The organism is Novosphingobium sp. NFX11, assembly GCF_057376415.1.
In genome coordinates, this window is sequence record NZ_CP080384.1 from 3,150,001 (window position 1) to 3,205,077 (window position 55,077).

56 protein-coding genes, 1 tRNA gene and 4 pseudogenes (2 of these 61 cut by a window edge) are annotated in these 55,077 nt (G+C 65.5%); 38 read left to right on the top strand and 23 right to left on the bottom strand.

All coding sequences use genetic code 11. From position 1 onward, the window contains the following. The 9 genes from cyoA to KZO24_RS16235 all read left to right on the top strand — a co-directional run. Positions 1–1,159 carry the 3' portion of a ubiquinol oxidase subunit II gene (gene cyoA / locus KZO24_RS16195; RefSeq protein WP_271183641.1) on the top strand. 173 nt of this gene lie to the left of the window's left edge, so 1,159 of the gene's 1,332 nt are visible here — the last part of the coding sequence; the start codon falls outside the window, past its left edge; it ends in the stop codon at positions 1,157–1,159. A gap of 5 nt (positions 1,160–1,164) precedes the next feature. Continuing rightward, positions 1,165–3,177, top strand: a complete 2,013-nt coding sequence (gene cyoB / locus KZO24_RS16200; RefSeq protein WP_271183640.1) for a cytochrome o ubiquinol oxidase subunit I — start codon at positions 1,165–1,167, stop codon at positions 3,175–3,177. A 3-nt stretch (positions 3,178–3,180) separates the two neighbouring features. Next, entirely contained in the window at positions 3,181–3,822 is a 642-nt protein-coding gene (gene cyoC, locus KZO24_RS16205) for a cytochrome o ubiquinol oxidase subunit III (protein WP_271183639.1), read from the top strand. After that, entirely contained in the window at positions 3,822–4,214 is a 393-nt protein-coding gene (gene cyoD, locus KZO24_RS16210) for a cytochrome o ubiquinol oxidase subunit IV (protein ID WP_008831373.1), read from the top strand. Before cyoC ends, cyoD begins: the two co-directional genes overlap by 1 nt. Positions 4,215–4,290: 76 nt before the next feature. Then, entirely contained in the window at positions 4,291–4,932 is a 642-nt protein-coding gene (locus KZO24_RS16215) for an SURF1 family protein (RefSeq protein ID WP_285020202.1), read from the top strand. After that, positions 4,917–6,278, top strand: coding sequence for an ATP-binding protein (locus KZO24_RS16220; RefSeq protein WP_486486587.1), 1,362 nt, complete (start codon positions 4,917–4,919; stop codon positions 6,276–6,278). The genes KZO24_RS16215 and KZO24_RS16220 overlap by 16 nt, the downstream gene beginning before the upstream one ends. Then, the gene (locus KZO24_RS16225; RefSeq protein WP_069708543.1) at positions 6,275–6,829 is read left to right on the top strand and encodes a response regulator transcription factor; all 555 of its coding nucleotides are present in this window, start codon (positions 6,275–6,277) and stop codon (positions 6,827–6,829) included. The genes KZO24_RS16220 and KZO24_RS16225 overlap by 4 nt, the downstream gene beginning before the upstream one ends. A gap of 141 nt (positions 6,830–6,970) precedes the next feature. Beyond that, a complete protein-coding gene (locus tag KZO24_RS16230; RefSeq protein WP_008831369.1) occupies positions 6,971–7,672 on the top strand; it encodes a Crp/Fnr family transcriptional regulator in 702 nt (233 codons plus the stop codon). A 61-nt stretch (positions 7,673–7,733) separates the two neighbouring features. Further along, on the top strand, positions 7,734–8,180 hold the full coding sequence (locus KZO24_RS16235) for a GtrA family protein (RefSeq protein ID WP_271183636.1): 447 nt from the start codon (positions 7,734–7,736) through the stop codon (positions 8,178–8,180). Positions 8,181–8,819: 639 nt separating this feature from the next. Here the strand turns inward: KZO24_RS16235 and KZO24_RS16240 are convergent. Further along, complete coding sequence (locus KZO24_RS16240; protein WP_271183635.1) at positions 8,820–9,518, bottom strand: OmpW/AlkL family protein; 699 nt, start codon at positions 9,516–9,518, stop codon at positions 8,820–8,822. A 422-nt stretch (positions 9,519–9,940) separates the two neighbouring features. On the opposite strand from KZO24_RS16240, the gene ccoN reads away from it, so the two are divergent. The 10 genes from ccoN (at position 9,941) to hemN (ending at position 19,427) form a co-directional block, all read left to right on the top strand. Continuing rightward, positions 9,941–11,584: a cytochrome-c oxidase, cbb3-type subunit I gene (gene ccoN / locus KZO24_RS16245; protein WP_271183634.1), complete on the top strand. Its 1,644-nt coding sequence runs from the start codon at positions 9,941–9,943 to the stop codon at positions 11,582–11,584. Positions 11,585–11,605: 21 nt separating this feature from the next. After that, a complete protein-coding gene (gene ccoO / locus KZO24_RS16250) occupies positions 11,606–12,355 on the top strand; it encodes a cytochrome-c oxidase, cbb3-type subunit II (RefSeq protein ID WP_271183633.1) in 750 nt (249 codons plus the stop codon). Then, the gene (locus KZO24_RS16255; protein ID WP_008828422.1) at positions 12,352–12,534 is read left to right on the top strand and encodes a cbb3-type cytochrome c oxidase subunit 3; all 183 of its coding nucleotides are present in this window, start codon (positions 12,352–12,354) and stop codon (positions 12,532–12,534) included. Before ccoO ends, KZO24_RS16255 begins: the two co-directional genes overlap by 4 nt. After that, the gene (gene ccoP / locus KZO24_RS16260) at positions 12,527–13,438 is read left to right on the top strand and encodes a cytochrome-c oxidase, cbb3-type subunit III (RefSeq protein ID WP_486486588.1); all 912 of its coding nucleotides are present in this window, start codon (positions 12,527–12,529) and stop codon (positions 13,436–13,438) included. The genes KZO24_RS16255 and ccoP overlap by 8 nt, the downstream gene beginning before the upstream one ends. A gap of 142 nt (positions 13,439–13,580) precedes the next feature. After that, positions 13,581–15,026: a cytochrome c oxidase accessory protein CcoG gene (gene ccoG, locus KZO24_RS16265; protein WP_486486589.1), complete on the top strand. Its 1,446-nt coding sequence runs from the start codon at positions 13,581–13,583 to the stop codon at positions 15,024–15,026. Beyond that, positions 15,023–15,571: a FixH family protein gene (locus KZO24_RS16270; protein ID WP_271183630.1), complete on the top strand. Its 549-nt coding sequence runs from the start codon at positions 15,023–15,025 to the stop codon at positions 15,569–15,571. Before ccoG ends, KZO24_RS16270 begins: the two co-directional genes overlap by 4 nt. Beyond that, positions 15,568–17,724 carry a heavy metal translocating P-type ATPase gene (locus tag KZO24_RS16275; RefSeq protein WP_271183629.1) on the top strand — a complete coding sequence of 719 codons (2,157 nt, stop codon included), beginning with the start codon at positions 15,568–15,570 and terminating at the stop codon, positions 17,722–17,724. The genes KZO24_RS16270 and KZO24_RS16275 overlap by 4 nt, the downstream gene beginning before the upstream one ends. After that, entirely contained in the window at positions 17,721–17,867 is a 147-nt protein-coding gene (gene ccoS, locus KZO24_RS16280; RefSeq protein ID WP_008832429.1) for a cbb3-type cytochrome oxidase assembly protein CcoS, read from the top strand. The genes KZO24_RS16275 and ccoS overlap by 4 nt, the downstream gene beginning before the upstream one ends. Then, entirely contained in the window at positions 17,864–18,082 is a 219-nt protein-coding gene (locus KZO24_RS16285) for a hypothetical protein (protein ID WP_271183628.1), read from the top strand. Before ccoS ends, KZO24_RS16285 begins: the two co-directional genes overlap by 4 nt. Positions 18,083–18,113: 31 nt before the next feature. After that, the gene (gene hemN, locus KZO24_RS16290; protein ID WP_271183627.1) at positions 18,114–19,427 is read left to right on the top strand and encodes an oxygen-independent coproporphyrinogen III oxidase; all 1,314 of its coding nucleotides are present in this window, start codon (positions 18,114–18,116) and stop codon (positions 19,425–19,427) included. A gap of 563 nt (positions 19,428–19,990) precedes the next feature. Here the strand turns inward: hemN and KZO24_RS16295 are convergent. The 4 genes and pseudogenes from KZO24_RS16295 to KZO24_RS16310 all read right to left on the bottom strand — a co-directional run bounded on the left by KZO24_RS16295 (position 19,991) and on the right by KZO24_RS16310 (position 24,895). Next, positions 19,991–20,680 (bottom strand): M23 family metallopeptidase, encoded by a 690-nt coding sequence (locus KZO24_RS16295; protein WP_430097547.1) that lies wholly within the window; start codon positions 20,678–20,680, stop codon positions 19,991–19,993. A 141-nt stretch (positions 20,681–20,821) separates the two neighbouring features. Next, a complete protein-coding gene (locus KZO24_RS16300) occupies positions 20,822–21,565 on the bottom strand; it encodes a ferritin-like domain-containing protein (RefSeq protein WP_486486590.1) in 744 nt (247 codons plus the stop codon). A 148-nt stretch (positions 21,566–21,713) separates the two neighbouring features. Further along, the gene (locus tag KZO24_RS16305) at positions 21,714–22,184 is read right to left on the bottom strand and encodes a peroxiredoxin (RefSeq protein WP_486486591.1); all 471 of its coding nucleotides are present in this window, start codon (positions 22,182–22,184) and stop codon (positions 21,714–21,716) included. Next, positions 22,181–24,895, bottom strand: a pseudogene (locus tag KZO24_RS16310) (bifunctional [glutamine synthetase] adenylyltransferase/[glutamine synthetase]-adenylyl-L-tyrosine phosphorylase). The gene KZO24_RS16305 and the pseudogene KZO24_RS16310 overlap by 4 nt, the downstream one beginning before the upstream one ends. A gap of 216 nt (positions 24,896–25,111) precedes the next feature. Here KZO24_RS16310 and KZO24_RS16315 point away from each other — a divergent pair. The 6 genes from KZO24_RS16315 (at position 25,112) to KZO24_RS16340 (ending at position 29,560) form a co-directional block, all read left to right on the top strand. Beyond that, positions 25,112–26,839 carry a M28 family metallopeptidase gene (locus tag KZO24_RS16315; protein WP_271183623.1) on the top strand — a complete coding sequence of 576 codons (1,728 nt, stop codon included), beginning with the start codon at positions 25,112–25,114 and terminating at the stop codon, positions 26,837–26,839. A gap of 36 nt (positions 26,840–26,875) precedes the next feature. Then, positions 26,876–27,814: an agmatine deiminase family protein gene (locus tag KZO24_RS16320; RefSeq protein ID WP_486486592.1), complete on the top strand. Its 939-nt coding sequence runs from the start codon at positions 26,876–26,878 to the stop codon at positions 27,812–27,814. 49 nt (positions 27,815–27,863) lie between these two features. Beyond that, positions 27,864–27,989: a hypothetical protein gene (locus KZO24_RS16325; protein WP_256434585.1), complete on the top strand. Its 126-nt coding sequence runs from the start codon at positions 27,864–27,866 to the stop codon at positions 27,987–27,989. Between the two features lie 195 nt (positions 27,990–28,184). Further along, positions 28,185–28,415, top strand: a complete 231-nt coding sequence (locus KZO24_RS16330; RefSeq protein ID WP_051586844.1) for a hypothetical protein — start codon at positions 28,185–28,187, stop codon at positions 28,413–28,415. A gap of 22 nt (positions 28,416–28,437) precedes the next feature. After that, positions 28,438–29,325, top strand: coding sequence for a bestrophin family protein (locus tag KZO24_RS16335; protein ID WP_036525784.1), 888 nt, complete (start codon positions 28,438–28,440; stop codon positions 29,323–29,325). A 10-nt stretch (positions 29,326–29,335) separates the two neighbouring features. Then, on the top strand, positions 29,336–29,560 hold the full coding sequence (locus KZO24_RS16340) for a hypothetical protein (protein WP_271183621.1): 225 nt from the start codon (positions 29,336–29,338) through the stop codon (positions 29,558–29,560). A gap of 233 nt (positions 29,561–29,793) precedes the next feature. Here KZO24_RS16340 and KZO24_RS16345 read toward each other — a convergent pair whose 3' ends face one another. Continuing rightward, a complete protein-coding gene (locus tag KZO24_RS16345) occupies positions 29,794–30,471 on the bottom strand; it encodes a spermidine synthase (RefSeq protein ID WP_271183620.1) in 678 nt (225 codons plus the stop codon). Beyond that, a complete protein-coding gene (gene thrS / locus KZO24_RS16350; RefSeq protein ID WP_271183619.1) occupies positions 30,468–32,462 on the bottom strand; it encodes a threonine--tRNA ligase in 1,995 nt (664 codons plus the stop codon). The genes KZO24_RS16345 and thrS overlap by 4 nt, the downstream gene beginning before the upstream one ends. Positions 32,463–33,003: 541 nt before the next feature. Between thrS and KZO24_RS16355 the strand changes: the two genes are divergently transcribed. Genes KZO24_RS16355 through KZO24_RS16365 form a run of 3 tightly spaced genes read left to right on the top strand, consistent with a single transcriptional unit; the run spans position 33,004 to position 33,838 of the window. Further along, complete coding sequence (locus KZO24_RS16355; protein WP_486486593.1) at positions 33,004–33,450, top strand: hypothetical protein; 447 nt, start codon at positions 33,004–33,006, stop codon at positions 33,448–33,450. After that, positions 33,447–33,641, top strand: a complete 195-nt coding sequence (locus KZO24_RS16360) for a helix-turn-helix transcriptional regulator (RefSeq protein ID WP_036525793.1) — start codon at positions 33,447–33,449, stop codon at positions 33,639–33,641. The genes KZO24_RS16355 and KZO24_RS16360 overlap by 4 nt, the downstream gene beginning before the upstream one ends. Before the next feature lie 14 nt (positions 33,642–33,655). Further along, positions 33,656–33,838: a hypothetical protein gene (locus KZO24_RS16365; RefSeq protein WP_156799861.1), complete on the top strand. Its 183-nt coding sequence runs from the start codon at positions 33,656–33,658 to the stop codon at positions 33,836–33,838. A 151-nt stretch (positions 33,839–33,989) separates the two neighbouring features. On the opposite strand, the gene KZO24_RS16370 is transcribed toward KZO24_RS16365, so the two are convergent. Continuing rightward, positions 33,990–35,327, bottom strand: coding sequence for a glycosyltransferase family 39 protein (locus KZO24_RS16370; RefSeq protein ID WP_271183618.1), 1,338 nt, complete (start codon positions 35,325–35,327; stop codon positions 33,990–33,992). A 249-nt stretch (positions 35,328–35,576) separates the two neighbouring features. On the opposite strand from KZO24_RS16370, the gene KZO24_RS16375 reads away from it, so the two are divergent. From KZO24_RS16375 to KZO24_RS16390, 4 genes and pseudogenes are all read left to right on the top strand, one after another. Next, the gene (locus tag KZO24_RS16375) at positions 35,577–36,353 is read left to right on the top strand and encodes an alpha/beta hydrolase (RefSeq protein WP_271183617.1); all 777 of its coding nucleotides are present in this window, start codon (positions 35,577–35,579) and stop codon (positions 36,351–36,353) included. A 5-nt stretch (positions 36,354–36,358) separates the two neighbouring features. Next, positions 36,359–37,240 carry a tetratricopeptide repeat protein gene (locus KZO24_RS16380; protein ID WP_211150663.1) on the top strand — a complete coding sequence of 294 codons (882 nt, stop codon included), beginning with the start codon at positions 36,359–36,361 and terminating at the stop codon, positions 37,238–37,240. Positions 37,241–37,250: 10 nt separating this feature from the next. Further along, positions 37,251–38,244: pseudogene (locus KZO24_RS16385) on the top strand (LLM class flavin-dependent oxidoreductase). Between the two features lie 93 nt (positions 38,245–38,337). Then, positions 38,338–39,563 (top strand): annotated as a pseudogene (locus KZO24_RS16390) (NAD(P)/FAD-dependent oxidoreductase). Positions 39,564–39,652: 89 nt separating this feature from the next. Here the strand turns inward: KZO24_RS16390 and queG are convergent. Further along, a complete protein-coding gene (gene queG, locus KZO24_RS16395) occupies positions 39,653–40,720 on the bottom strand; it encodes a tRNA epoxyqueuosine(34) reductase QueG (RefSeq protein WP_271181432.1) in 1,068 nt (355 codons plus the stop codon). Positions 40,721–40,798: 78 nt separating this feature from the next. Here queG and KZO24_RS16400 point away from each other — a divergent pair, with 78 nt between their 5' ends. Both KZO24_RS16400 and KZO24_RS16405 read left to right on the top strand, forming a co-directional pair. Beyond that, positions 40,799–41,791 (top strand): ABC transporter ATP-binding protein, encoded by a 993-nt coding sequence (locus KZO24_RS16400; protein WP_051586835.1) that lies wholly within the window; start codon positions 40,799–40,801, stop codon positions 41,789–41,791. After that, a pseudogene (locus tag KZO24_RS16405) lies at positions 41,788–43,031 on the top strand (ABC transporter permease). Before KZO24_RS16400 ends, KZO24_RS16405 begins: the two are co-directional and overlap by 4 nt. On the opposite strand, the gene KZO24_RS16410 reads toward KZO24_RS16405, so the two are convergent. Both KZO24_RS16410 and KZO24_RS16415 read right to left on the bottom strand, forming a co-directional pair. Then, positions 43,028–43,642: a PilZ domain-containing protein gene (locus KZO24_RS16410; protein WP_271181430.1), complete on the bottom strand. Its 615-nt coding sequence runs from the start codon at positions 43,640–43,642 to the stop codon at positions 43,028–43,030. The pseudogene KZO24_RS16405 and the gene KZO24_RS16410 sit on opposite strands and share 4 nt — an antisense overlap. A gap of 166 nt (positions 43,643–43,808) precedes the next feature. Beyond that, positions 43,809–43,892, bottom strand: a tRNA-Leu gene (locus tag KZO24_RS16415). A 178-nt stretch (positions 43,893–44,070) separates the two neighbouring features. Between KZO24_RS16415 and KZO24_RS16420 the strand changes: the two genes are divergently transcribed. Continuing rightward, the gene (locus tag KZO24_RS16420; RefSeq protein ID WP_486486594.1) at positions 44,071–45,684 is read left to right on the top strand and encodes an anti-phage dCTP deaminase; all 1,614 of its coding nucleotides are present in this window, start codon (positions 44,071–44,073) and stop codon (positions 45,682–45,684) included. A gap of 154 nt (positions 45,685–45,838) precedes the next feature. Here KZO24_RS16420 and KZO24_RS16425 read toward each other — a convergent pair whose 3' ends face one another. The 11 genes from KZO24_RS16425 to KZO24_RS16475 all read right to left on the bottom strand — a co-directional run bounded on the left by KZO24_RS16425 (position 45,839) and on the right by KZO24_RS16475 (position 52,781). Then, positions 45,839–46,951 carry a tyrosine-type recombinase/integrase gene (locus KZO24_RS16425; RefSeq protein WP_486486595.1) on the bottom strand — a complete coding sequence of 371 codons (1,113 nt, stop codon included), beginning with the start codon at positions 46,949–46,951 and terminating at the stop codon, positions 45,839–45,841. Positions 46,952–47,170: 219 nt separating this feature from the next. Next, entirely contained in the window at positions 47,171–47,473 is a 303-nt protein-coding gene (locus KZO24_RS16430; protein ID WP_486486596.1) for a hypothetical protein, read from the bottom strand. Continuing rightward, on the bottom strand, positions 47,470–47,664 hold the full coding sequence (locus KZO24_RS16435) for a hypothetical protein (RefSeq protein ID WP_486486597.1): 195 nt from the start codon (positions 47,662–47,664) through the stop codon (positions 47,470–47,472). Before KZO24_RS16435 ends, KZO24_RS16430 begins: the two co-directional genes overlap by 4 nt. Before the next feature lie 2 nt (positions 47,665–47,666). Beyond that, positions 47,667–47,909, bottom strand: coding sequence for a DUF2312 domain-containing protein (locus KZO24_RS16440; RefSeq protein WP_486486598.1), 243 nt, complete (start codon positions 47,907–47,909; stop codon positions 47,667–47,669). Between the two features lie 15 nt (positions 47,910–47,924). Then, complete coding sequence (locus KZO24_RS16445) at positions 47,925–48,428, bottom strand: hypothetical protein (RefSeq protein WP_486486599.1); 504 nt, start codon at positions 48,426–48,428, stop codon at positions 47,925–47,927. A 17-nt stretch (positions 48,429–48,445) separates the two neighbouring features. After that, positions 48,446–51,175: a toprim domain-containing protein gene (locus KZO24_RS16450; RefSeq protein WP_486486600.1), complete on the bottom strand. Its 2,730-nt coding sequence runs from the start codon at positions 51,173–51,175 to the stop codon at positions 48,446–48,448. A gap of 3 nt (positions 51,176–51,178) precedes the next feature. Continuing rightward, the gene (locus KZO24_RS16455; protein WP_486486601.1) at positions 51,179–51,358 is read right to left on the bottom strand and encodes a hypothetical protein; all 180 of its coding nucleotides are present in this window, start codon (positions 51,356–51,358) and stop codon (positions 51,179–51,181) included. Continuing rightward, a complete protein-coding gene (locus tag KZO24_RS16460; protein WP_486486602.1) occupies positions 51,355–51,558 on the bottom strand; it encodes a hypothetical protein in 204 nt (67 codons plus the stop codon). The genes KZO24_RS16455 and KZO24_RS16460 overlap by 4 nt, the downstream gene beginning before the upstream one ends. A 100-nt stretch (positions 51,559–51,658) precedes the next feature. Next, positions 51,659–51,964: an Ogr/Delta-like zinc finger protein gene (locus tag KZO24_RS16465; protein ID WP_486486603.1), complete on the bottom strand. Its 306-nt coding sequence runs from the start codon at positions 51,962–51,964 to the stop codon at positions 51,659–51,661. Then, positions 51,964–52,455, bottom strand: a complete 492-nt coding sequence (locus tag KZO24_RS16470; RefSeq protein ID WP_486486604.1) for a hypothetical protein — start codon at positions 52,453–52,455, stop codon at positions 51,964–51,966. The genes KZO24_RS16465 and KZO24_RS16470 overlap by 1 nt, the downstream gene beginning before the upstream one ends. Then, entirely contained in the window at positions 52,452–52,781 is a 330-nt protein-coding gene (locus tag KZO24_RS16475) for a YdaS family helix-turn-helix protein (RefSeq protein WP_486486605.1), read from the bottom strand. The genes KZO24_RS16470 and KZO24_RS16475 overlap by 4 nt, the downstream gene beginning before the upstream one ends. 84 nt (positions 52,782–52,865) lie before the next feature. Here KZO24_RS16475 and KZO24_RS16480 point away from each other — a divergent pair, with 84 nt between their 5' ends. The 3 genes from KZO24_RS16480 to KZO24_RS16490 are packed head-to-tail and all read left to right on the top strand — an operon-like array spanning position 52,866 to position 54,804. Then, entirely contained in the window at positions 52,866–53,528 is a 663-nt protein-coding gene (locus KZO24_RS16480) for an XRE family transcriptional regulator (RefSeq protein WP_486486606.1), read from the top strand. 27 nt (positions 53,529–53,555) lie between these two features. After that, positions 53,556–53,951 carry an HIRAN domain-containing protein gene (locus KZO24_RS16485; RefSeq protein WP_486486607.1) on the top strand — a complete coding sequence of 132 codons (396 nt, stop codon included), beginning with the start codon at positions 53,556–53,558 and terminating at the stop codon, positions 53,949–53,951. A 22-nt stretch (positions 53,952–53,973) separates the two neighbouring features. Continuing rightward, positions 53,974–54,804, top strand: coding sequence for a putative phage abortive infection protein (locus KZO24_RS16490; RefSeq protein ID WP_486486608.1), 831 nt, complete (start codon positions 53,974–53,976; stop codon positions 54,802–54,804). Positions 54,805–54,825: 21 nt separating this feature from the next. Here the strand turns inward: KZO24_RS16490 and KZO24_RS16495 are convergent, their stop codons facing one another. Further along, a protein-coding gene (locus KZO24_RS16495) for a contractile injection system protein, VgrG/Pvc8 family (RefSeq protein WP_486487188.1) crosses the window boundary here: on the bottom strand, positions 54,826–55,077 show its 3' end. 558 nt of this gene lie beyond the right edge of the window; 252 of the gene's 810 nt are visible here — the last part of the coding sequence; the start codon falls outside the window, past its right edge — the gene reads right to left on this strand; it ends in the stop codon at positions 54,826–54,828.

Consider the following 55,077-nt stretch of genomic DNA (forward strand, 5'->3'; position numbering starts at 1 on the left):
CGTCGCGACGCTGCTGATGCTGCTCATCGTCGTGCCGGTGATGCTGGCGGTGGTGATCTTCGCGTGGCGCTACCGCGCCAATAACAAGGACGCGAAGTACGAGCCGGACTGGGATCACTCGACCCAGCTCGAACTGATGATCTGGGCCGCGCCGCTGCTCATCATCATCTGCCTTGGCGCCGTGACCTGGACCAGCACCCACCTTCTCGATCCCTACCGCACCATCGGCCGCATCGACGCCCAGACCCAGGTTTCGCAGGATGCGAAGCCTCTCGAGGTGGAAGTCGTCGCGCTCGACTGGAAGTGGCTGTTCATCTACCCCGAGCAGGGCGTTGCCACGGTCAACGAACTGGTCGTGCCGAGCGGCCGCCCGCTGAACTTCAAGATCACCTCCGCGAACGTCATGAACTCGTTCTACGTTCCGGCGATGGCGGGCCAGATCTACGCGATGCCGGGCATGGAAACGCGCCTGCACGCGGTGATGAACTCGAACGTCGAGTCGGTCGGCTTCTCGGCCAACTACTCGGGCGCGGGCTTCACCCACATGCGCTTCAAGATGCGTTCGGTTTCGGACGCGGACTTCGCCAAGTGGGTCGGTGATGTGAAGACCACGGGCACCAAGCCGCAGCCTGCGGGCGACGTGATCGCCGCCGAAGCGTTCACCGGCGTTCCCGCCAAGCAGATGGGCGGCACCCTCGACCGTGCGGCCTACCTCGAACTCGAGAAGCCGACGCAGAAGGTTCCGGCGATCCGCTTCGCCAACGTCGATCCCAAGCTCTATGACGCCGTCGTCAACATGTGCGTCCAGCCGGGCAAGATGTGCATGAGCGAGATGATGGCTCTCGATGCGCGCGGCGGTATGGGCAAGGCGGGCATCCGCAACGTGCAGATGCTGTCGTACGACAAGGACGGCCGCGACAGCGCGGTTGCCGAGAGCGCGAACCCCAGCGACGCGGTCAAGCGCGAGCTGGCCTGGGTCCGTGCGCTGTGCGAGCAGATGCCCGGCCAGGTGCGCGACGGTTCCGTCAAGGCGCCTTCCGACCTTCGCTCGCTGAACGGCGCCGGGATCCCCGCGCCGCAGTCGATCGGCTTCGGCGGTGAGGATGCGCCTGCATTGCCCGCCAAGCCCGCTCACATTTCCCTGAATTCGCGGAACTGACACTCATGGCCATCGAAGCCGAAGCCCATAACCACTGGAGTCCGCTACTCGGGCGCCTGTGGCTGGATGCCATCCCGCAGGAGCCGATCGTGCTCGCGACCTTCGTGGTCGTGATGCTCGGCGGCGCCGCGCTCGTCGCGGGCCTGACCTACTTCAAGCTCTGGGGCTATCTCTGGAAGGAGTGGTTCACCAGCGTCGATCACAAGAAGATCGGCATCATGTACATGATCCTGGGTCTGGTCATGTTCCTGCGCGGCTTCGCCGACGCGATCATGATGCGCGCCCAGCAGGCGATGGCGTTCAACGGCAACGACGGTTACCTCAACGCCCACCACTACGACCAGGTCTTCACCGCGCACGGTGTCATCATGATCTTCTTCGTGGCGATGCCTTTCGTCACGGGCCTCATGAACTACATCGTGCCGCTGCAGATCGGTGCGCGCGACGTCAGCTTCCCGTTCCTGAACAACTTCAGCTTCTGGATGACCACCGCCGGTGCGGTGCTCACCATGATGTCGCTGTTCGTGGGCGAGTTCGCGCAGACCGGCTGGCTGGCCTATCCGCCGCTGTCGAACCTGGCGTACAGCCCGTGGGTCGGCGTCGACTACTACATCTGGTCCCTGCAGATCGCGGGTGTCGGTACGCTGCTTTCGGGCGTCAACCTGGTGTGCACCATCGTCAAGATGCGCGCGCCCGGCATGACCATGATGCGCATGCCGGTGTTCACCTGGACCTCGCTGTGCACCAACATCCTGATCGTCGCCGCCTTCCCGGTGCTGACGGCGGTGATGACGATGCTGACCGTCGACCGCTACCTCGGCTTCAACTTCTTCTCGAACGACTTCGGCGGCTCGCCGATGATGTACGTGAACCTGATCTGGATCTGGGGCCACCCCGAGGTCTACATCCTCATCCTGCCGCTGTTCGGCGTGTTCTCGGAAGTCGTCTCGACCTTCTCGGGCAAGCGCCTGTTCGGCTACTCGTCGATGGTCTACGCCACGCTGGTCATCACCATCCTGTCGTACCTCGTGTGGCTGCACCACTTCTTCACGATGGGTTCGGGCGCGAGCGTCAACTCGTTCTTCGGCATCACCACCATGGTGATCTCGATCCCGACCGGCGCGAAGCTGTTCAACTGGCTGTTCACGATGTATCGCGGCCGCATCCGCTACGAGCTGCCGATGATGTGGACCGTCGCGTTCATGCTGACCTTCACGGTCGGCGGCATGACCGGCGTGCTGCTCGCGGTGCCGCCTGCGGACTTCGTGCTGCACAACTCGCTGTTCCTGATCGCGCACTTCCATAACGTGATCATCGGCGGCGTGCTGTTCGGCATCTTCGCGGCGATCAACTTCTGGTGGCCCAAGGCCTTCGGCTTCAAGCTCAACCAGTTCTGGGGCAAGGTCAGCTTCTGGCTGTGGGTTCCGGGCTTCTGGTTCGCCTTCATGCCGCTCTATATCCTCGGCCTGATGGGCGTGACCCGCCGCATGCGCGTGTTCGACGATCCGTCGATCCAGATCTGGTTCGTCATCGCCGCCTTCGGCGCCGTGATGATCGCCGGTGGCATCGGCGCCATGCTGGTCCAGTTCGCCGTCTCCATCTGGAAGCGCGAGGAACTGAAGGACGAGACGGGCGATCCGTGGAACGGTCGTACGCTGGAGTGGTCGACCTCGTCGCCGCCGCCGGAGTACAACTTCGCCTTCACCCCGCTGGTCCACGACCTCGACGCCTGGGACGACATGAAGCGCTGCGGCGTCCAGCGTCCGACTTCCGGCTTCCGTCCGATCCACATGCCCAGCGGCACGGGGACCGGCCTGATCCTGGCGGGTCTGTCGACGTCGCTCGGCTTCGCGATGATCTGGTACATCTGGTGGCTCGCGGCGGTCTCGTTCGCCGGGATCATCGGCTACGCGATCTTCCATACGTTCAACTACAAGCGGGACTACCACATCCCCGTCGAGACGGTCGAAGCGACCGAGGCGGAACGCACCCGCCAGCTCGCCGCCGCGGGAGCCTGAGACATGACCGCCAACACCGCTCCAACGCACACCCTCGATCAGGCGCAGCTTCAGGCCGCGTTCTACGACCTGAACGAGCATGACCACCCCGAAGGCGGCAGCACCATGCTGGGCTTCTGGGTCTACCTGATGAGCGACTGTCTCATCTTCGCCATGCTCTTCGCGGCATACGGCGTGCTGGGCGGCAGCCTGGCCGCCGGGCCGGGGCCGAAGGACCTGTTCGAGCTGCCGCTGGTGGCGCTCAACACCGCCATGCTGCTGTTCTCGTCGATCACTTACGGCTTCGCCATGCTGGCCATGGAGAAGAACAACAAGGGCGCGACGCAAGCCTGGCTGCTGGTCACCGCCGTGTTCGGCGCATGCTTCCTCGGCATCGAACTCTACGAGTTCAGCAACCTCATCCACGAGGGTGCGACGCCGATGCGCTCGGGCTTCCTCACCGCGTTCTTCTCGCTGGTGGGCACCCACGGTCTGCACGTCACCTTCGGCCTGATCTGGCTGTTCACGCTGGTGGTGCAGGTCGGCAAGAAGGGCCTGATCCCGGCCAACAAGCGCCGCCTCATGTGCCTGTCGCTGTTCTGGCACTTCCTCGACGTCATCTGGATCGGCGTCTTCACCTTCGTCTACCTGATGGGAATGCTGTGATGGCGAACGAACACGCCCACCCCAACCCCGCCGCGCACGATCACCACGACGAGCACGGCGCGAGCCATGGCTCGATGCGCGAGTACGTCGTCGGCTTCCTGCTGTCGGTCGTGCTCACCGCGATCCCGTTCTGGCTGGTGATGACGGGCGCGATCCCCGACAAGCAGACCACCGCGCTGGTCATCATGGCCTTCGCCGTGGTGCAGATCGTGGTCCACATGATCTACTTCCTGCACATGAACACCAAGTCGGAGAACGGCTGGACGGTCATGGCGCTGATCTTCACGATCGTTCTGGTCATCATCACGCTGTCCGGTTCGCTGTGGGTCATGTTCCACCTCAACACCAACATGATGCCGATGAGCGTCCACGACATGGGCCAGCTGCCCTGACCGAGGACCGCACAACGGCGGCAAAGGAGCGCGGCGGCCCATCGGGCTTGCCGCGCTTCTGCTAGTGGCCTTCGCGATGTTCGTGGGCCTGGGCATCTGGCAGATCCAGCGGATGCACTGGAAGCACGCGCTGATCGCCCGCGTCGATGCGCGCGTCCATGCCGCTCCACAGGCGCTGCCGCAGGACGGCAGCCTCGGCCCAGATCTCGAATATCTTCGCGTCCGCGTCTCGGGCGTCTATGACGGGCCTGCGACCGCGCTGGTGCGGGCCGCCACGGAACGCGGAACGGGCTACTGGACGATGACGCCGCTGCGCCTCGAAGACGGCAGGCTCCTGTGGATCAACCGCGGCTTCGTGCCCGCCGGGACCACCCGCGCCGACGCCGGAGCCTCGGCGCCTGCGGGTAAGGTGTCGATCGTCGGCCTGCTGCGCCTGCCCGAGCCCAAGGGCAGTATCCTGCAATCCAACGCCCCGCAGGACGATCGCTGGTACTCGCGCGATACCGCCGCGCTGGCGCAAGCGCGCAAGCTGGGCGCCGTCTCCCCTGCCTTCGTCGATGTCCAGACGGAGCAGGCGACTACCGCGCCCGCCCTCAAGCCCGTACCCGGCCTCACCCAGATCACGTTCCCCGACAGCCATCTCAGCTATGCCTTGACCTGGTTCGCGATGGCGGCGCTGTCGCTGGTCGCGCTCGCCTATACATGGCGCCGGGCGTGATCGAGCGCCTGGCGGCGCTCTTCGCGCCGCCGGAGGTGCCGGGCAGTACGCCGAGCCGCTCCAGCGTCGTCCTGCTCACCCAGCTGCGCTGGACGGCGGTGTTCGGGCAGCTGGCCACCATCGTCGTGGTCTCTGCCGTGCTCAAGGTCCGCCTGCCGCTGGCGCCGCTGCTGCTGGCGCCGCTGCTGTTGATCGTCATCAACCTGACCGTCGCGCGCGTCGTGCTGCAGCGCAGATCGTTCACCCAGCGCGAGATGTTCTCGGCGCTGATGATCGACGTCGTCGCGCTGTGCTGGCAGCTTTATTACTCGGGCGGGGCGACAAACCCGTTCACCTTCCTGTTCCTCCTCCAGATCGTCATCGGCGCGATCATCCTGGAGGCGCGCTGGAGTTGGCTGGTCGCGCTCAACGCCTGCCTGTGCATGGCGCTGTTGACCTTCTTCTACGAGCCGCTGCAGCTGCCCGATCGCTTGGCGGGCGATCACTTCCACCTCTACATCTACGGCAGCCTGTTCTGCTTCGTGCTCGCCGCCGTGCTGCTGATCGTCTTCGTCGTGCGGCTCGACCGCAACCGGCGCGAAAGCGATGCGCGCCTCGCCGACTACTACCAGCAGGCTGCGGAGGAGGACCACATCATCCGCATGGGCCTGCTCGCCTCGGGCGCGGCGCATGAACTGGGCACCCCGCTCTCGTCGATCTCGGTGATCCTGGGCGACTGGAGCCACGAGCCGACGATCAGGGACGACCCCGACATGGCCGCCGATCTTGCTGACGTGCGCCGCGAGCTGGAGCGCTGCAAGACGATCGTGTCGGGCATCCTGATGTCGGCGGGTGAAGTGCGCGGCGTCGATCCGGCGGTGACCACCGTGCGCGGCTTCATCGACGATCTCGCCGAGGAATGGCGCACCCGCATCCCCGGCGAACTGCGCGTGATCGACCGCATGGCGGGTGACGTCGAGATCATCGCCGATCCGGGCCTGCGCCAGATCGTTGGCAACGTCATCGACAACGCCATCGAGGTCTCGCCCGACCTCGTCCTGATCGAGGTCTGGCTGGAAGGGGAGGGCGCTGCCCAGAGTCCGGGACGGCAGGTCATGCTGACCGTAAGCGACCGCGGCCCCGGCTTCGCGCCCGAAGTGCTGCGCCGCATCGGCCAGCCCTATATCTCGACCAAGGGGCGCGACGGGGGCGGGCTCGGCCTGTTCCTCGTCGTCAACGTGATCCGCAAGCTGGGCGGCGCGGTCTCGGTGGAGAACCGTGAAACCGGCGGTGCGAGCGTGCAACTGGCGATCCCCCTCGCTACACTGGCGCTCGAAGAACAAGAACAACGGCAGGAGAAGCAATGACCGACACTCCCTCCGCCATCGGCGCGACGGGCGCCAGCCTGCTCATCGTCGAGGACGACCCCACTTTCGCGCGAACCCTGCGCCGCTCTTTCGAACGACGCGGCTACCGCGTCGCCTCCGCTGCAAGCCCCGAAGAGGCCGAGGCGCTGTTCCTGGCGGACAGCTTCGAGTTCGCGGTGGTGGACCTGAAACTCGGCGCGGGTTCCGGCCTCACCGTGGTCGAGGCGCTTCATGCCCATGCGCCGCAGACGCGCATCGTCGTGCTGACCGGCTACGCCAGCATCGCCACCGCCGTCGAGGCGATCAAACTGGGCGCCTCGCACTATCTCGCCAAACCCTCCAACACCGACGACATCGAGGCGGCCTTCGCGTCGCTGCGCGGCGATGCCAGCGTGCCGGTGGAGGGCCGCAAGACCTCGATCAAGACGCTGGAGTGGGAGTACATCCACCAGACGCTGGTGGAGTGCGAATTCAACATCTCCGAAACCGCGCGCCGCCTCGGCCTCCACCGCCGCACGCTGGCGCGCAAGCTCGAGAAGCGGCAGGTTTGACACCTTCGACAAGCTCAGGGTGAGCGGAGGTAGCGTAAACCTCCAACCCCGCTCAGGCTGAGCCTGTCGAAGCCCCTGCAGTTTCCCGCGAGCCGCCAATACGCTATACAACCCACGAGAAGCCCCCGGTGATCGGAAACCATGTCCAGCTGTGATCTTTGCGTCGTCCGCAACCGGGCGATCTGTGCCGCGCTCGACGCCGGCGAACTCAATGCGCTCAATGCGATCGGGCGCACGCGCAAGCTGACCGCCGGGGAATCGATCATCTGGGAGGGCGAGGATTCGGTCCTCGTCGCCAATGTCATCGACGGCGTGCTCAAGCTCTCCACCAACACCGAGGACGGGCGCGAGCAGATCGTCGGCGTGGTCTATCCTTCCGACTTCATCGGCCGCCCCTTCGGCGGCACCACCGGGCACGGTGTCACGGCGCTGACCGACGCCAGCGTCTGCGTGTTCTCCCGCCGCGACTTCGACGCCTTCGCGCGCGAGCATCCGGCGCTGGAGCACAAGCTGCTCGAACGCACGCTGGGCGAACTGGACCGCACGCGCCGCTGGATGCTGCTGCTCGGCCGCAAGTCGGCGGCGGAGAAGATGGCGAGCTTCCTCGTCGAGATGACCGAACGGCTCGGCGGCGCCGGCTGCCGGATCGATTTCGAGCATCCGGGGCGGCGCATCCTGACCCTGCCGTTCTCGCGCCAGCAGATCGCCGACGTGCTGGGCCTGACCATCGAGACCGTCAGCCGCCAGTTCACCCGGCTCAAGAACGAGGGCGTGATCGACCTGCCCTCGCGCCGCGAAGTGACGATCCTTGATTTCGACACGCTGGTCGCCGAGGCAGGGTAACGGTTCGTCCCTGTTACCGGCTCGCGGGAAACCATGGCGAGGCGGCGGCGTTGCCACTGGCATGTTTCATTCGCCCATCGTGCCGGGCTCCCTTGGCGCTCACCCGCACTACGGCCTGTTCAGTCGGCACACCGCCGTGCTGTTCGTGCGCAATGCCGTGGCCTCGTGCCTGTGCTTCGCGATCGACATGGCGCTGATCTGGCTGATGGTCTCGCAGCTTGGCATCGACAAGTTCGTGGCGGTGACGGCGGGGTTCCTCTTCGCCAACTCGCTGAATTACGGCCTTGCACGGGTCTGGGTGTTTCGGGAGAGCGATCGCGGGATCTTCACCGGCTATGTCTATTACCTCACCAACGCGCTGGTGGGGCTGGCGGTGATCCTCGGCGGTTTCGCGCTGCTGACCACGGTGTTCGACGCGCATTATCTGCTCGCGCGGGTGATCGTCTCGCTGTGTTCGGGCACGCTGGTGTTCATCCTGAACGCGACATTGAACTTCCACGAAGTGTGAATGGGTAGGATGCGGGAACATCGTCACCCAACACCGTCATCCTGGCGAAGGCTGGGACCGCTGGCCGCGCAAAGCCCAACCCTCGGCAGGGCGTTTGAACGATAGTTGGCCGTAACAGGCCAGCGGTCCCAGCTTTCGCTGGGATGACGATGTCGTTCGTGCAGCGGGGTCACGCAAAAATACCCGCTGGCGAGTGCGGGCCATTACGCCGGGGAAATCAACGCATCCGAAGGTAACATCGGGTCGGCGTCGGGAGCGTCCTCACCGGGACGCGGGGTTTTGTTTTCCGTGAAGCTCTGGCGAGCGGCCGGGTAACTCACGGTGCAGCCCGGCTCGACCTGTATTCCATCGGACTTGTCCCATGTGGCCATCGTTAGGGTTCGCAGCGTTATCGGCCGAAGGCTATCCGGGATGGCCGTCCCATGCCCAACGACGTGTCGCAGGAACGTATGGACGGCGTTTCCGGTAGCGCAGGGACAGTCCGGGTCTTCGAACGGACGCGTGGGTTGCATGGCCACGGTTGAAACCGCATCCCGGCCCACGACGCCGACCCGATACACCGGAGCGACGTGATCATTCGCCGCTCCGGATGCTGGGCCATATAACCCATGTGGTTATATTTGTCAAGGGCAAGCGCGCTTAGAACCGGTACGACAGGCCCGCGCTCAGCACCCACGGGTCGAGGTCGTGCTTCGTTTCCAGCACCTTCGCCCCATCGGCATAGAAGCTGGCGGTCGGCTTGATGAAGTACTTCTTGGCATCGAGCGTCACGCCGTAGCCGCTCTGGCCGAGCGCGATGTCCACGCCCGCCTGCAGCGCGACGCCGAAGGAATTGGACATCTTCACCTTGTCCACGCCGAGCGCCTGCGCGGTGGCGCCGGGCTTTTCGTCGAACACGAAGAACAGCGCGGGGCCGGCGCCGACATAAGGCTTGATCGGGGTGCCGGTGTCGAGGTGGTACTTGGCGGTCACGGTCGCGGGCAGGATCAGCACGTGATCGACCAGCCGCGTGCCCGCAAGGTCCGCCGCACCGCCCACGTGATGCTGGGTGAAGCAGCAGATCGTCTCGACCGAGACGGCCTTGGTGAAGAAGTATTCGACCGCGAGGGTGGGCACGACGTTGTCGTTCGCCCGGGCGTCGACGTCGGTGACGCCCATGCCGGTCAGCGTGGCGGCAAGGCCCGAATCGATCGACTTGACCTTGTCGATGCCGCCGTCGGGCAGAACCCCGGTCGCGAGCACCTTGACCTGAAACCTGCCGTCCGGGCTTCCGGCCATCGCGGGCGTGGTGAAGGCAGTGGCCGCAAGCGCGGCGGCGAGCAGGGTGATCTTGCGCATATCGCTGTCTTTCGAATGACCGCCGGGGCTGCACCATGCATGTCCCCCTCTTGAGCGGCCCTTGCGGTTTGCGCTTCATGCAACCGGGATGAATTGATCGGGCGCAAGTCGGGGAGAATTTTGCTGTCGCCCCGTCGTCCCGGACCTGATCCGGGACCGGTGGCTGTCTTTAGGCGCGTGCTGCCCGGCGGGGGCTTCGACAAGCTCAGCCTGAGCGGGACTGATAACCTCTCCTCTCAACACCGCTCAGGCTGAGCTTGTCGAAGCCCCTGCTGCGCGCACCGCGAGGCGGGCCGTTCACGGCCAGCGGTCCCGGATCAGGTCCGGGACGACGAGGGTTTTTGATCCCCGTCAATGCGACTCCCGGCTCCTGCGCCCAAGGCGGACCCTGATCAGCAACTCATCTCGAAAAGAGACAGCTTATGGTTTCGGTGCTGGCGCGGGCAGGCGTGTGGCTTGCCGTGCTCTTCCTTGCCGTGATGGCCTCCGCGCTGGCGGTGGATCAGGGCTTCGCCATCCACATGGGGATCGTCGCCATCGCGGCGATGACCGCCTTGTGGTTCACCCTGCGCGGCGCCGACTATGACGGCATCGCGCGCGGCGTGCTGCGCTTCCCCGATCAGGGGCGCTATGACGACGACCCGATCCGCTGGGGCATGATCGCCACGGTGTTCTGGGGCATGGCGGGGTTCCTGGCGGGCGTGTTCATCGCCGCGCAGCTGACCTGGCCCTGGCTCAATCTGGAGCCCTACCTCAACTTCGGCCGGGTCCGCCCGCTGCACACGTCGGCGGTGATCTTCGCGTTCGGCGGCAATGCCCTGATCGCGACGAGCTTCTACGTCGTCCAGCGCACCTGCCGCGCGCGGCTGGCCTTCCCCGGTCTCGCCCGTTTCGTGTTCTGGGGCTACCAGCTGTTCATCGTGCTGGCCGCCACCGGCTACCTCCTCGGCATCAGCGAGGGCAAGGAATACGCAGAGCCCGAATGGTACGTCGACTGGTGGCTGACGGTGGTATGGGTCTGCTACCTCGCGGTCTTCGTCGGCACGATCGTGAGGCGCTCGGAACCGCACATCTACGTCGCCAACTGGTTCTACCTCGCCTTCATCGTCACCGTGGCGATGCTGCATGTGGTCAACAACCTTGACCTGCCGGTCAGCCTGCTGGGTTCCAAGAGCTACCCGCTGTTCGCGGGCGTGCAGGGCGCGCTGGTGCAGTGGTGGTACGGCCACAATGCGGTGGGCTTCTTCCTGACCGCCGGCTTCCTGGCGATGATGTACTACTTCGTGCCCAAGCAGGCCGAGCGGCCGGTCTATTCCTACCGCCTGTCCATCATCCACTTCTGGTCGCTGATCTTCCTCTACATCTGGGCGGGGCCGCATCACCTGCACTACACCGCGCTGCCCGACTGGGCGCAGACGCTGGGCATGGTGTTCTCGATCATGCTGTGGATGCCGAGCTGGGGCGGCATGATCAACGGGCTGATGACGCTCAACGGCGCCTGGGACAAGGTCCGCACCGATCCGATCATCCGCATGATGGTGATGGCGCTGGCCTTCTACGGCATGAGCACCTTCGAAGGCCCGGTGATGAGCATCAAGAGCGTCAACTCGCTCTCGCACTACACCGACTGGACCATCGGCCACGTCCACTCCGGCGCGCTGGGCTGGAACGGGATGATCACCTTCGGCGCGATCTACTACCTCGTGCCGCGCCTGTGGGGCCGTGAGCGCCTGTACTCGCTGCGCATGGTGAACTGGCACTTCTGGCTCGCGACGCTGGGGATCGTTTTCTACGCCGCCAGCATGTGGGTGGCGGGCATCACCCAGGGCCTGATGTGGCGCGAATATGGCGCCGACGGCTACCTCGTGAACTCCTTCGCAGACTCCGTGGCGGCGCTCCATCCGATGTATGCGCTGCGCGCCTTCGGCGGCGCGCTCTACCTCGCGGGCGGGGTCATCATGACGGTCAACGTCTGGGCCACGATCCTCGGCAAGCTGCGCGAGGAAAAGCCCCTGCGCGATGCCGCCTACGATCCCGCCGCCGACCGCCCGATCCTCGCGAACTGACGACGAACAGGGACAAGAACCATGACCACCATCGTCGAACGCCACAAGACGCTTGAAAAGAATATCACCTTGCTGGGCATCTGCGCGCTGGTCGTCGTCGCCATCGGCGGCATCGTCGAGATCGCGCCGCTGTTCTGGATCGACAACACCATCGAGAAAGTTCAGGGCGTGCGCCCCTATACCCCGCTGGAGCAGGCGGGCCGCGACATCTACGTGCGCGAGGGCTGCTACGTCTGCCACAGCCAGATGATCCGCCCCTTCCGCGACGAGGTGGAGCGCTACGGCCACTACAGCCTCGCGGCGGAATCGATGTACGACCATCCGTTCCAGTGGGGCTCCAAGCGCACCGGGCCTGACCTTGCGCGCGTGGGCGGCAAGTATTCGGACAGCTGGCACGTCCAGCACCTGACGAACCCCGAAGGCGTCGTGCCCGAATCGGTGATGCCGAAGTACGGCTTCCTCGCCGAGCGTGACCTGCAAGTCGCCGACCCCGCCGCGAACCTGACGGCGCTGCGCCGCGTGGGCGTGCCCTACACCGACCGCGACATCACCAGCGCGCTGGCCGACCTCAACGCGCAGGCCGCCCCGGAAGCCGATCCCGGCGACCTGCTCAAGCGCTACCCCAAGGCGCAGATCCGCGACTTCGACGGCGACCCCAGCCGCGTGACCGAGATGGATGCGCTCGTCGCCTATCTGCAGGTGCTGGGCACCATGGTCGATGTCAACGCCGCCGCCGCGCAGGAGCAGTTGGCCAAGGAGAAGGGGCGATGACCTTCTCCCTCAGCACCCATTCCACGTACGACATGCTGCGGCATCTGGCCGACAGCTGGGGCCTGCTGGCGATGCTGGTGGTGTTCGTCGTGCTGATCGCCTGGCCCTTCCGGCCCGGCCACCGCGCGAAGAACGACGCCGCCGCGACGATGATCTTCAAGGACGAGAACGATGGCTGAGCATCATCCAAAAGGACGCCTCGACGAAGCCACGAACACGGAAACCGTCGGCCACGAGTGGGACGGGATCGAGGAACTCAACACCCCGCTGCCGCGCTGGTGGCTCTGGACCTTCTACGCCTGCATCGTCTTCGCGCTGGGCTACAGCGTGGTCTACCCGGCGTGGCCGATGCTTTCGAGCGCGACGCAAGGCACGCTCGGCTGGACCAGCCGGGGCGAGCTGGACAAGGACATGAAGGCCGCCGCCGCCACCCGCGCGAAGACCGTGGCGGCGCTGGCGGACATGAGAATCGAGGAGCTGCCGAAGCACCCCGAACTGATGCGCGCGGCGGTGGCGGGCGGCGCGGCGGCGTTCAGGATCAACTGCGTCCAGTGCCACGGCGCCGGCGCGGCGGGGTCGAAGGGCTTCCCCAACCTCAACGACGACGACTGGCTCTGGGGCGGCGATCTGAAAACCATCGAGACGACGTTGCTCCACGGCATCCGCCAGCCCGGCGATGACGTCACGCGGCAGTCGATCATGCCGAACTTCGGCAGCGATGGCCTGCTGACGGCGGCGCAGATCGACGCGGTGGCAAGCCATGTCCTCTCGCTTTCGGGCAAGGCGCGCGGCAACGCCGAGGGCGCGAAGCTCTTCGCCGACAACTGCGCCGTCTGCCACGGCCCGGCAGGCAAGGGCAGCCGCCAGTTCGGCGCGCCCAACCTGACCGATGCGATCTGGCTCGACGGCGGCACGAAGGACGATGTCGTCGCGCAGGTCAGCAAGCCGCACATGGGGGTGATGCCCGCATGGACCGGCCGTCTCGATCCGGTGACGATCAAGATGCTGGCGGCCTACGTCCACTCGCTCGGCGGGGGTGAACAGACGCCTGCGCCCGAGCCCGAAGCTGCCGCCACCCTCTGACCCGTCATTCCCGCGAAGGCGGGAACCCATCTGATGACCGTGCAACATGCCAGTTCAGGAGATGGGTCCCCGCCTTCGCGGGGATGACGGAGAAAAAGGAAGCACTCCCAGGCGGGACAAGTACCATGAACAAGCCCCCGACATGACCCAGCTCTCGCTCTACGCAAAGCGAGAGCCCGTCTTCAATCGCCGCATCGACGGCAAGTTCCGCCGCATCAAGTGGGCGATCATGGCGCTGTGCCTCGCGGTCTACTGGGTCACGCCGTGGCTGCGCTGGGATCGCGGCCCTTATGCGCCAACCCAGGCGGTGCTGATCGACCTCGCCCACCGCCGCTTCTACATGTTCGGCATCGAGATCTGGCCGCACGAGTTCTACTTCGTGGCGGGCCTGCTCATCATGGCGGGCATCGGCCTGTTCCTCGTCACCAGCGCGGTGGGGCGGGCGTGGTGCGGCTATGCCTGTCCGCAGACCGTCTGGACCGACCTGTTCCAGCACGTCGACCGCCTGATCGACGGCGACCGCAATGCGCGAATGCGGCTCTACAAGGCCCCGTGGGGACCGGCCAAGATCGCCCGGCGGCTGGTGAAGTGGGCGATCTACCTCGCCATCAGCCTCGCCACTGGCGGCGCGTGGATTTACTACTTCGCCGACGCGCCTACGCTCTGGACCGCGTTCTGGAGCGGCACCGCCGACCCCGTCGCCTACGCCACCGTGGCGACGCTGACCGCGACCACCTTCGTGCTCGGCGGCTTCATGCGCGAACAGGTGTGCATCTACATGTGCCCCTGGCCGCGCATCCAGACCGCGATGACCGATGAGAAATCGCTGACCGTCACCTACAAGGACTTCCGCGGCGAACCGCGCGCCAGCCTCAAGAAGTCGCAGAAAGCGCCCGACGTGTTCGGCGACTGCATCGACTGCAACCAGTGCGTCGCCGTCTGCCCCACCGGCATCGACATCCGCCAGGGCCCGCAAGTCGGCTGCATCACCTGCGCCCTGTGCATCGACGCCTGCGACCGGGTGATGCAAGACATCGGCCGCCCGCGCGGGTTGATCGACTACGCCACGCTGGACGATGCCGAGCGCGAGAAGGCGGGACAGCCGCCGACGCGCCACCTGAAGCTGATCTGGCGCCCGCGCACGCTGGCGTACCTCGCGGTCTGGGCGGGCATCGGCCTTGCCCTGCTGTTCGCGCTGGGCACCCGCGTCCACACCGGACTGACCGTCGCCAAGGATCGCAACCCGCCGTACATCCTCCTGAGCGACGGCTCGGTGCGGGGCGCCTACACCTTGCGCCTGCGCAACATGGAGGGCCGCCCGCGCAGGATGGAGATCGCCATCGTCGGTCTCCCCGGCGCGGTGATGTGGACCGACGACAGCGCCCGCGCCGACGCCGCCCGTACCCTCACCCGCACGATCCCCGCCGACGCCACGCTGCCCCTGCGCGTCTACGTCGTCGCGCCTGCCCCAGGTCTGGCGACAACCGCCGCGCAGGACTTCGCCTTCCGCGTCACCGCCGAGGGCGAGGCGCGCGAGACCGCCCTATCCGAAGTGACCTTCGACACGCCGCAGGAGGCGATCCCATGACCGTGCAAACCCGCAAGCCTTTCAATGGAAAGCATATGACTGCGATCCTCGTCGCCGGGTTCGGCGTGGTGCTGGCAGTCAACGTGACGATGGCGACGCTCGCCAGCACCACCTTCGGCGGGATCGTGGTGGAGAACTCCTACGTCGCCAGCCAGGACTTCAACCGCTGGCTGGATGAAGCGGCGAAGGAGAAGGCGCTCGGGTGGCGGCTGGAAGCGCGGCGCGGGGCCGAGGGCAGGGTGGTAGTGGATTTGAAGGTCGCGCCATCCATCCTTCGACAAGCTCAGGATGAGCGGGTGGGAGGTAATAGCGCTGCTATAAATCCCGCTCAGGCTGAGCTTGTCGAAGCCCCCGCCGCCCACACCAAGCTCACCGCCGTGGCCCGCCACCCCCTCGGCCGCCTCCCCGACACCGCACTCACCTTCCACCGCGAGGGCGGGCACTGGATCAGCACCCGGCCGCTGCCCGCAGGCCGCTGGACCCTGCGCTTCGATGTCGAAACCGAGGGCCGCCAATGGCGCACCGAACAGGAGATCGGCGCATGAACGCGATCACACCCCCGCCGTCGGTCCCCGCCGAAACCGCACTCGATACCGCGCCCAGCATCGACAGCCGCTTCACCGTCCCCGGCATCCGCTGCGCCGGCTGCATCGGCAAGATCGAACGCGGCCTCGGGCTCGTCCCCGGCGTGGCTTCGGCGCGTGTGAACCTCTCCGCCAAGCGCGTCGCCGTCAGCCATGCCGAGACGCTCGATGCCGAAACGCTGATCGAGGAGCTGCGCAAACTCGGCTTCGAGGCCGAACGCGCCGCCGACAACCCGCTCGCCCGCGACGATGTGGAGACGAAGCGCCTGATCCGCGCGCTGGCGGTGGCGGGCTTCGGCATGATGAACATCATGCTGTTCTCGGTCTCGGTCTGGTCGGGCACCGACGCGGTGACGCGCGGCATGTTCCACTGGATCAGCGCCCTGATCGGCATCCCGGTGGTGGTCTATTCGGGCCGCCCGTTCTTCGCCTCGGCGTGGATGGCGCTGAAGTACCGGCGCACCAACATGGACGTGCCGATCTCCATCGGCGTGATCCTGGCGACGGGCATGAGCCTCTACGAAACGCTGGCCGGAGGCGAGCACGCCTACTTCGACGGCGCGGTGATGCTGCTGTTCTTCCTGCTCGCGGGCCGCACGCTCGACGCGATGATGCGCGGCCGCGCCCGCTCCGGCATCGCCGCCCTGCTCGGCCGCATGGGGCGGGGCGCGCAAGTGATCGGCGAGGACGGCACCGCCCGCTACGTCGAGGCCGACAAGCTGCGCCCCGGCATGACGATGCTGGTGGCGGCAGGCGAAGCGCTCGCCGCCGACGGCGAGGTCGTCGAAGGCCGCACCACCATCGACACCGCGATGCTCACCGGCGAGAGCGCCCCGCGCCCCGCCGTGACTGGCGACCTCGTCCACGCGGGCACGATCAACCTCGGCAACCCGGTGCGGGTGCGCGTCACCGCCGCTGCGCAGGACACCGCCATCGCCGACATCGCGCGGCTGATGGACGAGGCGGGCCAGTCCCGCTCGCGCTACGTGCGCGTGGCGGACCGCGCGGCGCGGCTCTATGCGCCCGCCGTCCACACCCTCGCGTTCCTCAGCTTCTGCAGTTGGCTGATCGCAGGGGCGAGCGTCTACAAGGCGCTGACGATCGCCACCGCCGTCCTCATCATCACCTGCCCCTGCGCGCTCGGCCTTGCGGTTCCGGCGGCGCAAGTCGTCGCGGCGGGGGCGCTGATGCGGCGGGGCCTGCTCATCAAGGACGGCTCGGCGCTGGAGCGGCTGGCCGAGGCGGACGAAGTGTTGCTCGACAAGACCGGCACCCTGACGCTGGGCGAACCGCGCCCGGTCACGCTGGCCATGCTCGGCCCGCGCAGCCGCGCCATCGCGCTGGGTCTGGCGCAGGCGAGCCGCCATCCGCTGAGCCGTGGCCTCGCCCATGCGCTGCGCGGCGAAGGTGTGGAGCCCGCAGCCGTCGAACTGGTGCGCGAGGCCACCGGCTCCGGCATGATCGGGCGCTGCGACGGTGCCGAAGTCGCGCTGCTGCGGCCGGAGGTGGAGACCGACACTCTCGCCGTCGACCTGCTCGTCGATGGCACCCGCACCCGCATTACCTTCGCCGACAGCCTGCGCCCCGACGTGACCGAGACATTGGCGGCGCTGAAGGCGCAGGGCCTCATCGCCGCGATCGCCTCGGGCGACAGGGTGGAAGCGGTCGGCGGTGTCGCGCGGAAACTGGGCCTGTTCGCCACCGCGGCGATGCGCCCGGCGGACAAGCTGGCGCTGCTCGAACGCCGCGCGGCGCTTGGCCACAAGGTGCTGATGGTGGGCGACGGGCTCAATGACGGCCCGGCGCTGGCGGGCGCCCACGTCAGCCTCGCGCCCGGCGGGGCGAGCGACGTGTCGCAGCAGGCGGCCGACGGCGTCTTCGTCGGCGAGCGGCTGATGCCGGTGGCGACGGCGGTGAAGGTCGCGCGGGCCACGATGCGGGTGGTGCGCCAGAACTTCGCGATGGCGGTGGGCTACAACGTGCTGGCGGTGCCGCTGGCGATCCTCGGCCACGTCACCCCGCTGGTGGCGGCGCTGGCGATGTCGGGCAGTTCGCTGCTGGTGGTCGGCAATTCGCTGCGGCTGGCGCGCGCGGCAGGGAAGGAAGCGCAATGACGATTCTCGGCTTCATGATCCCGCTGTCGCTGGCGATGGGGCTCTGCGCGCTGGGCACGTTCTTCTGGACGATGCGCTCGGGCCAGTACGAGGATATGGACGGCGCCGCCAACCGCATCCTGATCGACGAGGATGCGCCATGACGCGGCGCCTGATCGCCCTGTTCGGCACGCTGGCGCTGGTCCCGGCGATGGTCGGCCCGCTGCAGGTCGAGGCGCGTGAGTTTGTCGCCATGACCTGCAATGGCGGTGCGGTGAGCGTGCCGGTCCCCGCACCTCCGGGACCGCCGCAGGGGCCATGTTGCGCCAAGGGCTGCCATTCCGATTCCAAACGCAAGCGGCTTGATCGATCGCAATGACGGCGCTGAGGGATAAGGCAAAGTTGCGGCCATGTGGACCTATCACCCCGAACTGCTGGCGATTCCCGTGCCGCGCTACACCAGCTTCCCCACCGCCGCCGAGTTCGCTGGCGGGATAGGCGCGGGCCAATACGAGGAGGCGCTGGAGCGCACGCAGGGCGAGGTATCGCTCTATGTCCACATCCCGTTCTGCGAGAAGATCTGCTGGTATTGCGGCTGCAACACCAGCGTCGCCAACCGGCGGGACAGGGTAGCCAGCTACCTCGACGCGCTTCACCGCGAGATTGATCTCGTCGCCGAACGCCTTCCCACAGGCGCGCGGGTCACGCGTATCGCTTTCGGCGGCGGCAGTCCCAACGGCATTTCGCCGATCGACTTCGTGCGGCTGGTCGATGCGCTGACGCTGCAGTTCGAGACCTCGCACCCGGTCACTTCGATCGAACTGGACCCGCGCACCCTTGGCCCCGGGTGGGCGGGGGTGATCGCCTCGGTCGGGATCGCGCGCGCCAGCCTCGGCGTGCAGACCTTTGCGGAGCCGTTGCAGCGGGCGATCGGCCGGGTTCAGCCGACGGCGATGATCGAGCAGGCCGTCGCCATGCTGCGCGGCGCGGGCGTGGGTTCGCTGAACTTCGATCTGATGTACGGGCTGCCCGGCCAGACCATGGCGCACCTGAAGGATTCGCTGGAGCGCGCCGTCGCGCTCGGCGCCGATCGCATCGCGCTGTTCGGCTATGCCCACGTTCCGCACCTGATCCCCCGCCAGCGCAAGATCGATGCGAGCGAACTGCCCGGTGCCGAGGCGCGCTTCGCCATGGCGGCTTACGGGCACGCCTTCCTGCTGGACCGGGGCTATGTCGCGGTGGGCTTCGACCATTTCGCGCTGCCCGGCGATCCGCTGGCGCAGGCGACGCTGACCGGACACCTTCGGCGCAACTTTCAGGGCTTCACCGACGATCAGGCGCCGGTCCTGCTGGGGCTGGGCGCCTCTGCGATCGGCGGCTTCCCGGACCTGCTCGTCCAGAACGAGAAGAACACCGGGCGCTATCGCATGATGCTCTCGCAGGACCGCCTGACCGCGACGCGCGGGATCGTCCGGAGCGCCGAGGACCAGCGGCGCGGCGCGGTGATAGAGGCGCTGCTGTGCCAGGGCCGCGCGCCTGTGGCGGCGGACTTGTGGCAGGAGGCCGGGCCGCTGCTGCGCCCCTACCTCGATGCCGGATTGTGCGAGACCGATGGCGGCGACCTCGTCGTGCTGCCGGGCGGACTGCCTTACGCGCGCTCGATCGCGGCGCGGTTCGACCCGTATCGCAAGGATTCGCTGCGGCGCTTCAGTTCGGCGGTGTGAGCGTCACCCCCGCGTATCGAACTCCACCCCGAAAAGGTTGCCCTCGCGCCAGCGCACGAGGCCCCAGACCTCGCGGCCGTCCTCCAGCGTGGCGCGCACCACTTCGTTGAGGCGGGGCGGCTCCCCGCCGCAGCGGCACTGAGCCCGCGCGAGGATATGTCGCGTACGATCACGGCAATTTCCCCTCCGCGCGAATCGGTCAGCGCAAAGCGCGTGCAGCGCCTGCGGCGGCGCTCGCGCAGGATCGGGGTGGGCCGGAAGCGGGACGTGTCCATTTCAGGCCAAGAACGGCGGCGCGCAGAAGAACTTCAGCGGGTTCTGGCGTATTTGACCGCGATCAATGCGAGACGCGGCCGCCAGTGCGAAGACCGTCTTGCCGGTCCACCGCACCAACCCCTTCCGCTCCGGCGGAGCCCCGGTGCGGTAACCGCTTCTCCCCAACTTCAAGGGGCGGCCCACCCTCGTGACGGGCTGCCCCCTTTTTTGGCGCATCGCGGAACACAGGCAAAAGAAAAGGCGGCCTTGTGAGCCGCCTCTTCCTCCTCTCAACAGGAAAACGCTGGTCAGTTGGCCGAAGCAAGGCTCGGCTGCTGCATGTAGGGGACCGGGTTCACGGCCTCGCCGTCGACGCGCACTTCGTAGTGGAGGTGCGGGCCGGTCGAGTTGCCGGTGGAACCGACGTAACCGATGATGTCGCCCTTGTGGACGCGCTGGCCTTCCGCAACGTTCAGGCGCGACATGTGGCCGTAGCGGGTCTGCATCTCGCCGCCGTGCTCGAGCGAGATGAACAGGCCGTAGCCGCTGAACCACGAGGCGCGGCTGACGGTGCCGTCTGCGGTGGCGTAGACCGGGGTGCCGGTGGGAGCGGCGAGATCGACGCCCTTGTGGGCGCGGCGACCGCCGAGAATGGGGTGTTCGCGCATGCCGAAGGTGCTGGTCATGCGCTCTTGAGCGAGGGGGTTGCGCGAGGGGATGGCGACGGTGGCGATGCCGCCGACGGCTGCCTTGGGCTTGGCGGCGGCAAGGCCGGTTTCCTCATAGTTCTGCCAGGAGCTGAACAGCTGGCTGAACTGCTCGTCCTCACCGCCGGTGACCGACTGGTTCGCGGCCTGGCTGGTGCGCAGGGTGGAGGAAATGTCGGCAGCGGCAGCGCTGCTGTTGGCCATTGCAGGTTGCGCTGCAATGGACAGTCCCGCTGCGACGAAAACGCCGGTCACTGCGCGGAACTTGGCGAAAAATTTCGTTACGACCACTCGCAATACCTTGCTTATCCGCCGTCATTCCGAGGAAAGCGACGCTATTTTGAGCACGCCGAAACCGGTCGCGCCAAGGAGTATGGAGATCGTCGGAACCCCCGCCGTCTCGTGAGTGTGACTTATGCCGTTAGTTTTGGCTCAGGCAAGCGCGGTATACAGATCGCGCGACAAACCGGCAGCGAGCCGCGCCGAGTCGTTGAACGGCGGTTTAACCGACCCGTGAAAGTAACGAAAAACCAAGGATTTCCACAGCTCTCCCGGGTCCTCGCCCAACCGTTCAGCGTGGTTGGCGAAATGATTTGCGCCGAATCGAACGTGGGCGATTTCGTCGTCAAGGATGCGTTCGAGGATGCATGCGCCGCGTTCGTCGCCCATCGTGCGGACCCGCTCGATCGCCGTGGGCGTGACGTCCAGCGCGCGGGCTTCCAGCACCATCGGCACGACGGCGAGGCGACCGCCGACATCGCCCCGCGTCTCGTGCGCGGCGCTCCACAGTCCGTCATGGGCGGGCAGGGCGCCGTAGTGGCTGCCTTGCGTGCGCAAATGCCTGTCGATCAGGGAAAAATGCATGGCCTCGTCCGCTGCGACCTTGAGAAAGTCGGACACGAACTGCCGCCCCATCGATTGCCCGAACCGCCCGGCCATATCGAGCGCGAGATCGATCGCCACGAACTCGATATGCGCGAGCGCGTGCCACAGGGCGATGCGGCCCCGTTCGCCCCTCCCTTGCGCCGGGGCATCTTGCCGGGCGGCAGCAGTTCGGGCGAGTCCGGACGGCCGGGGGTCTCGGGCATGGCGGCGTCGAACGCGAAGGCGAGCCTCCCGAGCCGCCAGTCGCGCGCGACCTTGCGCGTCGCCATCACCTTGGCGTGCGGGTCGCATTCGAGCAGGGCGGCACGGATGGCGGCGGCGATGGTGGTCTGCATTGCAGTTCTCCCAAGTTTCGTCATTGCGAGCGCAGCGAAGCAATCCAGGGCGGCTTGAGACTGCTCTGGACTGCTTCGCTGCGCTCGCAATGACGAGGAGTGAGTTACAGCGCCTTTGCGGCTTCCAGCACCTTGGCGGCGTGGTCCTTGACCTTCACCTTCTCCCAGACTTGCGCGATCTTGCCGTCCGCTCCGATCAGATACGTGGTGCGGACCATGCCCATGTAGGTGCGGCCATAGTTCTGCTTCTCGGTCCAGATGCCGAGCGCGTCGGAGAGACCGTTCTCCTCCGCATCGGTCGCGAGCGGGGCCTTGAGGTCGTGCTTGGCGATGAAGTTCTGGTGCTTCTTCGCCGAGTCCTTGCTGACGCCGAGAAGGGCGGTGTTTGCCGCTTCGAACTCGCCCTGCAGCGCGGAAAACTCGATGTTTTCGGTGGTGCAGCCGGGGGTCGCGTCCTTGGGGTAGAAGAACACCACCAGCTTGCGACCGGCGAAGTCGGAGGCTTTCACGCTGCCGCCGTCCGGCGTTTCAAGGGCAATGTCGGGGAACGGGTCGCCGATGTGCGGGCGGGTCATGCGTCTATCTCCAGGGTTTCGTCGAAGGCCGCGCGCCAGGCGTCCGCGATGTGGCGGCGCGCCGTTGCGAGGCCCGTTTCGAGCGCTTCCCAGTCCCCATAGCCGCATGCGCGCACGAGTGCCAAGCGCGCTGCAGGGCCAGGCACTTGCGCATCGGGCGCCAGCAGCCGTCCGGCGACGAGCAGGCGGGTAAGCGCGTCGTGCGCCTCGACCAGCGCGGCATCGACGAGTCCCGCTGCGGCCAGTCCGCGCACCGCCTCGCCGAGATCGGGATCGAGGCCGGGTCCGCGTTCACGCAGCTGGATGAAGTGGACGATGAACTCCAGATCGACCAGCCCGCCGCGCATCAGTTTGACGTCGAGCGGGCCGCCCGGCGGCTTGTGGCGGGCCATCTTCTCGCGCATGTTCAGCACGTCGGCGCGCAGCTTTTCCGCATCGCGCGGGGCGGTGAGGACGGCGTGCACGACTGCGGCCAGCGCCGCGCGGCCTTCGGGCGAGCCGTAGAGCGGGCGGGCGCGGCACAGCGCCATGTGCTCCCACGTCCACGCCTGCTCGCGCTGGTAGGTTTCGAAGCTTTCGAGGCTGGCTGCGGGTGGCCCCTGCTCGCCGGAGGGGCGCAGGCGGGTATCGACCTCGAACAATGCGCCTTGCGCGGTCGCGACCGACAGCGCCGAGATCGCCCGCTGCGACAGGCGGTTGTAATAATGCGTGGCGCCCAGCGGGCGGCGGCCGTCCGACTCGCGGCGGAAGTCACCGCTGAACAAGTATACAAGGTCGAGGTCCGAGGCGTGGGTCAGCACTCCGCCGCCCATGCGGCCGAGGCCGAGGATCAGCATCTCGCTCTGCGCGATATGCCCATGGGTGCCCTCGAATTCCTCGGCGGTGGCATCGGTAAGGACGACCAGCGCGGCCTCGGCGATGCGGGCGAGGGCGTGGCCGATGGCGATGGGATCGTTCGCGCCCTCGATCAGCTGGACGCCCAGCTTGAAGCGCAGTTCGCCCACCTTGCGCCGCACCGCGTCGAGCTTGCGTTCGTAGTCGTCGCCCGCCTCGAACCGCGTCAGTTCGGCGACCAGTTCCGCAACGCTGCCGGGCAGGTCGAAGGCGCTGGCGTCGATCAGCGGGTCGAGCAGGTCGGCGCGGCGGGCGAGGGCATCGGCCAGCGGCGGGGCAAGGCCGAGAATGCGCGCCAGCATCTCGATCAGCGCCGGGCGGGCCTGCAGCAGGTTGAACAGGTTGATGGCGCTCGGCAGGTTGCCGAGCAACTGCTCCCACCGGGCGAGCGCGCGATCGGGTTCGGGCGCGGCGGCAAGCGCGGCGAGGAGGTCCGGGGCGATCGCGACGAACGCCGCCCGCGCGGCATCGGAACGCAGGGCGCGGACCTTGCCGCCGAGCCAGCCCTCGATGCGCTGGGCGACGGCGGCGGGATCGGCGAAGCCCAGTGCTTCGAGGTCCTCGGGCATGGTCGACTGGTCGGGCACCGCGACCGCGCCGGTGGGCGTATTCGCCATGATCAGCGTGTCGTAGCGCTCGCCCACCGCCTCGGTGATGGCGGTGAGTTCGTCGAGCAGGGCCTGACCGCTCGCCATGCCGTCGAGCCGGGCAACCGCCTCGATGCCCTCGGCGGTTTTCGGCAGGCTGTGGGTCTGCTGGTCGTGCTGCATCTGCAGACGATGCTCGATCGTGCGCAGACGGTCGTAGTGCTCGCCGAGCAGGCGCGCTTCCTCGGCCGGAACCAGCCCCGCCTCGGCCAGCGCGTCGAGCGTCGCGCGGGTGCCGCGCAGGCGCAGCGCCGGGTGGCGGCCGCCGTGGATCAGCTGGTGGGTCTGGGCGTAGAACTCGATCTCGCGGATGCCGCCGCGGCCTTTCTTGAGGTCGAAACCGGGGCCGACTTGCGGGGAGCCGCGCGTGCTGGCGCGAGATCTGCGCGGTCAGGCGGCCGATCTCGGCGATGGCGCCGAAGTCGAGGCTGCGGCGCCAGACGAAGGGGCGGATCGCGGCGAGGAACGCCTCGCCCGCCGCGACGTCCCCGGCGCAGGACCGGGCACGGATGAAGGCGGCGCGTTCCCAGGTCAGGGCGGAGGATTCGTAATGGCTCAGCGCGCCTTCGACCGGGATCGCCAGCGGGCTGACTTCGGAGGCCGGACGCAGGCGCAGGTCGACGCGGAAGACGTAGCCTTCGTGTCCGACGTGCGAGAGGATCTCGACGACCGCGCGGGCGACGCGCTGGGCGGCCTCGCCGGGCTCGTCGCGCTCGCGGCGGGGCAGGAGTTTCGGGTCGAACAGCAGGATCGGGTCGATGTCGGAGCTGTAGTTCAGCTCCCCGGCGCCGTGCTTGCCCAGTGCGAGGGCGAAGAAGCCTTTTGGCTCGGCAGGGTCGTAGTCCGGCACGCGGCGGCGGATTCCGGCGACGATCGCAGTGTCGAGTGCCCGGTCGGCGAAGGCGGAGAGGGCGCCGGTCACCTCCAGCAGCGGGAAGGCCCCCGCAAGGTCGCCGATGGCGAGAGCGAGGCCGAGCGCCTGCTTCTCCCGGCGCAGGGCGGAGGCGGTGTCGGCGACGCCCTCCCTGCCTTGCGGGCCAGCGCGAGGGCGGCCTGACCATTGCCGGCCTGCAGCAGTTCCGTCACGGCGGGAAGGCGATCGAGCGCGTTCGCAAGGAACGGCGCATGGGCGCGGGCGCGGTCGATCGCGCTGGTCCAGTCGGCACTCATGGCGGGCGTTCTGCCCGTGGCTTGCGGTTTGGGCAAGCGCGCTGACCCACCCCGCCCCCTCCCGCAAGCGGGAGGGAGAAGAAGGGGTGCCCCTCCCGCTTGCGGGAGGGGTAGCGAGAGTTGGCAGCTTGCTGCCTACTCGCAGCGGGGTGGGTGGCCCTTGCCCCCATCCGCGCCGTCTGGCACCTGTGCGCCCGTTCGTCTGGAGGTCCCCCCATGAAGCCTTACCTGCCGCTCGTCGCGCTGGCCGCGCTTGGCGTTTCGCTCGCCGCTTCGGCCCAACCCTTGCCCAAGGGCACCGCGCTGAAGCCGCCCGCCGATGCAGGCGCGCAGCCGGACGTTCCGGTGGACCTGATGAAGGCCGTCACCAAGCGCCTCTCCGCCGACGACTTCGAGGGCCGCGCGCCGAGCACCGCGATCGAGCCGAAGGTGCTCGACTACATCGTCGCCCAGTTCAAGGCGGCGGGCCTGCAGCCGGGCAACAAGGGCCAGTGGCTCCAGCCGGTGCCGACCGTGGAGATCACCGCGAGCGACTATACGCCGCTCAGGGTTTCCGGCGCGGCGTCGTCGCTCTCGTTCAAGCCGGGCGACGACTATGTCGCGTCGAGCTACCGGGTAACGCCGAAGTCGCAGGTGCAGGACAGCGAACTGGTCTTCGTCGGCTACGGCATCAACGCGCCCGAACTCGGCTGGAACGACTATGCCGGGCTGGACATGAAGGGCAAGACGGCGGTGATCCTCGTCAACGACCCGGACTATGCGATGGAGGGCGAGCAGGGCCTCTTCAAGGGCCGCCGCATGACCTACTACGGCCGCTGGACCTACAAGTTCGAGGAAGCCGCCCGGCAGGGCGCGACCGCCGCGCTGATCGTGCATGACACGTTCCCGGCGGCCTACGGCTGGAACGTCGTCAACTCCAGCTGGACCGGCGCGCAGTATTCGGTGCAGACCCCGAACGACGCGATGGACCAGACCGTCGCCAACGGCTGGATCCAGAAGCCCGTGGCTGAGGCGATTCTCAAAGCCTCGGGCAAGGACCTCGCAGCGCTGACGAAAGCGGCGCAGACCAAGGGCTTCAGGCCGGTCCCGCTCGGTCTCAAGGTCAGCTTCGGGTTCGACAATGCCATCCGCCGCTCGACGTCCAACAACGTCGTCGGCGTGCTGCCGGGCAAGTCGCGGCCGGACGAGGTCGTGCTCTATTCGGCGCACTGGGACCACCTCGGCCACTGCACGCCGCAGAGAGGCAAGCCGAACGACGACATCTGCAACGGCGCGGTCGACAATGCCGACGGCGTCGCGGCGCTCACCGCCATCGCGAAGATGAATGCCGAGACCGGGCCTGCCGAGCGCAGCCAGGTCTTCGTGGCGCTGACGCTAGAGGAATCGGGGCTGCTTGGCTCCGAGTTCTACGGCGCCAACCCGATCTATCCGCTCGATCACACCGTCGGCGGAGTGAACATGGATGCGCTGCTGCCTGCGGGCCGCGCGAAGTCCTACACCCAGACCGGCGGCGACAAGTCCGAGCTGGGCGACCTCTACCTCGCTGCGCTGAAGGCGCGTGGGCTGACCGACGTGCCTGAGGATCACCCGGAGCGCGGCGGCTACTACCGCTCCGACCACTTCAGCCTCGCCAAGCGCGGCGTGCCGATGTTCAACGTCGAGCGCAGCGGCGACCTCATGAACGGCGGTACGGCGGCGGGCGAGAAGGCCGCGCAGGACTACACCGACAACCGCTACCACGCCCCGGCCGATGAATACTCGGAAAACTGGGACTGGAGCGGCATCACCCAGGACGTCGAACTGTTCTACGACCTCGGCCGCACGCTGGCGGACGGCACGATGTGGCCGAACTGGCGCGCAGGCGACGAATTCCGCGCGATCCGCGACAAGGCCATCCACGACCGGGACTGCGCCGCTGCAACCAAGGGATGCAACACCAAGTGACTTTCACTCTCCCCCGAATGGGCCGCGCAGGACTGGTTGTGGATTGGTTTTCCGCATGATCCGGTCGAGTGGCCCGGCTTCCTCGAACGCGCGCAGGAGCAGATGGCGGATTTCGCCAGCGCCGTCGCCGAGAGCGGACAGGAAGTGCGGCTGATCGTGCGCGACGAGGCGAATCGCGCCCGCGCATTGGAACTGGTGTCGGACAAGGTGAAGCTCGAAACCCGCCGCTATGGCGACGTCTGGCTGCGGGATACCGGGCCGCTTGTTACCGTGGACTCGCATGGTAACCGCAAGGGCATGCGCTTCGGCTTCAACGGCTGGGGCGGCAAGTACCTGATGGACGGCGATCAGGAGATCGGCGAGGAACTGGCGCGCGATGCGGGTCTCGACGTCGAGATGGCAGACTGGATTCTCGAAGGCGGCGCGATCGATGGCGACGGCACCGGGTTGGTGGCGGTGACCGAGCAGGTCTTCCTCAACCCCAACCGCAACCCGCACCTTACCCGCGCCGACCTCGACATGCGGCTGCAGCGCGATCTCGGTTACGAACGCGTGTTGTGGCTGGGCGATGGCCTGATCAACGACCACACCGACGGTCACGTCGACAACCTCGCCCGGTTCGTGGCGCCGAACCTGCTGGCGGTGCCGCGCGCGACCGGCAGGGACGATCCCAACGCCGCGATCTACGCCGACGCGAAGGCGCGGGCCGAGGCGATGGGCGTCAAGGTTGCCGAAGTCCCTTCGCCGGGCCGGGTCGAGACCGATGGCCGGGTAGAGCCTGCCAGCTACATGAACTTCGCGATCACCTCGAAGCTGGTGGTCGTGCCGATCTACGGAACCGAGCATGACGAGGAGGGCGTCGCCGCCATCGCCGCGCTGTTCCCGGACCGCGACACTCTGGGCGTCATGGCTGATGCGGTGCTGGCGGGCGGCGGTTCCTTCCACTGTTCCAGCCAGCAGATGCCGTCGGTCTGACACGTTGCCTTAACGCTTTGGAAACCACTGCGCGTGCATAGTCGCGCGCATGGCTCGCATCGTCGCTCTCGCGCAGGTTCATCGTCCCGTCATCGGGAGCGAATGGTTGCGCCCGCTGATCGTCGGTGGCTGCGCATTGGCGCTCATCCTCGCGCGCGACGCACTGCCCTTCTGAGCGCCATGCCGTTCATCGGCCGGCAATCTTTTCAAACAAATTCAACGTTTCGTGACAGAGCGTGGCTGCGTCTTGTCTCGCTTGTTGCACTGCACACCTAGATATTGCGTTGCAGCAAAGTTTTGTCGCATTGGAATGATGCAATCGAAATCGGGCGTCCCCAATCTTTAAGGCGACCCTTTGATGGAGATGACAATGCGCAACATGACTGACGCCGACCGCGCCCGCGTGCGCGAATCGTTCATCGGCAACGGCCTGCTTTTCCTGTTCGGTTGCGGCGTTCTGGCCTTTCTGGTCGCCGTGGACCGTGTAGACTGGTTCTCGATCCGGCCCGCCACCGGAACTTCGATCGCGATGGCCCGTTCGACCGAGGGTGCTCCCAAGGTCGGCCCCGCCGCTGCCGAGCCCGTGAGCCCGAAACCGTGACAACGGAGCCTGCCAGGACCCAATGATCGTCGCCAAGATACCGAGTTCCACCCGCGTCATCCAGGAGATCTGGAAGCCGCTGACGCTGCTCTTCGTGTGGGACGTGATCGTCACGATCACTTATTACATACTCCCGTTCAAGGCGCCGGAGCTGCCGATCACGCTGTTCGGCTCGGCGCTGGCGCTGTTCCTCGGCTTTCGCAGCAACTCGGCCTACCAGCGCTGGTGGGAAGGGCGCGGGCTGTGGGGCCTGATGATCAACGCCAGCCGCAACATCGCGCGTGCGGCCCGCAACTTCATGCCCGACCCCGAGGCGTCGGAGCTGAAGCGGGAGATCGTCTATCGCCAGATCGCCTACGTCAACGCGCTGCGCTGCCAGCTCCGCCGTCTGCCGCAGGACGAGGAAGTCCTTCGCGTATTTCCCGGTGACGAGAAGGACCCCGCATTCAGCCGCGTCAACGTCGCCAACGGCATTCTCGACGGCACCGGCCGCCGCATCGATCAGGCTCGCCGCAAGGGCTGGATCGACACCATCCAGCAGACGCAGATGGAGGCGGTCCTCGTCGATATTGCCAACTCGCAAGGCGGCATGGAGCGGCTCAAGAACACGCCGTTGCCGTTCCAGTACCGCTTCATCCCCGAAGTGTTCACCCACCTGTTCTGCGTCCTCCTGCCGATCGGGCTGGTCGAGACGTTGCAGTTCGCGACGCCGCTGGGCTCGACGATCGCAGGGCTGATGTTCCTCGCGGTGCTGGCGATCGGTGACGATCTCGTCGACCCCTTCGCCAACGACGTCCACGACCTGCCGCTCAATTCCATGTGCCGCACGATCGAGATCGACCTCCTGCAGGCGATCGGCGAGCCAGCGCCCGCACCCGTCCAGCCTGACAAGCACGGGGTGCTGTGGTAATCTTGGGGGTATGAAGCTCTACAAGGATCGTCAGGTCACCAGCGCTGCGCTGCGCTTCGGCAAGGTCTTCAGCGCGGAAGCCCGGGCGGATTTCAGTCCGGTCGGGCTTCTGGCGGTTGGGACCATGGTTACCGGGATATTGCTCGGCAGTGCGGTGATCGTGGCGGTTTCGAAGGGCTCGAAGAAGAAAGCAGGGGAGCATGGCTCCCCTGCACCCCTGTTACCGTCGAGCTGATTGCGTGCAGCGGCATTGCGCACAAAATGTGAGGCCCAAAATTTCGTCATTGCGAGCGCAGCGAAGCAATCCAGGGCAGTGCTGCACTGCCCTGGATTGCTTCGCTGCGCTCGCAATGACGAGAGTGAGGTAAAGCGCCGCAGGCTATTTTGGCCTGCAATCCATACGGAACGCTGCAGCGCGCGCTACGACGACAGTAAAGGGGTCTGGGGCGATGGCCCCAGGATTTTCCTTTACTCGCTCTTCGACGCAAACCAGATGACGTGCTTCGGCCCCTTGCCGTTGCTGCGCGCGTGGACCTTCACTTCGTCCACCGCGAATCTCGCCCGTTCGATGCGGCGGGTGAAGGCGGGATCGGCGCCGGCCGACCAGATCGCCAGCACGCCGTCCGGGGTCAGCGCCCCGTAGGCTTCGCGCAGGCCGACCTTGGAATAGATGACGTTGTTGTCTTCGCGCACCAGCCCGTCGGGGCCGTTGTCGACGTCGAGCAGGATCGCATCGTAGTCGCCGTGGCCGTCGACGATGGCCTGCGCGACATCGCCCATCACGAGGTTGACGCGCGGGTCTTCGAGGCAGTCCCCGGTCAGGTGGGCCATCGGGCCGCGTGCCCACTGGATGATTTCGGGCACCAGTTCGACGACGGTGATCTTCGCATCGGCGGGCAGAACCCGAAGCGCGGCGCGCAGGGTGAAGCCCATGCCGTAGCCGCCGATCAGGAAGTGCGGGCGCTTGGAAGAGCCCTTGATCCGGTCGTAGGCCATCGTCGCAAGGGCCTCTTCCGAGCCCCACTTGCGCGTGCTCATCAGCTCGTTGTGGCCGATGACGATCATGAAATCCTTGTCGTGGCGGAACAGCTCAAGCTTCTCGCCGTCCGGAATCCATGCACTGTCGAGGAGTTCGCGCTGGATCATGCCTTCAGATCCGGCGCGGTCGCCTCTGCCGTCAGCAGGGCGATGGCTTCATCGAGGGTCATGACCTTCTGGTGCTCGGCGCCGAGCGTGCGCAGGGCGACGGTGCCTTCCTCCGCCTCGCGCTTGCCGACGACGACGAGGTGCGGGACCTTCTTGAGCGAGTGTTCGCGCACCTTGTAGTTGATCTTCTCGTTGCGCACGTCGGTTTCGACGCGCACGCCCGCCGCCTTCAGCTTGGCGGCGACTTCGGCGGCATAGCCGTCGGCGTCCGAAACGATCGTCGTCACCACGGCCTGAACCGGGGCCAGCCACACCGGCAGCTTGCCCGCGAAGTGCTCGATCAGGATGCCGATGAAGCGCTCGTACGAACCGAAGATCGCGCGGTGCAGCATGACCGGGCGGTGTTTCTCGCCGTCTTCGCCGATGTAGTGCGCGTCGAGGCGCTCGGGCAGCATGCGGTCGGACTGGATCGTGCCGACCTGCCAGGTGCGGCCGATCGCGTCGGTCAGGTGCCATTCCAGCTTGGGCGCATAGAACGCGCCTTCGCCGGGCAGTTCCTCCCAGCCGTATTCCTCGGTGGCGAGACCGGCACGCACCACGGCGTCGCGCAGTTCGGCCTCGGCCTTGTCCCACTGCTCGTCGGTGCCGATGCGGTTGTCCGGGCGCAGTGCCAGCTTGATCGCGTAAGTGAAGCCGAAGTCGCGGTAGACCCGGTCCGCCATCTCGCAGAACGCCTGCACTTCGCCGACGATCTGGTCTTCGCGGCAGAAGATGTGGCCGTCGTCCTGCGTGAACTGGCGCACGCGCATCAGGCCGTGGAGCGCGCCGTGCGGCTCGTTGCGGTGGCAGCAGCCGTTCTCGACGATGCGCAGCGGCAGGTCGCGATAGGACTTGATGCCCTGCTTGAAGATCAGGACGTGCGCCGGGCAGTTCATCGGCTTGAGCGCCATCCACTGCGCGTCGTCCGAGATGATCGGGCCGTCGTCCTCGGTGTTGGGCACTTCGTCGGGGATGACGAACATGTTCTCGCGGTACTTGCCCCAGTGGCCGGACTGCTCCCACTGGCGCGCGTCCATGACCTGCGGCGTCTTCACTTCCTTGCAGCCCGCGTCGTTGACGGCGCGGCGCATGTAGTCTTCGAGCGCGCGATAGATCACGTAGCCCTTGGGGTGCCAGAACACCGAGCCGTGCGCTTCGTGCTGGAGGTGGAACAGGTCCATCTCATTACCGAGCTTGCGGTGGTCGCGCTTGGCGGCTTCTTCGAGGCGCGTCAGGTGCTCGGCCAACTGCTTCTTGTTGAGCCAGCCGGTGCCGTAGATGCGCGAAAGCATCGCGTTGTTCTGGTCGCCGCGCCAGTAGGCGCCCGATACGCGCGTCAGCTTGAAGGCGGCGGGGTCCAGCTTGCCGGTCGAGGGCAGGTGCGGACCGCGGCACATGTCGAGCCAGTCGTCGCCCGACCAGTAGACCGTCAGCGGCTCGTCGCCGGGGAGTTCGGCGGCCCATTCGGCCTTGAAGCTCTCACCCTGCTGCTTCCAGCGGCTAATGAGCTGTTCGCGGTCCCACACTTCGCGGCGCAGCGGCTTGTTGGCGGCGATGATCTTGCGCATCTCCGCCTCGATCGCGGGCAGGTCCTCGTCGGTGAACGGGCGCTCTGCCGGGGCGAAGTCGTAGTAGAAGCCGTCGTTCGTCGAAGGACCGAAGGTGATCTGCGTGCCGGGGAACAGCGCCTGCACCGCTTCGGCAAGGACGTGCGCGAAGTCGTGGCGGGCGAGGTCCAGCGCTTCGGCCTCGTCGCGGCTGGTGACGAGCGCGAGGCTGGCGTCGCCGGTGAAGGGGCGCGACAGGTCGACCAGCTCACCGTCGATCTTCGCGGCGAGGGCGGCCTTGGCGAGGCCGGGGCCGATGGCGGCAGCGACGTCGGCCGGGGTCGAGCCTTGCGGCATCTCGCGCACGGAACCGTCGGGCAGGCTGATCTTGAACATTTCGGACATGGACGAACTCATTCTCTCGTTTGCCCCATGCCATACCAGAGCATGTGGGCGGAAAACCTTTGGGGGCGCCATGGCACAGGCGCGCCTCCGGGTGAAGGTGCGGCGTCGGCTGAAATGGCTCTATTTCGGAAACGAGAGACGCCAATCTCGCCCGAAATCCGGGCGACGGCGGTTCGCGTGATCAGCCTGCGACCAACCGTGCCCGGACGAGCCGAGTAGTCTGGGTCGTAGTCTTGGCGGTGCGCAACAGCATGAGCGCGATGTAGCGATTCGGGCGCGGAAAGCCAAGCGTGGTCCCGGGATCACCCGATGACGACGAGGTTACTTTCCATAATGTCAATGTTGCTTGACTTATGATGACTAGAGTGACAAACGTCCTTTACACATAAGCAAGGAGGCTTGTCATGACGGACCAAACCCTGTCGCGCGGACCCGCTTGGTTCTGGGGTGGCGCGTTTTTCGTAGGCATGTTCGGCACAGGGTTCGCCGCGCGTGCGCTGGATCTGGGGTCGATTCCTCGGCGCTGGTGATGATCCCACCGATGCTGCTGCTGATCCCGCTGGTCCGCGCTTCCGAGAAGGCACAGGCAGCGTGCGGAGCGCTGTCTCCCGCAACGCGGCGCTACAATCGCCGGGGCCTGATCTGGGCGTTCGGTTATGTGATCTTCCTGTTCGTGGCCGTCTTCGGGGCCAAGTCCGGCGCATCCGGGCCTCTGCTCTGGCTGCTGGCGCTGCTGCCGGCGCTGCCGATCTTCTTCATGCTGTGGACGATGGCGCGCTATCTGGTGGAGGAGACCGACGAGTATCTTCGCCTGCGTGTCATCAACGCGGCTCTCTGGGCCACCGGGCTGCTGCTGGCGGTGGCGACCGTCTGGGGCTTCCTCGAGACGTTCGAACTGGTCCCGCACGTTCCCGGCTGGGCCGCCGTGCCGGTGTGGGCGGTGGGACTGGGCGCCAGCTCTATCGTCAATCGCTGGAGGGAGGCGTGAAGAACCGCCTCAAGGTCCTGCGCGCCGAGCGCGGCTGGAGCCAGCAGGATCTGGCCGAGCGGCTGGAAGTCTCGCGCCAGAGCGTCAACGCGATCGAGACGGGGCGCTACGATCCCTCGCTGCCGCTGGCCTTTCGCATCGCCGACCTCTTTGGTATGACGATCGAAGAGATATTCCAGAGGGGCGAGTGATGGCTGGCGGGCCGTTGAAGCGAAGGCGTGGGGCACGGGTCGGCGTGGCGGTAGCGATCGCGGCGGCTGTCGCGGTGTCGCTGGGACTGTTCCAGTCCGCCGCCGAACCTGCCCGGCCGCGTGAGGAGACCGGTTTCGGCACGATCCGTGCCGATGGCAAGGTGATCCTGCGGGTCGTGGCGCCGATCCTGTACTGAGCGGTGCTTTCTGCGCAGGGGCTTCGACAAGCTCAGCCTGAGCGGGAATAGGGGTATTTCTGAAATCCGCTCAGGCTGAGCTTGTCGAAGCCCCTGCGCCTCACGCTGCCACGTTGCCGGTTCACAACCACCCGTCCAGGGCTCGAGCCCTTCAGTGCAGAGTATGCACGTGCGTTCCGCGTTCGCTCAGCTTGCCCAGCGCCGTCATCGCCAGCCACCCGGCCGTCATGCAGACCCACGGCATCACCGGATAGTGAAACCGCGACTGGCCCGAGAACACGAGGCAGATCAGCGTCGGATAGAGCGCGATCCCGTAAGGCAGCAGCCACCAGCCGATCCACCGCTGCCCGTCGCGCCGACGTCTTGCGATCATCACGAAGAACGCGGCGCCAAAAGCCGCCATCAGCAGCACGTAGTACCCCTGATTGAGCACCCGCACCGCGCGATAGACCATCTCGAACCGCGCATAGCCCGGCGCGCCGCCCTGATAGGCCCACTCGGCCTCGCCATCGGGCAGCCAGAGGCGCAGGAACTTCTTCGGCAGCAGCTTGGCGAAGCGGTCGGGATGCGCGGTGATCCACGCCATTCCCAGTCGCCGCGCCTCGGCGTCGCGCGCCACTTCGTCGAGGCCGGGGCGGGCCATCAGCTCCTTCACCACCGGCGCGTCGGGGGTGTAGTCGCCGGTCGCGGTGTCGTGGTTGCCGGTGAGGAGCGTATAGCCGCCGTTGGTCGAGACCGCGACCCAGTGGCCCAGCTGGATCTCGTTGCGGATCGTCCAGGGCAGCACCGTCAGCGCGGCGAGCGCGAGCACCAGCAATCCCTCACCGAAAAGGCGCGGGAAGCGCTTCCACACCTGCCCCATCCTTAGCCACTCGATCGCGAACAGCAGCGGCACTACCACCAGCGTCTGCGCCTTGACCATGGTGGCAACGCCGAACAGGAACCCGGCGCTGACGAGGTGCCAGCGGCTGGTGCGCGTCACGATCACCCAGCATCCCGCCATCAGCAGCGCGGTGTAGAACACCTCGGTCAGCGCCAGCGGGACGTAGCCGATCGCGTTGGGGTAGACCGCCAGCAGCAACAGCCCGGCGCGCGCTGCGCCCTCCGAGCCGAACAGGCGGCGCCCCAGCGCCAGCGCCATGGCGCCGATCAGCATTGCGCTCACGAGGTTGAACAGGCCGAGCGAAACCTGGCCGGCGCCGAACTTGGCGAACACCAGCCCCAGCGCGATCGGCCAGCCTGCGGGCCAGAACGCGGTGGGCGCCCCTTGGTTGTCGAGATAGCCTTGGCCCGCCGCGAGACTGACGGCGCGCGTGAAATACCACTCCGCATCGGACGTTGGCGCCACGTCGATCAGCAGCACCGCCACCCGCAGCGCGAAATACAGCGCCCAGATACCGAGCAGCACCGAGCGATCGGTGGCGAACCATTCGAGCCGCAGCGCAAGCCGGGACGGGCGGGTGGGGAAGTGGATGACCTTGGCGCTCATATCGGCCCGAACGGTTAGCGGTCGGGACTTAAGATCGCATTACGGTAAGGGCGTCCAGAGGTTTCGATACCAATCTGGCCCACCCCGTCCGGCTAGGCCCTGCGGGCCAAGCCTCCCGGCCCTCCCGCAAGCGGGAGGGCGATGCCGCCTTCTTCTCCCCTCCCGCTTGCGGGAGGGGCCGGGGTGGGCCTTTTCTTAATTCGCACCGTCGCCTTGCCCTGCAGCCAACCACTTCCCACTAAGGGCACCATGACCTCGACCAGTTATCTCGATCTCTCCGACGGGCGTTCGATCGCCTACCGTTTCACTCCCGGCACTGGCCCGGTCATCGTCTTCCTCCCCGGCTACATGTCCGACATGGCCGGTTCCAAGGCCGCCGCCCTGTTCGAGATGGCGCGCGCCAGCGGGCTCCCCTGCCTGCTGTTCGACTATTCCGGCTGCGGCGCATCGCCGGGCGACTTTGCCGACGGCACGCTCACGCGCTGGAAACAGGAAGTGCTCGCGCTCGTCGCCGCGCTGGAAACCGAGGAGAAGATCGTGCTGGTCGGTTCCTCGATGGGCGGCTGGCTGATGCTGATGGCGGGCCTCGCGCTGGGGGACCGGCTGGCGGGCCTCGTCGGCATCGCACCGGCGCCGGACTTCACCGAATGGGGCATCCCCCAGATGGACAAGGCGCTGCTCGCGGACGGGGAAATCCTCTTCGAGGACAATCCCTACGGCCCCGAGCCGACCCCCACGCACCCCGGTTTCTGGGCAGACGGACAGGCCAACCTGCTGCTGGAGGGCGAGATCGCCATCGACGCCCCGGTGCGCCTGCTCCACGGCCAGCGCGATCCCGACGTGCCTTTTGAAATCTCCCTGAAGCTGGCGGAGAAACTGCGTTCAGCCGACGTGCAGGTCACGCTGATCAAGGACGGCGATCATCGCCTCTCGCGTGATGCCGACATTCGCCTGCTCCTGCGCACCGTCGCGGAACTGGTGCTTCCGTTGGCAGGGCCCCGCGCAGAGGGCACCCCGGAGTCCTGATCCCCATGTCCTCGCTGCTTCTCCTCCTTCCGCTGATGGCCCAGGTCGGCCCTGCTTCCAGCCTGCCGAGTTCGGCACGGCCCTATGCTTCGCAGCTGCCGCTGGAGATCATCGAGAAGAAGGACAAGGAAGACCGCGACCGCCGCGCCCGCGAGGCGCAGAACGTCGCCATGCCTGCCGCCCGCAGCAGCGCCGGTTGCATGAGCGCGGTCGAGGCGAACCCGGAGAAATCCGCCGAACTCGCCCGCAGCGCGCTGGCCGACGCCATCGGGCGCGAGCGGGTGCGTGCGGGCCTGTGCCTCGGCGTGGCGCTCAGCGACCTCGACCGCTGGGACGAGGCGCGCACCGCCTTCACCAATGCCCGCGATGCCGCGGATCCTGCCGACCATGCAAGCCGCGCGCGTCTGGGGGCGATGGCGGGCAATGCCGCGCTCGCCGCCGGGCAGGCGGGGCAGGCGCTCTCGCTGCTCGCCCCTGCAGCGACGGACGCCAAGATCGTCGGCGATGCGGACCTCACCGCCTCGATAGCGCTCGACCGTGCGCGCGGGCTGGTCGCCGTGAAGCAGCCCGACGAGGCCGCCAACGCCCTTGCCGAAGCGCGCGCCGCGCAGCCGGACAATGCGCAGGCGTGGCTGCTTTCGGCCACGCTTTCGCGCCGTCAGGACAAGCTGGCACAGGCGCAGACCCAGATCGAGAAAGCTGCGAGCCTCGCTCCGCAAGACCCCGAGATCGGGCTGGAGGCGGGCGTCATCGCCATGCTCTCGCACAACGATGCCGCCGCGCGGCGCAGCTGGGAATCGGTCGTCGCGGCCGCGCCTTCCAGTGACGCTGCGGTGACGGCGAAGCAGTACCTATCCCAGCTCGGCTCTCCTGATCCGGCAAAATAAGGTTTCTCCCATGATCCCGATGTCCGTCCTCGATCTCGTCACCGTCCGCGAAGACGGCACTGTCGCGGAGGCGCTCGATATCTCCGTAAGGACCGCGCAGGCGGCCGAGCGCGCGGGATACCGGCGCTACTGGGTGGCCGAGCATCACGGCATGGACGGCATCGCGGGCGGCGCGACCTCGGTGGTGCTCGCGCATCTCGGCAATGCGACCAGCACGATCCGCATTGGCGCGGGCGGGATCATGCTGCCCAACCACACGCCTTACGTGATCTCCGAGCAGTTCGGCACGCTGGCGGCGCTGTTCCCCGGCCGCGTCGATCTCGGTCTCGGCCGCGCGCCGGGCGCCGACGGGCGGTTGGCCCATGCGCTGCGCAAGGACATCCACGCCGCGTCCGAGCGCTTCCCCAACGACGTGGTGGAACTGCGTGCCCGGTTCCAGGGGCAGGCGGCGGGCGGCGTTCCTTCGCCTCAGGCCGCGGGGGCGGATGTCGAGATGTGGATTCTCGGCTCCAGCCTGTTCGGCGCGCAGCTGGCGGCGATGCTGGGCCTGCCTTACGCCTTCGCCTCGCACTTCGCTCCCGCCGCACTGGATGATGCCGCGCGCGTCTACCGCGAGCGGTTCGAGCCCTCCGAAACCCTGGCGAAGCCGCACTTCATGGCCGCGATCAACGTGGTCGCCGCCGATACGGACGAGGAGGCGGTCTACCTGTCCTCCTCCACCGACCAGAGCTTCGTGGCGCTGCGCTCGGGCAATCCGGGCCGCCTGAAGCCGCCGGTACGCGATTACCGCGCCGGTCTTCCCGGCGCGGCGCGGGCGATGCTGGAGCAGGTCCGCTCGGTCAGCGCGGTCGGCAGCCCGGCGACGGTGCGGCAGGGGATAGAGGACTTCGTCGCCCGCACGCAGGCGGACGAACTGATCGTCAGCATCGCCACGTATGATCCCGAGGCGCAGATCTCGCTCGCTGGAACTGACGATGGACGCGATGAAGCAGCCTGTAGGCTGAACGTTTGTCCAGCAATGCGATGCCCCCTATCAAGGTAACTAGATTTCGCCTGGGGCATTGACCGCGCGGTTAAATTGCGGAACTCAACGCGCCATGGAAAAATCAGACGTCGTCATCGTGGGAGCGGGACATGGGGAGCGCAGTGCGCGCTCGCCCTGCGCCAGAACGGGTTCACCGGAACCATCACCGTCATCGGCCGCGAGCCGGAGCATCCTTACGAGCGCCCGCCGCTCTCCAAGGAATACTTCGCGCGCGAGAAGACCTTCGATCGTCTCTACATCCGCCCGCCGACGTTCTGGGCTGAGAAGGAGGTGACTTTCAGGCTCTCCACCGAAGTCACCAGGGTGGACGCCGATGTGAAGGAACTGACGCTCTCGAACGGCACGACCTTCGGTTACGGCAAGCTGGTCTGGGCGACCGGCGGCGATCCGCGGCGCCTGTCGTGCGGCGGCGCCGAGCTGGCGGGCGTCCACGCGGTGCGCACCCGCGAGGACTGCGACATGCTGATGGCCGAGGTCGATGCGGGCACGAAGAACATCGTCGTCATCGGCGGCGGCTATATCGGGCTCGAGGCAGCGGCGGTGCTGTCGAAGATGGGGCTGAACGTGGTCCTGCTCGAAGCCCTGCCGCGCGTGCTGGCGCGCGTCGCGGGCGAGGAACTGTCCGAGTTCTACCAGAAGGAACACCGCGATCACGGCGTCGATCTGCGCACCGGCGTCGCGGTCGAATGCCTTGAGGGCGACGGTCACCGGGTAACGGGCGTGAAGCTGGTCGATGGCGAGGTCATCCCGGCCGAGGCGGTGATCGTCGGCATCGGCATCGTGCCTGCCGTCGGGCCGCTGATCCTGGCGGGTGCCTCGGGCGCGAACGGCGTGGACGTGGACGAATTCTGCCGCACTTCGCTGCCGGACGTCTACGCGATTGGCGACTGTGCCGCTTTCGCCTGCGACTACGCGGGCGGCACGGTGATGCGCGTGGAATCGGTGCAGAACGCCAACGACATGGCGACGTGCGTGGCCAAGGCGATCTGCGGGGACGAAAAGCCGTACAAGGCGTTCCCGTGGTTCTGGTCGAACCAGTATGATCTCAAGCTGCAGACGGCCGGGATCAACATGGGCTTCGACCAGACGGTGACGCGCGGCGACGTCGAGGGGCGCAGCTTCTCGGTGGTTTATCTCAAGCAGGGCAAGGTCGTGGCGCTGGACTGTGTGAACATGGTCAAGGACTACGTGCAGGGCCGCAAGCTCGTCGAGGCGGGCGCGACGCCCGATGTAGGGCGCCTTGCCGACGCAGGTGTGCCGCTGAAAGAACTGGTCTGAACTGAATCCTCCCCGTTCCGCAGGAATGGGGAGGGGGACCGCCCGCGCAGCGGGTGGTGGAGGGGTTGGAAGGCCCACTCCGTCAGCGACTACGTCGCTGCCACCTCCCCATCGCTGCGCGACAGGGAGGATTGGAGTTTCGCCCTAGCCCACCTCGCCGCATCGGCGACGGCATCGTCTGCATCCGCCAGCAGCGGCTCCACTTGCGCCAGCAGCGCTTCCCGGCCGCTGTTGCCCGCCGCATAGAGGCAGTTGCGCACGAACCGGTCCCGCCCGATCCGCTTGATCGGACTTCCCGAGAACAGCTTGCGAAACCCTGCATCGTCCAGCGTGAGCAGATCCGCCAGCTCCGGCGCCGTCAGTTCCGCGCGCGGCAGGAACGCCTTCATCGTATGCGCCGTCTCGGCGAACTTGTTCCACGGGCAGACCGCGAGGCAGTCATCACAGCCGTAGATGCGGTTTCCCAGCCCCTCGCGCATGTCCTCGGGCACCGGCCCCTTGTGCTCGATGGTGAGGTAGCTGACGCAGCGCCGCGCATCGAGGTGGTAGGGCGCCGGGAAGGCGTCCGTCGGGCAAGCGTCCTGGCAGGCCCGGCACGATCCGCAGCGATCGCGCGCCGGGGCCGAGAGCGGCAGGTCCAGTGTCGTGTAGATCTCGCCGAGGAAAAGCCATGAACCATGTTCGCGGCTGACAACATTGGTATGCTTGCCCTGCCAGCCGAGCCCTGCGGCAGCGGCGAGCGGCTTTTCCATCACCGGCGCGGTGTCGGTGAAGACCTTCACGCCGACCGGCCCCAGCCCGCGTTTGTCCCCCTCGCTCACCATCCAGCGGGCGAGGTTCTTGAGCGCCTTCTTCACCGTGTCGTGATAATCGGCGCCTTGCGCATACGTCGATATCCGGCCGATCCCGCTTTCGTCCGCCAGCCGCAGCGGGTCGGCGGCGGGGGCATAGCTCATGCCCAGCGCGATGACGCTGCGGGCTTCGGGCCAGAGCCCCTGCGGACTGCGGCGATGGTGCGCGCGCTCCTCCATCCAGCCCATCGAGCCGTGCATCCCCGCCGCCAGCCAGGCGTCAAGCCGCGCCGCACGGTCCTCGTCCGTCGCGGCCGAAGCCACGCCGAAGGCGCAGAAGCCGAGAGCGCGCGCCTCTCCCTCCACCGCCTCGGCAAAATTGCTTAGGGCGGTCTTAACCGGGACTGCGCCATCAGGGGCGCACGTGCTAGACCCAGGGGCTTCATGGATGCGCAAGTAGGAGATCCTCGGTTGACCGGCAATGTGTCAGGTTTCGATTGCCCTCTGGCGATCGAGGCACGGGGGCTCGTCAAGCGGTTCGAGGGGACCACTGCCGTGGGCGGTGTCGACCTCTCGGTGCCGCAGGGCTCGGTCTATGGCATCCTCGGCCCCAACGGTGCGGGCAAGACGACGACGCTGCGCATGCTGCTGGGTATCATCGAGCCCGATTCGGGTTACCGTCGCATTCTCGGCGCCGAGCGGCCGCACGATGTCGCCCACGCCATCGGCTACCTGCCTGAGGAGCGCGGCCTCTACCCGTCCATGAAGGCGACGGAGGCGATCGCCTTTCTCGGCGCGCTGCGGGGCCTGCCGCTGAAGGAAGGCCGCCGCCGCGCGCACGAACTGCTCGAACGACACGGCCTCGGCTATGCCGCGGACCGTCAGATTCGCCAGCTTTCCAAAGGCATGGCGCAGCAGGTGCAGATCCTTGGCACGCTGGTCCATCGCCCGCGCCTGGTCATCTTCGACGAGCCGTTCTCCGGCCTCGATGCGCTCAACCAGGGCAAGCTGGAGGCGATGATGCGCGGTCTGGCGGAGGACGGCACGACCGTGATCTTCTCCACCCACGTCATCGCGCATGCCGAGCGCCTGTGTGACGAGGTCGCGATCATCGCGGGAGGGCGGGTGCCGTTCGCGGGGCCGGTCGACGTCGCGCGCGATCGCATCCCCGCGCAGGTCCGGCTCGAAACGCAGGCCGACGAGGGGCTGTGGCGCGCTGCCTTGCCGACCGATTCGCGGCGCGAGGGGCGGTACTGGCACTTCGCGCTGCCCGAGGGCGGGATCGAGCCGCTGCTGCGCGCGCTGATCGCGGGGGAGGCGGGCATCCTGTCGCTGTCCATCGAGCGCGCCGGGCTGCACGATGCCTTCGTCGCCATCGCCGGGGAGGCTGCCGCCCGCGCCCTCGAAGCGGAAAAGCCCGAGGAGCCGCGCCGATGAACTTCGATCTTTCCGCGCCCGGTCATCGCGGCCGCCTGTCGATGCTGGCCGCCGCCTGGGTGGTGGCCCGGCGCGACTTCACCGCGATCCTGTTCTCGCGCACGTTCTTTTTCTTCCTGCTCGGTCCGCTGTTCCCGGTGATCGTCGGGCTGCTGGCAGGCAGCGTCGGCCAGCGTGTCGACCAGAGCGGCGAGGCGCCCGCGATCGGCGTGGTCATGGCCGAGGCCGACGCGAAGGCGATGGTCCGTGCCCGCGATGCACTGGCCGACCGGCTCGGAGGCGGCCTGCCGGACATGCATGTGGTCAAGGACCTGACCCCGGCCGAGCAGGCCGATCCGGGTGAGGTGCTGGCGTCACGCAAGGGTGCTTTCGCGGGCGTGCTGTCGGGCTCTCCCGCCGCGCCGGTGCTGACCGGGCCGGGACCGCTCATCAAGGACTGGCGGGGGATGTCGAACTGATCGCGGCCGAGGTTCGTGACGGATCTCTGGCCTTCTGGCCACAGGTGAAGCTGGCCAAGACCTCGGTGGCGGCGCCCGGCGATTCGCGCAGCCGCCTACGTACGGCGCAGGGCGCGCAGACCTTGCTGTTCCTGCTGACGATGATGCTGGCCGGCATGGTCCTGTCCAACCTTGTCGAGGAAAAGGGCAACAAGATCATCGAGGTGCTGGCAGCGGCTATCCCGATGGAATCGGTGTTCTTCGGCAAGCTCTTCGCCATGCTCGGCGTGTCGCTGGTCGGCATCGCGGTGTGGGGTAGCGTCGGCGGAGCGATCTACCTGTCGGCGGGATCGCTCGTGGCACTGCCCGAACCGGCGGTCGGCTGGCCGATGCTGGTCGGGCTGGGGGTGATCTACTTCGCGATGGCCTACCTGCTGCTGGGCTCGGTGTTCCTCGCGATCGGCTCGCTGGCGAACACGGTGCGCGAGGTGCAGACACTGTCGATGCCGGTGACGATGATGCAGCTCATGCTGTTCTTCTTCGCGACTTACGCGATGACCCAACCGGGCAGCGCGGTCGAGATGCTGGCGGTGGTCCTGCCGTTCAGCTCGCCCTTCGCGATGCTGGCCCGCGCCGCGCAGGAGCCGGCGATCTGGCCGCACGTCGCGGCGCTTGGGTGGCAGGTGATGTGGGTGGTGCTGCTGGTTCGCGGCGGCTCGATGCTGTTCCGCAGGCGGGCGATGAAGTCGGGGCCACAGGGGGCAGGTCGCAAGTGGTGGCGGCGCGTCGTTTCCGAAGGCTAGCGGGCGCCCGCTTCCTGCATGTGGAAGGCGCGGACCGCCAGTTCCTCGAGGCTCATCAACTGCCGGAAGACGATGCCGTAGGACGGATGCCGGCGCCAGCATACAGTGGCCTCGAATTCGGGCATGAGGGCGGAGCCGATGCGCAAGTGCTGCCCGATCGCGAGATGGTGTTCGGTCTCGATCCCGGCGCCCTGGCGCGAGAGATCGCGCACCTTGGCGGCCGAAGTTTCCCCCGCGATCGTCACCTGCACCGGATGGCCGACGCAAACGCGGATCGGGCGCTTGGGATAGGGACCAGCCTCGGCGATGAAGCGCTGGACCTCGATCGGGACGTCGAAGCGGAAGCCCGCCTCCCCGCCGTTCTCCCAGACCTTCTCGACCGCAAGCCGATCCCCGGCCGCGCTTTCCAGCGCAAGGCGGCGTTCGGCGGCGAGGGAATGGAACAGGCGCAGCTTCACGCCGGTCTCGGACACGTCGCGCACGATGCAGAGGTATTCGCCATGCGCCCCGATCAGCTTCGCGGCGCGCAGCAGCAAGGCGAAGCGCGGACTGGCGCGCTGGTCCTCGTAGCTCGGCTTGCTGCCGGCGGACAGGCTTTCCGGGAAGGACATGCGAAAGATCACCCCTAAGTACCCAAGCCGTGGCGTCCGGACGATACCATGGAAGGTGGGTACTTAGTAATTGATACCAGTTCTCAAGTTACGCATTTGTAAACGCAAACGATTGAACAAAATCGCTCGCCGAATAAATGCGCAGTATTCGTCGGTATCGAAAATCTGGTGCGGGCGGCGGGACTCGAACCCGCACTGGAATCCCAAGCGGATTTTAAGTCCGCAGCGTCTACCATTCCGCCACGCCCGCACACCTAGGGAAACCGTGGTTTTTGCCTCTGTAGCGCGGCCCGTTCCGCAGTGCAATCCGGCTGCGTTCCGCAGTCCTGAGGTCTTTCGGGCCATGTCCCAGCTTATATCTATGGTGCTGTTGCTTGACGAGGTGGCGATCCGCATTAACCCTGAAGGCATGGAACGGGAGGTTATTTGTGATTGAGGAGAAGCCCGAATTCGTGATTGGATTGGCGGGGCCTGCTGGCACCGATTTGCACGGGCTTGCTCGAACGATTGAAGAGGAGCTTAGTCCCTTCGGATATCGCTGCCCGGTGATCCGAGTTAGCCAGTTGATTCAAGAGTTCTGCGACGAACCGCTGCGGGATCGCATTGCCGCCGCCAAGCACGGCGAGAAAGTGGCTTTGCTCATGGGGGCAGGCGATGCGCTACGTAAGCAGGCTGGACGCGGAAATGCTCTTATCCCACTGGTCGTTTCATCTATCCGACAGGCGCGAGTGAGGCTTCTCAAAGAAGACGGCGTTGAAGATGAAGATGGCAATGGCGTGCCTGCAAATCGGGCATGCTATATAATTAACTCGCTCAAACACCCGGACGAAGTCAAAGAACTGAGGCGGATTTATGGCGAAAATTTCGTAATGATCAGCGGGTTCTCGTCATTGGATGAGAGGGTTTCACAGTTATGTGACCAAATTGCTAAGTCGTACAACTCAACAAAAAATGATAAGTACAAGTCTGAGGCGCAAAATCTCATAGATTTGGATGCTAAAAGGCCCGGAGAAAGGCTGGGGCAGAGTCTAAGAGATACATTTCATTTCGCAGATTTCTTTATACGTGTTTCAGGAGAATATGATAAAGAGGTAAGAAGATTTATCGATCTTCTTTTTGGAAGTCCTTATATAACTCCTAGGCCCGACGAATTTCATATGTTCGAGGCTAAATCAAAATCGTATCGGTCGGCAGATCTTTCTCGCCAAGTTGGGGCGGTGATTGTCGATCGTTCTCACGGAATTATTTCTTCAGGTTGCAATGAAGTGCCAATCGCGGGAGGTGGATCATATTGGCCTGACGAAGATAAAAAATACGATAATCGGGATCATTCTAAAAACAAAGATTACAACGCGGTAAAAAAATACGAGATAATAGAAGAGTTTCTGCAGTTTATGAAAGATTCGGGCTTGGCTCGATTTGAAGCTGGTAAGTGTGCTACCGACGTTGTAGAAATGCTATTATTCGGTGATAAGAGTGCGCGCTTTAAAGATCTCCGAGTATCGAATTTAATAGAGTTCGGCCGTGTAGTTCATGCGGAAATGAACGCCATAACCGATGCTGCTCGTCGTGGACTGAGCGTAGGTGGGAGTACAATCTATTGTACAACCTTTCCATGCCACATGTGCGCCAGGCACATCATCGCGGCGGGAATTATGAAGGTGGTTTATGTTGAACCATATCCAAAGAGTATGACTGCCGAGCTTTACAGTGAGAGCATCATGATGGACGTAGCGCCTGAGGCTGCTGGATTGACGGATATGGCCCATCCTAAAGTGGCGTTTCAGGCTTTCGAAGGTGTCGCTCCCTCACTTTATCCAGAACTTTATCGGGCCGGAACCAGAAAGGACGAGCGAGGTTACATCGTCGATTGGTCGAAAAACAGTGCCGTTCCGAAGGTCGTACGAACTGGAGCAACGCACTTGAACCTCGAAATTCCGCTTTTCAGCAGGCTTGATACCTTGAAGGATGTTGGGATAGAAGACGCTACGGTGCACATGGGGAGTGAGCAAAATGTTGATAACGCGAGCGCAAATTCGTGAGCAGATTCAACGGGATAAAGCTACGTTCTCTCGCATGCCAATGGGCGTGAGGACTCTGCTGCTTCATGAGACTATCGTTGATCGAAATTCAGTAGAAGCGTATAATCGAAGTCGGGGCGAGAAGCCGATAACAGCGCCTTGATGGCTTGAGAACCTACGTTCCGGCAACTCGTCTCATTGCGGACTCAGCGTCGCGTCTCTGACGTGCATACTTAATGGCCATCTGGTACGTCCGGTGCCCGATTATGCTGCTTATTTCAATCACCGAACAACCGGCATCTTCCAACATGGCCGCCGCCGCGTACCGCAACCCATGGAGGGATCGGTGCGGCATCCCATCGATTTTTCTGACAGCTTGGTGAATCTCGTAGCTGAGAGCGTCAGCTGTCATCGGCTTGCCCTTGCGGTCACGAATCACCGTGCCGCCGAACTTGGTGCGGACCTTCTTGAGATGCTTCGCCAGTTCGGGGTGGGCAGGGATCGTCAGCGGCTCGGCGGTCTTGTTCTGGCGGACGCGGACAGTATCGCCCATGACGGCGGTCCATTCCATGGTGACGAGATCCTCTCGCCGCTGACCGGTGTAAAGGGCGAGCAGGACGACGGTTCGGAGCCACGGCTCGCAGTGGGCGAGGAAATGCCTGATTTCCTCGATCGACCATACCTCGATCGGCTTGGATTTGCCCTTGATGCGGCGGATGCCGCTAGCCGGGTTCACGAAGGTGGCCGGTAACAGGCTCTCTTCCTCGGCCCAGCTGTAGAGGCGGCTGACCATCTGCTTGATCTTGTGGGCGGTGCGCGCGGAGAATTTGCAGGCGACGTCGTCGCGAACAACCTTCACGCTGGCGCGGTCGATGCAGTCGAAGCGTTCCGGCCCGAGGATGGGCACAAGGCGGTCCTCTATCGTGAGGCGGTAATCCGCCTGCGTCTTCGGAGCGAGCGACGCAAACTCCGCACCAGCCAGATACCGTCGGCACAGGTAATCGAAGCTATGCCGATCGGCTTCGCGGGCGACGGTGGCCTCGGCGCGCTGTTCTGCCTGCTTCATCAACTCGCCATAGCGGGTATGAAACGCAGGATCGCCGGGTTGCCCAGGCAGAGGGGTATCGACGCCGTCGCGGCGGAAGCGCCAGTAATCCTTGTATTTGCCTGAGGCCAGTTTCTTGCTGCTGCAGTAGACGTAAGGGAGGTCAGTTCGGACCATTGGCAAGGCGTCTCCGCACGCGATCGGCAATCGAATCAGCTTCTGACTGGCGTTGTAGTGGATCAAGGGGCTGAGGGGCAGTTCTGGCGGTGCCAAGGGCGTCGGCCCAGCGATCGAGGTCGTTGCGGTCCCATACAGCACAGCGGCCGATGTGCTTTGAAGGCGGGCCTTGCTCGCGCAGCATTGAGCCGCTGATGCCGAGATAGGCAGCCGCCATTCCCTCGCGCATTAGGCGCGGCCAATTGGGCAGGTCGCCGCGATCTAGGGGTAGGCGAATTGTCACCTCTATCGCTGATCGTTGGCTGCGGTGGCAGTGTACGTTCCGTGATTGCATGTCTCCTGTGCAAAAGCGGCGTAATCGACATAGCCAGTCTCATCGCATCTCCCGCATTCAGGAAGTGGGTGGCGATTGCGAGTGCGGAGGTCACGTTGGCGGTTGGCGCGCTGGGTGATGCTGGTGGCGATCCGGTTGAAGCGGCGATCATCAATGAGGTGATGGGCAAAGAGCGTTTCCGCGCAGACGCGCAGGCGCTCTTCCACCGTGTCGCCCGTCCAGTCGTTGGCGGGTTCGAGATGGAGGAACCTCATCGGCGTTCTCCCTTCGCGCTGGCGAGCGCGGCGGCGATGATGAAGGGGATCGCGCCGATCGCGGCGATCAGGAACAGGACGCGCGTGGCGGCCTTGATGGCGATATCGACGCGGCGGTCGCGGCATGCGCGCGGGGCGCAGGACCGACAGGCGCAGGCGAGCGGGTGGAACATGCCCTTGCGGCGGCGCATGGTCAGTCGATCCCCAACGCGTTCTTGTAGGTATCCACGATCGAGTCCATCTCGCGCCGATCGTCGGGCTTCATGCGGCGCAGCTTGACGATGATCTTCATGACCTTGACGTCATACCCGACGGCTTTGGCCTCGGCGTAGACATCGCTAATGTCTTCGCTGATCCCCTTCTTTTCTTCCTCCAGGCGCTCCACCCGCTCGATCAGCAGGCGCAGGCGGTCTTCGGTGGCGTTCGTTTCGGACATTGAAGATTCCTTGGATCAGGCCGCGCGCGAGGCGGCGCTATGGGTGTGGTTGTGAGGCTGGGTGTTCGCGGGGCGGGTCCGGAACTTCTGACGGCCGACCTGCTCGCACAGGGTGCAGATCTCGGGATCGGTGGCCGACCACGTGCAGTCGAAGCCCTCGGTGTCGTGTTGATTGGACCACTCGTCCCACCCGCACGCCCGGCAGAGGCGCGGGTGCTGCTCGGGCGGAGTGTCGCAAAGCTGGCGGTAGACCGTCAGGTTGAGGCGGTAGGACCGCGACATGTCCCACAGTCGCTTCACGCGGAAGCCGACCGTCTCGATCCTGTCCATGTTGCGCTCGACGTCGGCCCGGTGCTGCTTGTGATGCCAGAAGGGCTTGGAAGCCTGCTCGATCGAAAGCCCAGCGGCCTTGCGGCGCATCTGGATGTAATCCCATGGCATGACCGGGGCGGGGAGCGGCGGCGGTGGCGCGGTCTCGGGATCGTCCAGCATGGACAGCAGAGAAGGTACGGTACGCATGATCGTCCTTTCGATTTTCAGGATTTGCGGTGACCGGCGGCGCGGCTGTCATCCTTGAAGATCCAGCAGCGGACGGCGCCGACGTTGTCGTTTCGGGAATTGACCGGGCAGACTTCGATGAACCGGCGGTTCTTCGAGGTTTTGAGCGCGCGGATGAGTTCAGCATGGGTGGGCAGTGCCAAGCGCTTGTCGGCGCAGCGGGCCTCCATCTCGTTCAGTCGGACGGCGATCAGGCCCTCGTCGTGGCGGCGATGGTGGTTGATGTGGCCGATGGTGGCGACCCGGTCCTCGTTCTCCTCGAGGTAATCGAACCGTTCCCAGAACAGGCTGACCACGGGGTCTTCGCTGTTGACGGCGGTCTGCCGCGTCGTGGCCATCTCGACGATGAAGCGGGCAGTCGCGGCCTGCTGGTCATCGCTGAGCGGCACGACGGTTCGCATGGCGTCGAGGAAGGCGAGCAGCTGGCCGTGCGTCTTGGCGAGACGGTTGGTGCGGATCGCAGGCATGCCGAGCAGTTCGGCTTCGTACTGTGCGAAAGCCTGCCGGAAGCGCGCCATTACCTCGCCCTCGCGCTTGGTGGCGTGGACGATGAAGCCGGACACCTTCTCGATCGGCCACTGTTCGAGCTTCTCTGCCGCGACCTTGGTATCCGGTGACCAGCCCGACATGTCGAAACCGAGCGACATGATGCGTTCCAGCACGGCGCGCGAGGCGTTGACCGGCTCGTTCTGCTCGATGATGATCGCGCCACGGAAAGGCGGCTCGAACGTCTCCATGCCGCCGTTCTTGACGCCGCGCGAGCGCACGGACCGGCCGTTGTAGGCGGTTTTCAGTTCCTCCCACTCGAACCGCTTGGCGTGGCTGGCCTCTTCCCGGCGGTCGCCCTCGATCAGGACGACGGGGAGGTTGCCGACCTTGCCGAGGTTGCGCGCCATGGCGGCGGGCGTGGCCTTGGCAGGGTCGAAGCCCTCGTAATTCTCACGGCCCAGCAGCTTCCAGAGGAACTCCACCAGCGTGGTCTTGCCGGTGCCCGGCAGGCCATGCATTTCGAGGAACGGGAAGCTCTTCATCTCCGCGCGGATCTGTTCGGCGAACAGGGAGGCGAAGTAGAAGGTCAGGCAGACGATGCCCTTCGGGCCGTAGGCAGTCCACAGGTGCGGGAGCCAGCTGACGTCCAACTGATCCGCATCATAGTCGATATCGAGCAGCTTTTCCGAGGTGCCCAGCTTGAGGGCCTTCTTGCCGATCTGGAAGAACTCGTTCTCGTTCGGCTTGTAGACGCGGCCACCGGCGACGGCGATCGGGCCGAAGACATAGGTCTGGGAATCACGGCAGTACCCGGTGAAGCCCAGCGGGCGCACGTCCGGCAGGTCCGGCGTCTGCTGCTGCAGGATGCGGGTCAGCTGCAGGGCGCTGCCGGTCCAGACGCCACCGAAGGCGAAGAGGCGATCTTCGAAGTTCGATGCTTTGCGCAGCTGGGCGGCGGTGAAATCGGTCTTGACCGAGGGGCGCTTGCCGCTGGGGTAGCTGATGTTGAGGTAGAACTTGGTCTCGTCCGTCGCCTCGTCCCGCTGGCGGTACAGGACGCGGAAGGCGCAGTTGGCGATCTCCTCGACCGAGAGCGCTTCCAGCGAGGCCTTCTCGCGGATTGCGGCTTCCTCGTCCTTGTCGATCTCCTTCAATTCGCGGGTGCGGCCCTTGCGGTACTCGTCGATCTTTTCCTGCACGATCGAGATGTCGATCGAGCACCAGTACGTGCGGCTGCCGAAGGTGAAGTGGAAGCTGTTCCAGCGGTGCTTGTCCCAGATCAGGAACGCCTTTTCCTGCGCATTCGCAGCGAGCAGCACCTTGCCGTGCCACAGGTATTCGGCCCGGTCCGCTTCGCCCAGGCGGTCGAAGACGAGCAGGTCGTTCCAGTCGAGTTCCTTGCCGCTCTCATCCTCGCCCATGGGCTGGGCGGCGGTGGCGTCCCACCCTTCCTTCTTGGCCTTCTCCACGAAATCGCGGCTCGCCTTGGTGCCAGCGGCGCCGACGTCGAAGGCGAAGACGATCTTGGGCTTGCGGTACGGGGTGTCTGACGCGGCGATGTGGGTTCGCAGCTGCCGCAGGAACTCGGCCGGGTAATTGTTGCTCGACATGGTCGAGGCGGCGCGCTGCCCGGCCTGCTCCAGCGCCCATGCATTGAAGATGCCTTCGGCAAGCCAGATGCTGGGCGCGTTCGCCATGTCGTCTATCGACACGTCAGGCCGCTGCCACGCCTGCCCCTTGTAGGTCTTGCCGGGGGCGAAGCGGGCCTTGCGGTCGAACCGGCCGGGCTGGTCGATCAGGCGTTCCCACCAGCTGCCGCCGGGGAGTGGGAAGCGGACGGTGGCCGAGCCGATCCGGCGCGCCTCGTCGCGATAATATTCCTGCGAATAGGCATCGCGCATGCCGAGCAGGTTGAGGCGGCGCGCATCGCTGAGATAGGCATCCGCTGCAGCGGTGGGGTTCTCAGGCGTAGCCTTGAAGCGGTTCGACCACGTATCGAAGATCTCGGGATAGAGATCGCGGGAAGAGCCCTGCCAACCGCACTTGTTGGTGCGTTCGCAACTCATCACCCACGGGTTCTGCTCATGGGTGAATACGGAATGCTCGTTGCAATCCGGGCACTTGCCCTGACGCAGCCATGTTCCGGTCTGCTTCTTCCATTTGAAATCGGCCTTGAGCAGCGGCAGCAAGGCGCGGCGGATGTCTTCGCGCATGTCCATGGATCAGGATCCGATCTGCAGGACGGCATCGGCGCGGGTGCGCGCTTCGTCGGCGCCGCGCTGCCAGAAGACGCGGCGCTTCGAATGCGGGCCGTAAGGGTTGGTGGCAGGGCGACCGTCGCGGAACTTCTCCGCAATCACGGCGTCGCGGCCTTCGCGCATCAGCTGGGCGATCTGGATCACGGCAGCATCACCCATGCGAGGGCGAAGGCTTCAAGGAGCATCGGGGTGATACCGAAGAGGCTGATGACGTCGCGGCGAATGTCGGTCGGAAGATGACGCCACAGATCGCGCCATGCGGCGAGAAGAGAGGGTGTTGAGCCCGGCCGCTGGCGGGGCTGCTGGAGCACCGCGCCGAAGTGGCTATGGTTGGTGAGATGCATGGAGAAGGCTCCGGTGAGTAGACAAAGCTGGGGCGTTCCCGGAAGCGAGCCGGGTTCGAAGGCATCAGGATCAGGAAGTCAGATCAGCGCAGCCGTCAGTTCAGGTGGCGGCTGCGCTTGATTCCGGTTCGTCGGGTGGACCATCATCGTTGGCTGCACGATCGTTCGCGGCGGTGCGCCACGTCGTCATCGGCAGCTTGTGAAGCGGCGCAGGATACCGGCTTGGCGTGGTGGTCCGCGTGGCCGTCATTTCGACGACGAACTTGTGACCACACGCATCCGGGTTGCGGCATGCGTAGTAGAGTTCGCGAAACAGCAGGCTTTTCTTGCCTGTGGTCTGTGCGAACGCGCGGCCCCCGCAGGCCGGGCAGTTGACGTGTGGGAGTTGTACCCTTCGCCCCGACATTACTTCGTATCCCCATTGGCTTCGCGCCCGGCACCATTGCCGGGGAGAAGGGCTTTCAGACGACCAATGAGGCGCGGAACGACCGCGTCAGCTTCTTCGGTCTCAAGGATTGCCGCCTGTATGAGGGCGGGCGAAGCGCCAGGCGCGAGGGCCTGAATGCAACGACCGACAGCCTCGCCGGTCTCGCGGGAAAACAGGGCAACGTCGTCGGCCAGCGCCGCGCGGCAGGCAACGGCATCAACCATCGCGATATCCAGCTGCAGTGCGTAGCAGGAGAGGATAGGGCCGTGGTCGCCACCGGCCTCGACGAAAGCGCGATCAAGCGAGATTGCCTGGTCGAGGGTCGGAGTGCCGTTGTTGTCGCTTTCGCTCCAATGGCGCACGGTGCGGATTGAACGCCCTGTGACCTTGGCGGCAGCTTCCCAGCCAATGCGCCCGCAGACGGTTGTAATGGCGAGGGAGAAGGACAACGGTGCGCGTGGCTTTGTCATGCCGCGCCCTTTCGTTGCGCTTCTCCTACGCGATCGCAAACGACAGGATCCACCTTGTCTATTAGGATCGGTCCACACTCTTCGGTGTAGTCAGGATCTTCGATAACCAAAGACAGGGGGTAGATATCGGGGCGCAGCTGGTGGGCAGTCACACCCGTCGCAGCAGCCATCGGCAACACATGCTCAGCAGGCAAGCGTTTACCGCTCTGCAGCCACTTCCACACAGCGGTCTGAGATACACTGCAAATGCGCGCGGTGGCCGATTGGCCACCCGCCAGGCTGACTGCCTTTTGCAATGCCTCGAAGGGGGTAACGTCCTGCGTCATGCTTCCTAACTACAACCACAGTTGTGATGTTGTCAACGCGTCAAATTACCTTTCCGCCATCAACCAAAGTTGTAGTTAGGCAGCATGATCAAAAGCGAGCGCGTGGCAGAAAGAATGCGGGAGTTGGGCTTGTCCCAATCTGCGCTGGCGCGCGAAGTGGGCGTGACGCAGCAGACTATTGGAAAGGTCGTCACTGGGCAGTCTGCGAACTCCACACACCTTCACAAAATCGCCCGCGCTCTCAAAACGACGCCCGCATACCTCCTCGGTGAAATTGCAGATCCGGCGGAAGATGCCTTCATCCCACCGACGCCTGCTGAGATCGCCGAGCAGATGGGCCTCATCAGGATTGAGGAAATTGACCTGTCGCTTGGCATGGGGCTGGGCTTCGTCGACGAAAACGCGATCGAGCGGGTAGACCGCTGGCTCCCTGAAGACTGGGTGCGCAACTTCACGAACTCAGCAGCGGCACATCTGTCTGTCGTGAAGCCAATGGGCGACAGCATGTACCCGACGATCAACGACCGCGACATCGTGCTGATCGACCGGTCGCACACCACGATCAACCGGCAGGATGCAATCTGGGCGCTGCAGTACGGCGGCTTCGGCACGATCAAGCGTGTCCGCATGCTGCCGGACGGCAGCTGCAAGCTGATGGCTGACAATCCGCAGGTTTCGGAGGAACTAGCCTCTGCCGATGATATTCGCGTCTACGGGCGCGTGGCTGGCGTGTTCCGCCGGACCTGACCTATCACGATGCAGTCGATTCCTGCCATGTCGTTCGCGGTCGTAGGCGCCGCGCACCCCAACGCTGACGGTTCCAACCGTCAGTTCGAGATCCTGCTATGTCAGGCGGGCGAACCGGTGATGTTGGTAGCCGAACCCGAAAACCCGGCTGATCGGCATGCTGTTGCGGTCTATTCCTGCCGGGAGGTCCAGATCGGCTATATCAGCGCCGATCGTGCGCGAATGTTCGGGGAGCGCCTGCAGGGCGAGCATGTCCAGGCGGTGTTCCAGAAGCCGGACGGTTTCGGCGCATGGATCCGCGTGTCGTTCGATGGCAAGCCGCCGCATCTGACCAGCGCCATGTTGGCCGAGCCGGATAACGATGTGGTTGCGCCGATCGACGACGAGCCGCCGTTCTATCCCGATGAGGTGTGGGACGACTAATTTCGGACAGTATGGGGGGTGTATGTTGAAGGTGGGGGTAAGCGCCATTGGGGTAGGCGTTGCGTTGGTCTGTGGGTGGTATTGGTGGGCCGCAAACTCACTAAATGTTGCCACCTATTGGTCGCCAAAAGTGGAATGGGATTTACAAAAGGCGGCCGAATGGGGTGACGGGTTCGGAGCGTTCAACGCGCTTGTATCAGCACTTGGTTTCGCAGCAGTGCTCACAACGTTAGGCATGCAAGCAAAGGCGGTAAAAGATCAAGGGAATGACTTGCATCGCCAGCGATTTGAAAGCACCTACTTTGAGCTAATTAGATTGTTAGCTGATGCGCGCGAGAGGATTTCTTTTAGATACTCTGAAGAGTATCGGGATAGAAAAGCCATCATTGAAAATAGGTCGAGCCTTTCCTTGCTTGCGGCCAAGGACCTTGGAAATCACACGGGGCAGCAGGGAATCAGAGCGGCTTTTATTGAGTTGCGTTTTTGGGTCACTGCAAATCGTAACAAACGGCTGGGCAAAGACGGGATGAGGAGAATATACGAGGAAAAGGTACACAAAAATAACGAAGTCGGATTTGGTCCTTATTTTCGCCTCATATACACAATTTTAGATCGCCTAAGAGAAGACACTGTACTAACTGAAAAAGAGAAGGCGCGATATGGAAATCTGTTGAGAAGCCAGTTGACGAGTGAAGAAATTGGGCTTCTTGCGGTAAATGCGCTAGCGCCTTTTGCCAAAGACCTTGATGAATTAATTGTTGAATTTCGCATGCTGAAATACATGCCAGAGTCCACGTTAAAGCGGCGCCTTCGAAGTATTTACGGTGACGCTCCTTTTGAGGGGCGTGATTGATAATCCTCGTCTGGAATGCGTCTAATGAAACGGCGCAGATTCCAGCTTCAAATCTATTTTATAACCGCTACCTTTGTCTAGTCGATGGGTTACCTCTGAGATTAGCCATGTGGTTCCGTTTATAGCCTGCTTAAACCCTTCAACTACGACTCGCCCTTCGGGATATGCATCGGGGCGGCCCAAGGCCAGCGTCAGATCCAGCGTCTCGGGCGCGCGCTTCATCCGAGCCGATTCCGCCGCAGCCGCGCGCTTGGCTGAGGCCTCATCAGGGTA

Excerpts from the sequence above, each read along its gene's own strand:
- cyoB (WP_271183640.1), top strand. The coding sequence starts at position 1,165 with ATGGCCATCGAAGCCGAAGCCCATAACCACTGGAGTCCGCTACTCGGG.
- cyoC (WP_271183639.1), top strand. The coding sequence starts at position 3,181 with ATGACCGCCAACACCGCTCCAACGCACACCCTCGATCAGGCGCAGCTT.
- cyoD (WP_008831373.1), top strand. The coding sequence starts at position 3,822 with ATGGCGAACGAACACGCCCACCCCAACCCCGCCGCGCACGATCACCAC.
- KZO24_RS16215 (WP_285020202.1), top strand. The coding sequence starts at position 4,291 with ATGTTCGTGGGCCTGGGCATCTGGCAGATCCAGCGGATGCACTGGAAG.
- KZO24_RS16220 (WP_486486587.1), top strand. The coding sequence starts at position 4,917 with ATGGCGCCGGGCGTGATCGAGCGCCTGGCGGCGCTCTTCGCGCCGCCG.
- KZO24_RS16225 (WP_069708543.1), top strand. The coding sequence starts at position 6,275 with ATGACCGACACTCCCTCCGCCATCGGCGCGACGGGCGCCAGCCTGCTC.
- KZO24_RS16230 (WP_008831369.1), top strand. The coding sequence starts at position 6,971 with ATGTCCAGCTGTGATCTTTGCGTCGTCCGCAACCGGGCGATCTGTGCC.
- KZO24_RS16235 (WP_271183636.1), top strand. The coding sequence starts at position 7,734 with ATGTTTCATTCGCCCATCGTGCCGGGCTCCCTTGGCGCTCACCCGCAC.
- KZO24_RS16240 (WP_271183635.1), bottom strand. The coding sequence starts at position 9,518 with ATGCGCAAGATCACCCTGCTCGCCGCCGCGCTTGCGGCCACTGCCTTC.
- ccoN (WP_271183634.1), top strand. The coding sequence starts at position 9,941 with ATGGTTTCGGTGCTGGCGCGGGCAGGCGTGTGGCTTGCCGTGCTCTTC.
- ccoO (WP_271183633.1), top strand. The coding sequence starts at position 11,606 with ATGACCACCATCGTCGAACGCCACAAGACGCTTGAAAAGAATATCACC.
- KZO24_RS16255 (WP_008828422.1), top strand. The coding sequence starts at position 12,352 with ATGACCTTCTCCCTCAGCACCCATTCCACGTACGACATGCTGCGGCAT.
- ccoP (WP_486486588.1), top strand. The coding sequence starts at position 12,527 with ATGGCTGAGCATCATCCAAAAGGACGCCTCGACGAAGCCACGAACACG.
- ccoG (WP_486486589.1), top strand. The coding sequence starts at position 13,581 with ATGACCCAGCTCTCGCTCTACGCAAAGCGAGAGCCCGTCTTCAATCGC.
- KZO24_RS16270 (WP_271183630.1), top strand. The coding sequence starts at position 15,023 with ATGACCGTGCAAACCCGCAAGCCTTTCAATGGAAAGCATATGACTGCG.
- KZO24_RS16275 (WP_271183629.1), top strand. The coding sequence starts at position 15,568 with ATGAACGCGATCACACCCCCGCCGTCGGTCCCCGCCGAAACCGCACTC.
- ccoS (WP_008832429.1), top strand. The coding sequence starts at position 17,721 with ATGACGATTCTCGGCTTCATGATCCCGCTGTCGCTGGCGATGGGGCTC.
- KZO24_RS16285 (WP_271183628.1), top strand. The coding sequence starts at position 17,864 with ATGACGCGGCGCCTGATCGCCCTGTTCGGCACGCTGGCGCTGGTCCCG.
- hemN (WP_271183627.1), top strand. The coding sequence starts at position 18,114 with ATGTGGACCTATCACCCCGAACTGCTGGCGATTCCCGTGCCGCGCTAC.
- KZO24_RS16300 (WP_486486590.1), bottom strand. The coding sequence starts at position 21,565 with ATGCGACCCGCACGCCAAGGTGATGGCGACGCGCAAGGTCGCGCGCGA.
- KZO24_RS16305 (WP_486486591.1), bottom strand. The coding sequence starts at position 22,184 with ATGACCCGCCCGCACATCGGCGACCCGTTCCCCGACATTGCCCTTGAA.
- KZO24_RS16315 (WP_271183623.1), top strand. The coding sequence starts at position 25,112 with ATGAAGCCTTACCTGCCGCTCGTCGCGCTGGCCGCGCTTGGCGTTTCG.
- KZO24_RS16325 (WP_256434585.1), top strand. The coding sequence starts at position 27,864 with ATGGCTCGCATCGTCGCTCTCGCGCAGGTTCATCGTCCCGTCATCGGG.
- KZO24_RS16330 (WP_051586844.1), top strand. The coding sequence starts at position 28,185 with ATGCGCAACATGACTGACGCCGACCGCGCCCGCGTGCGCGAATCGTTC.
- KZO24_RS16335 (WP_036525784.1), top strand. The coding sequence starts at position 28,438 with ATGATCGTCGCCAAGATACCGAGTTCCACCCGCGTCATCCAGGAGATC.
- KZO24_RS16340 (WP_271183621.1), top strand. The coding sequence starts at position 29,336 with ATGAAGCTCTACAAGGATCGTCAGGTCACCAGCGCTGCGCTGCGCTTC.
- KZO24_RS16345 (WP_271183620.1), bottom strand. The coding sequence starts at position 30,471 with ATGATCCAGCGCGAACTCCTCGACAGTGCATGGATTCCGGACGGCGAG.
- thrS (WP_271183619.1), bottom strand. The coding sequence starts at position 32,462 with ATGTCCGAAATGTTCAAGATCAGCCTGCCCGACGGTTCCGTGCGCGAG.
- KZO24_RS16355 (WP_486486593.1), top strand. The coding sequence starts at position 33,004 with ATGCTGCTGCTGATCCCGCTGGTCCGCGCTTCCGAGAAGGCACAGGCA.
- KZO24_RS16370 (WP_271183618.1), bottom strand. The coding sequence starts at position 35,327 with ATGAGCGCCAAGGTCATCCACTTCCCCACCCGCCCGTCCCGGCTTGCG.
- KZO24_RS16375 (WP_271183617.1), top strand. The coding sequence starts at position 35,577 with ATGACCTCGACCAGTTATCTCGATCTCTCCGACGGGCGTTCGATCGCC.
- KZO24_RS16380 (WP_211150663.1), top strand. The coding sequence starts at position 36,359 with ATGTCCTCGCTGCTTCTCCTCCTTCCGCTGATGGCCCAGGTCGGCCCT.
- KZO24_RS16400 (WP_051586835.1), top strand. The coding sequence starts at position 40,799 with ATGGATGCGCAAGTAGGAGATCCTCGGTTGACCGGCAATGTGTCAGGT.
- KZO24_RS16410 (WP_271181430.1), bottom strand. The coding sequence starts at position 43,642 with ATGTCCTTCCCGGAAAGCCTGTCCGCCGGCAGCAAGCCGAGCTACGAG.
- KZO24_RS16430 (WP_486486596.1), bottom strand. The coding sequence starts at position 47,473 with ATGAGGTTCCTCCATCTCGAACCCGCCAACGACTGGACGGGCGACACG.
- KZO24_RS16435 (WP_486486597.1), bottom strand. The coding sequence starts at position 47,664 with ATGCGCCGCCGCAAGGGCATGTTCCACCCGCTCGCCTGCGCCTGTCGG.
- KZO24_RS16440 (WP_486486598.1), bottom strand. The coding sequence starts at position 47,909 with ATGTCCGAAACGAACGCCACCGAAGACCGCCTGCGCCTGCTGATCGAG.
- KZO24_RS16445 (WP_486486599.1), bottom strand. The coding sequence starts at position 48,428 with ATGCGTACCGTACCTTCTCTGCTGTCCATGCTGGACGATCCCGAGACC.
- KZO24_RS16450 (WP_486486600.1), bottom strand. The coding sequence starts at position 51,175 with ATGGACATGCGCGAAGACATCCGCCGCGCCTTGCTGCCGCTGCTCAAG.
- KZO24_RS16460 (WP_486486602.1), bottom strand. The coding sequence starts at position 51,558 with ATGCATCTCACCAACCATAGCCACTTCGGCGCGGTGCTCCAGCAGCCC.
- KZO24_RS16465 (WP_486486603.1), bottom strand. The coding sequence starts at position 51,964 with ATGTCGGGGCGAAGGGTACAACTCCCACACGTCAACTGCCCGGCCTGC.
- KZO24_RS16470 (WP_486486604.1), bottom strand. The coding sequence starts at position 52,455 with ATGACAAAGCCACGCGCACCGTTGTCCTTCTCCCTCGCCATTACAACC.
- KZO24_RS16475 (WP_486486605.1), bottom strand. The coding sequence starts at position 52,781 with ATGACGCAGGACGTTACCCCCTTCGAGGCATTGCAAAAGGCAGTCAGC.
- KZO24_RS16480 (WP_486486606.1), top strand. The coding sequence starts at position 52,866 with ATGATCAAAAGCGAGCGCGTGGCAGAAAGAATGCGGGAGTTGGGCTTG.
- KZO24_RS16485 (WP_486486607.1), top strand. The coding sequence starts at position 53,556 with ATGTCGTTCGCGGTCGTAGGCGCCGCGCACCCCAACGCTGACGGTTCC.
- KZO24_RS16490 (WP_486486608.1), top strand. The coding sequence starts at position 53,974 with ATGTTGAAGGTGGGGGTAAGCGCCATTGGGGTAGGCGTTGCGTTGGTC.